The sequence below is a fragment of the Streptomyces sp. NBC_00885 genome (genome assembly GCF_045207475.1).
In the GTDB taxonomy this organism is placed as follows: domain Bacteria; phylum Actinomycetota; class Actinomycetes; order Streptomycetales; family Streptomycetaceae; genus Streptomyces.
Window position 1 is genome coordinate 7,457,589 of the sequence record NZ_CP108796.1, and the last position, 54,085, is coordinate 7,511,673.

At 68.4% G+C, this 54,085-nt stretch carries 60 protein-coding genes, 2 pseudogenes and 1 riboswitch (2 of these 63 only partly in view); of the genes and pseudogenes, 24 read left to right on the plus strand and 38 right to left on the minus strand.

Features of this window, described 5'->3' with window-relative positions:
* From OHA61_RS33940 to OHA61_RS33955, 4 genes are all read right to left on the minus strand, one after another.
* Positions 1-595 carry the beginning of a GNAT family N-acetyltransferase gene (locus OHA61_RS33940; RefSeq protein WP_406306226.1) on the minus strand. It extends 803 nt beyond the left edge of the window, so 595 of the gene's 1,398 nt are visible here — the first part of the coding sequence; its start codon is at positions 593-595; the stop codon falls past the left edge of the window.
* A 76-nt stretch (positions 596-671) separates the two neighbouring features.
* The gene (locus OHA61_RS33945) at positions 672-2,207 is read right to left on the minus strand and encodes a hypothetical protein (protein WP_406306227.1); all 1,536 of its coding nucleotides are present in this window, start codon (positions 2,205-2,207) and stop codon (positions 672-674) included.
* A gap of 91 nt (positions 2,208-2,298) precedes the next feature.
* Positions 2,299-3,876 carry an alkaline phosphatase D family protein gene (locus OHA61_RS33950; RefSeq protein ID WP_406306228.1) on the minus strand — a complete coding sequence of 526 codons (1,578 nt, stop codon included), beginning with the start codon at positions 3,874-3,876 and terminating at the stop codon, positions 2,299-2,301.
* Positions 3,877-3,970: 94 nt separating this feature from the next.
* Positions 3,971-5,419 (minus strand): PLP-dependent aminotransferase family protein, encoded by a 1,449-nt coding sequence (locus OHA61_RS33955; RefSeq protein WP_406306229.1) that lies wholly within the window; start codon positions 5,417-5,419, stop codon positions 3,971-3,973.
* Positions 5,420-5,465: 46 nt separating this feature from the next.
* Here OHA61_RS33955 and OHA61_RS33960 point away from each other — a divergent pair.
* A pseudogene (locus OHA61_RS33960) lies at positions 5,466-6,305 on the plus strand (DMT family transporter); the annotation flags it as partial.
* Between the two features lie 36 nt (positions 6,306-6,341).
* Here the strand turns inward: OHA61_RS33960 and OHA61_RS33965 are convergent.
* On the minus strand, positions 6,342-7,172 hold the full coding sequence (locus tag OHA61_RS33965; RefSeq protein WP_406306230.1) for an alpha/beta fold hydrolase: 831 nt from the start codon (positions 7,170-7,172) through the stop codon (positions 6,342-6,344).
* 173 nt (positions 7,173-7,345) lie between these two features.
* On the opposite strand from OHA61_RS33965, the gene OHA61_RS33970 reads away from it, so the two are divergent.
* Complete coding sequence (locus OHA61_RS33970; RefSeq protein WP_389368914.1) at positions 7,346-8,230, plus strand: RNA polymerase sigma-70 factor; 885 nt, start codon at positions 7,346-7,348, stop codon at positions 8,228-8,230.
* 248 nt (positions 8,231-8,478) lie between these two features.
* Positions 8,479-9,243 carry a GntR family transcriptional regulator gene (locus OHA61_RS33975; protein WP_406306231.1) on the plus strand — a complete coding sequence of 255 codons (765 nt, stop codon included), beginning with the start codon at positions 8,479-8,481 and terminating at the stop codon, positions 9,241-9,243.
* A 46-nt stretch (positions 9,244-9,289) separates the two neighbouring features.
* Here OHA61_RS33975 and OHA61_RS33980 read toward each other — a convergent pair whose 3' ends face one another.
* Complete coding sequence (locus OHA61_RS33980; protein ID WP_406306232.1) at positions 9,290-10,447, minus strand: ROK family transcriptional regulator; 1,158 nt, start codon at positions 10,445-10,447, stop codon at positions 9,290-9,292.
* 152 nt (positions 10,448-10,599) lie between these two features.
* On the opposite strand from OHA61_RS33980, the gene OHA61_RS33985 reads away from it, so the two are divergent.
* Entirely contained in the window at positions 10,600-11,016 is a 417-nt protein-coding gene (locus tag OHA61_RS33985) for a hypothetical protein (RefSeq protein WP_406306233.1), read from the plus strand.
* Positions 11,017-11,136: 120 nt separating this feature from the next.
* On the opposite strand, the gene mug is transcribed toward OHA61_RS33985, so the two are convergent.
* Positions 11,137-11,688 (minus strand): G/U mismatch-specific DNA glycosylase, encoded by a 552-nt coding sequence (mug, locus tag OHA61_RS33990; protein ID WP_406307575.1) that lies wholly within the window; start codon positions 11,686-11,688, stop codon positions 11,137-11,139.
* Positions 11,685-13,118: an adenylosuccinate lyase gene (gene purB / locus OHA61_RS33995; protein WP_406306234.1), complete on the minus strand. Its 1,434-nt coding sequence runs from the start codon at positions 13,116-13,118 to the stop codon at positions 11,685-11,687. Before purB ends, mug begins: the two co-directional genes overlap by 4 nt.
* Positions 13,119-13,271: 153 nt before the next feature.
* Here purB and OHA61_RS34000 point away from each other — a divergent pair, with 153 nt between their 5' ends.
* The 8 genes from OHA61_RS34000 (at position 13,272) to OHA61_RS34035 (ending at position 20,521) form a co-directional block, all read left to right on the plus strand.
* Positions 13,272-14,723 (plus strand): recombinase family protein, encoded by a 1,452-nt coding sequence (locus OHA61_RS34000; RefSeq protein WP_406306235.1) that lies wholly within the window; start codon positions 13,272-13,274, stop codon positions 14,721-14,723.
* Positions 14,724-14,969: 246 nt separating this feature from the next.
* Positions 14,970-15,182, plus strand: coding sequence for a hypothetical protein (locus OHA61_RS34005; RefSeq protein ID WP_406306236.1), 213 nt, complete (start codon positions 14,970-14,972; stop codon positions 15,180-15,182).
* Between the two features lie 220 nt (positions 15,183-15,402).
* Positions 15,403-16,848, plus strand: a complete 1,446-nt coding sequence (locus OHA61_RS34010; protein WP_406306237.1) for an AAA family ATPase — start codon at positions 15,403-15,405, stop codon at positions 16,846-16,848.
* Between the two features lie 253 nt (positions 16,849-17,101).
* Positions 17,102-17,275: a hypothetical protein gene (locus tag OHA61_RS34015; protein ID WP_406306238.1), complete on the plus strand. Its 174-nt coding sequence runs from the start codon at positions 17,102-17,104 to the stop codon at positions 17,273-17,275.
* Positions 17,275-17,475 carry a hypothetical protein gene (locus OHA61_RS34020; protein WP_406306239.1) on the plus strand — a complete coding sequence of 67 codons (201 nt, stop codon included), beginning with the start codon at positions 17,275-17,277 and terminating at the stop codon, positions 17,473-17,475. Before OHA61_RS34015 ends, OHA61_RS34020 begins: the two co-directional genes overlap by 1 nt.
* A gap of 720 nt (positions 17,476-18,195) precedes the next feature.
* On the plus strand, positions 18,196-19,704 hold the full coding sequence (locus OHA61_RS34025; RefSeq protein WP_406306240.1) for a phage major capsid protein: 1,509 nt from the start codon (positions 18,196-18,198) through the stop codon (positions 19,702-19,704).
* Positions 19,701-19,922 (plus strand): hypothetical protein, encoded by a 222-nt coding sequence (locus OHA61_RS34030; RefSeq protein ID WP_406306241.1) that lies wholly within the window; start codon positions 19,701-19,703, stop codon positions 19,920-19,922. Before OHA61_RS34025 ends, OHA61_RS34030 begins: the two co-directional genes overlap by 4 nt.
* Positions 19,923-20,023: 101 nt before the next feature.
* Entirely contained in the window at positions 20,024-20,521 is a 498-nt protein-coding gene (locus tag OHA61_RS34035; protein ID WP_406306242.1) for a hypothetical protein, read from the plus strand.
* A 114-nt stretch (positions 20,522-20,635) separates the two neighbouring features.
* Here the strand turns inward: OHA61_RS34035 and OHA61_RS34040 are convergent, their stop codons facing one another.
* A complete protein-coding gene (locus tag OHA61_RS34040) occupies positions 20,636-21,415 on the minus strand; it encodes an SGNH/GDSL hydrolase family protein (protein ID WP_406306243.1) in 780 nt (259 codons plus the stop codon).
* Here OHA61_RS34040 and OHA61_RS34045 point away from each other — a divergent pair.
* Together OHA61_RS34045 and OHA61_RS34050 are read left to right on the plus strand one after the other, a co-directional pair.
* Complete coding sequence (locus OHA61_RS34045) at positions 21,414-22,478, plus strand: maleylpyruvate isomerase family mycothiol-dependent enzyme (RefSeq protein WP_406306244.1); 1,065 nt, start codon at positions 21,414-21,416, stop codon at positions 22,476-22,478. The two genes, OHA61_RS34040 and OHA61_RS34045, sit on opposite strands and share 2 nt — an antisense overlap.
* 83 nt (positions 22,479-22,561) lie before the next feature.
* Entirely contained in the window at positions 22,562-22,831 is a 270-nt protein-coding gene (locus OHA61_RS34050) for a holin (protein ID WP_406306245.1), read from the plus strand.
* Here OHA61_RS34050 and OHA61_RS34055 read toward each other — a convergent pair.
* The 5 genes from OHA61_RS34055 to OHA61_RS34075 form a co-directional block, all read right to left on the minus strand.
* Positions 22,828-23,841, minus strand: a complete 1,014-nt coding sequence (locus tag OHA61_RS34055; RefSeq protein ID WP_361912598.1) for a hemolysin family protein — start codon at positions 23,839-23,841, stop codon at positions 22,828-22,830. The two genes, OHA61_RS34050 and OHA61_RS34055, sit on opposite strands and share 4 nt — an antisense overlap.
* On the minus strand, positions 23,838-25,175 hold the full coding sequence (locus OHA61_RS34060; RefSeq protein WP_406306247.1) for a hemolysin family protein: 1,338 nt from the start codon (positions 25,173-25,175) through the stop codon (positions 23,838-23,840). Before OHA61_RS34060 ends, OHA61_RS34055 begins: the two co-directional genes overlap by 4 nt.
* A 168-nt stretch (positions 25,176-25,343) precedes the next feature.
* Complete coding sequence (locus OHA61_RS34065; protein WP_406306248.1) at positions 25,344-25,772, minus strand: GNAT family N-acetyltransferase; 429 nt, start codon at positions 25,770-25,772, stop codon at positions 25,344-25,346.
* A 113-nt stretch (positions 25,773-25,885) separates the two neighbouring features.
* Positions 25,886-28,450 carry an ABC transporter permease gene (locus OHA61_RS34070; RefSeq protein WP_406306249.1) on the minus strand — a complete coding sequence of 855 codons (2,565 nt, stop codon included), beginning with the start codon at positions 28,448-28,450 and terminating at the stop codon, positions 25,886-25,888.
* A gap of 7 nt (positions 28,451-28,457) precedes the next feature.
* Positions 28,458-29,315 (minus strand): ABC transporter ATP-binding protein, encoded by an 858-nt coding sequence (locus tag OHA61_RS34075; protein ID WP_406306250.1) that lies wholly within the window; start codon positions 29,313-29,315, stop codon positions 28,458-28,460.
* Positions 29,316-29,403: 88 nt separating this feature from the next.
* Here OHA61_RS34075 and OHA61_RS34080 point away from each other — a divergent pair, with 88 nt between their 5' ends.
* Together OHA61_RS34080 and OHA61_RS34085 are read left to right on the plus strand one after the other, a co-directional pair.
* A complete protein-coding gene (locus OHA61_RS34080) occupies positions 29,404-29,658 on the plus strand; it encodes an antitoxin (protein WP_406306251.1) in 255 nt (84 codons plus the stop codon).
* Between the two features lie 34 nt (positions 29,659-29,692).
* Positions 29,693-30,064, plus strand: coding sequence for a fic family toxin-antitoxin system, toxin component (locus OHA61_RS34085; protein ID WP_324989569.1), 372 nt, complete (start codon positions 29,693-29,695; stop codon positions 30,062-30,064).
* Here OHA61_RS34085 and OHA61_RS34090 read toward each other — a convergent pair whose 3' ends face one another.
* From OHA61_RS34090 to OHA61_RS34105, 4 genes and pseudogenes are all read right to left on the minus strand, one after another.
* Entirely contained in the window at positions 30,065-30,751 is a 687-nt protein-coding gene (locus OHA61_RS34090) for a class I SAM-dependent methyltransferase (RefSeq protein WP_406306252.1), read from the minus strand.
* A 49-nt stretch (positions 30,752-30,800) separates the two neighbouring features.
* Positions 30,801-30,983: pseudogene (locus OHA61_RS34095) on the minus strand (VOC family protein); the annotation flags it as partial.
* Positions 30,984-31,041: 58 nt separating this feature from the next.
* A complete protein-coding gene (locus tag OHA61_RS34100) occupies positions 31,042-31,275 on the minus strand; it encodes a hypothetical protein (protein ID WP_406306253.1) in 234 nt (77 codons plus the stop codon).
* The gene (locus OHA61_RS34105) at positions 31,272-31,463 is read right to left on the minus strand and encodes a hypothetical protein (protein WP_406306254.1); all 192 of its coding nucleotides are present in this window, start codon (positions 31,461-31,463) and stop codon (positions 31,272-31,274) included. The genes OHA61_RS34100 and OHA61_RS34105 overlap by 4 nt, the downstream gene beginning before the upstream one ends.
* Before the next feature lie 143 nt (positions 31,464-31,606).
* Here OHA61_RS34105 and OHA61_RS34110 point away from each other — a divergent pair, with 143 nt between their 5' ends.
* Positions 31,607-32,353 (plus strand): GntR family transcriptional regulator, encoded by a 747-nt coding sequence (locus OHA61_RS34110; protein WP_406306255.1) that lies wholly within the window; start codon positions 31,607-31,609, stop codon positions 32,351-32,353.
* Between the two features lie 1,382 nt (positions 32,354-33,735).
* On the opposite strand, the gene OHA61_RS34115 is transcribed toward OHA61_RS34110, so the two are convergent.
* The 14 genes from OHA61_RS34115 to bioB all read right to left on the minus strand — a co-directional run bounded on the left by OHA61_RS34115 (position 33,736) and on the right by bioB (position 44,700).
* Positions 33,736-35,076 (minus strand): phage major capsid protein, encoded by a 1,341-nt coding sequence (locus tag OHA61_RS34115; protein ID WP_406307576.1) that lies wholly within the window; start codon positions 35,074-35,076, stop codon positions 33,736-33,738.
* A complete protein-coding gene (locus tag OHA61_RS34120; RefSeq protein ID WP_406306256.1) occupies positions 35,076-35,618 on the minus strand; it encodes an HK97 family phage prohead protease in 543 nt (180 codons plus the stop codon). The genes OHA61_RS34115 and OHA61_RS34120 overlap by 1 nt, the downstream gene beginning before the upstream one ends.
* A 139-nt stretch (positions 35,619-35,757) precedes the next feature.
* Positions 35,758-36,156, minus strand: coding sequence for a hypothetical protein (locus tag OHA61_RS34125; protein WP_406306257.1), 399 nt, complete (start codon positions 36,154-36,156; stop codon positions 35,758-35,760).
* Between the two features lie 40 nt (positions 36,157-36,196).
* Entirely contained in the window at positions 36,197-36,427 is a 231-nt protein-coding gene (locus tag OHA61_RS34130) for a hypothetical protein (RefSeq protein ID WP_406306258.1), read from the minus strand.
* 1 nt (position 36,428) lies between these two features.
* Positions 36,429-36,632: a hypothetical protein gene (locus tag OHA61_RS34135; RefSeq protein ID WP_406306259.1), complete on the minus strand. Its 204-nt coding sequence runs from the start codon at positions 36,630-36,632 to the stop codon at positions 36,429-36,431.
* Between the two features lie 224 nt (positions 36,633-36,856).
* The gene (locus OHA61_RS34140) at positions 36,857-37,999 is read right to left on the minus strand and encodes a DUF3631 domain-containing protein (RefSeq protein WP_406306260.1); all 1,143 of its coding nucleotides are present in this window, start codon (positions 37,997-37,999) and stop codon (positions 36,857-36,859) included.
* Positions 37,996-38,913, minus strand: a complete 918-nt coding sequence (locus OHA61_RS34145; protein WP_406306261.1) for a bifunctional DNA primase/polymerase — start codon at positions 38,911-38,913, stop codon at positions 37,996-37,998. Before OHA61_RS34145 ends, OHA61_RS34140 begins: the two co-directional genes overlap by 4 nt.
* Positions 38,910-39,101 (minus strand): hypothetical protein, encoded by a 192-nt coding sequence (locus tag OHA61_RS34150; RefSeq protein WP_406306262.1) that lies wholly within the window; start codon positions 39,099-39,101, stop codon positions 38,910-38,912. Before OHA61_RS34150 ends, OHA61_RS34145 begins: the two co-directional genes overlap by 4 nt.
* 50 nt (positions 39,102-39,151) lie before the next feature.
* Positions 39,152-39,484: a hypothetical protein gene (locus OHA61_RS34155; protein ID WP_406306263.1), complete on the minus strand. Its 333-nt coding sequence runs from the start codon at positions 39,482-39,484 to the stop codon at positions 39,152-39,154.
* Positions 39,481-40,998 (minus strand): recombinase family protein, encoded by a 1,518-nt coding sequence (locus OHA61_RS34160; RefSeq protein WP_406306264.1) that lies wholly within the window; start codon positions 40,996-40,998, stop codon positions 39,481-39,483. Before OHA61_RS34160 ends, OHA61_RS34155 begins: the two co-directional genes overlap by 4 nt.
* Positions 40,995-41,204, minus strand: coding sequence for a VOC family protein (locus OHA61_RS34165; RefSeq protein WP_406306265.1), 210 nt, complete (start codon positions 41,202-41,204; stop codon positions 40,995-40,997). Before OHA61_RS34165 ends, OHA61_RS34160 begins: the two co-directional genes overlap by 4 nt.
* 5 nt (positions 41,205-41,209) lie before the next feature.
* Complete coding sequence (gene bioD, locus OHA61_RS34170) at positions 41,210-41,923, minus strand: dethiobiotin synthase (protein ID WP_406306266.1); 714 nt, start codon at positions 41,921-41,923, stop codon at positions 41,210-41,212.
* 313 nt (positions 41,924-42,236) lie between these two features.
* Positions 42,237-43,532, minus strand: coding sequence for an adenosylmethionine--8-amino-7-oxononanoate transaminase (locus tag OHA61_RS34175; protein ID WP_406306267.1), 1,296 nt, complete (start codon positions 43,530-43,532; stop codon positions 42,237-42,239).
* The gene (gene bioB, locus OHA61_RS34180; protein ID WP_406306268.1) at positions 43,525-44,700 is read right to left on the minus strand and encodes a biotin synthase BioB; all 1,176 of its coding nucleotides are present in this window, start codon (positions 44,698-44,700) and stop codon (positions 43,525-43,527) included. The genes OHA61_RS34175 and bioB overlap by 8 nt, the downstream gene beginning before the upstream one ends.
* 145 nt (positions 44,701-44,845) lie before the next feature.
* On the opposite strand from bioB, the gene OHA61_RS34185 reads away from it, so the two are divergent.
* Positions 44,846-45,991 carry an 8-amino-7-oxononanoate synthase gene (locus OHA61_RS34185; RefSeq protein WP_361912627.1) on the plus strand — a complete coding sequence of 382 codons (1,146 nt, stop codon included), beginning with the start codon at positions 44,846-44,848 and terminating at the stop codon, positions 45,989-45,991.
* A gap of 224 nt (positions 45,992-46,215) precedes the next feature.
* Positions 46,216-46,647, plus strand: coding sequence for an ATP-binding protein (locus tag OHA61_RS34190; protein WP_324990114.1), 432 nt, complete (start codon positions 46,216-46,218; stop codon positions 46,645-46,647).
* A 58-nt stretch (positions 46,648-46,705) separates the two neighbouring features.
* On the opposite strand, the gene OHA61_RS34195 is transcribed toward OHA61_RS34190, so the two are convergent.
* Entirely contained in the window at positions 46,706-47,611 is a 906-nt protein-coding gene (locus OHA61_RS34195) for a LysR family transcriptional regulator (RefSeq protein WP_406306269.1), read from the minus strand.
* 82 nt (positions 47,612-47,693) lie between these two features.
* On the opposite strand from OHA61_RS34195, the gene OHA61_RS34200 reads away from it, so the two are divergent.
* Entirely contained in the window at positions 47,694-48,323 is a 630-nt protein-coding gene (locus tag OHA61_RS34200) for a LysE family translocator (protein WP_389368935.1), read from the plus strand.
* A gap of 77 nt (positions 48,324-48,400) precedes the next feature.
* On the opposite strand, the gene OHA61_RS34205 is transcribed toward OHA61_RS34200, so the two are convergent.
* The 5 genes from OHA61_RS34205 to OHA61_RS34225 all read right to left on the minus strand — a co-directional run bounded on the left by OHA61_RS34205 (position 48,401) and on the right by OHA61_RS34225 (position 52,149).
* A complete protein-coding gene (locus tag OHA61_RS34205) occupies positions 48,401-48,877 on the minus strand; it encodes a C40 family peptidase (RefSeq protein WP_406306270.1) in 477 nt (158 codons plus the stop codon).
* Between the two features lie 3 nt (positions 48,878-48,880).
* Positions 48,881-49,065, minus strand: a riboswitch (cyclic di-AMP (ydaO/yuaA leader).
* 314 nt (positions 49,066-49,379) lie between these two features.
* Positions 49,380-49,688 carry a hypothetical protein gene (locus OHA61_RS34210; RefSeq protein ID WP_406264664.1) on the minus strand — a complete coding sequence of 103 codons (309 nt, stop codon included), beginning with the start codon at positions 49,686-49,688 and terminating at the stop codon, positions 49,380-49,382.
* A gap of 7 nt (positions 49,689-49,695) precedes the next feature.
* Positions 49,696-50,331 (minus strand): ClpP family protease, encoded by a 636-nt coding sequence (locus tag OHA61_RS34215; RefSeq protein WP_406307577.1) that lies wholly within the window; start codon positions 50,329-50,331, stop codon positions 49,696-49,698.
* A 149-nt stretch (positions 50,332-50,480) separates the two neighbouring features.
* The gene (locus OHA61_RS34220) at positions 50,481-51,680 is read right to left on the minus strand and encodes a tyrosine-type recombinase/integrase (protein WP_406306271.1); all 1,200 of its coding nucleotides are present in this window, start codon (positions 51,678-51,680) and stop codon (positions 50,481-50,483) included.
* Complete coding sequence (locus tag OHA61_RS34225) at positions 51,673-52,149, minus strand: helix-turn-helix domain-containing protein (protein WP_406306272.1); 477 nt, start codon at positions 52,147-52,149, stop codon at positions 51,673-51,675. The genes OHA61_RS34220 and OHA61_RS34225 overlap by 8 nt, the downstream gene beginning before the upstream one ends.
* Positions 52,150-52,294: 145 nt before the next feature.
* On the opposite strand from OHA61_RS34225, the gene OHA61_RS34230 reads away from it, so the two are divergent.
* The 4 genes in view from OHA61_RS34230 to OHA61_RS34245 are tightly spaced (each overlapping or abutting the next) and all read left to right on the plus strand, a layout consistent with a single transcriptional unit that may run on beyond the window.
* Complete coding sequence (locus OHA61_RS34230; RefSeq protein ID WP_406306273.1) at positions 52,295-52,501, plus strand: helix-turn-helix transcriptional regulator; 207 nt, start codon at positions 52,295-52,297, stop codon at positions 52,499-52,501.
* On the plus strand, positions 52,498-52,719 hold the full coding sequence (locus OHA61_RS34235) for a helix-turn-helix transcriptional regulator (RefSeq protein ID WP_406306274.1): 222 nt from the start codon (positions 52,498-52,500) through the stop codon (positions 52,717-52,719). Before OHA61_RS34230 ends, OHA61_RS34235 begins: the two co-directional genes overlap by 4 nt.
* Complete coding sequence (locus OHA61_RS34240; RefSeq protein ID WP_406306275.1) at positions 52,716-53,297, plus strand: hypothetical protein; 582 nt, start codon at positions 52,716-52,718, stop codon at positions 53,295-53,297. Before OHA61_RS34235 ends, OHA61_RS34240 begins: the two co-directional genes overlap by 4 nt.
* A protein-coding gene (locus OHA61_RS34245) for a DUF927 domain-containing protein (protein WP_406306276.1) crosses the window boundary here: on the plus strand, positions 53,294-54,085 show its 5' portion. The gene runs 1,026 nt beyond the window's last position; 792 of the gene's 1,818 nt are visible here — the first part of the coding sequence; it begins with the start codon at positions 53,294-53,296; its stop codon lies beyond the right edge, outside the window. Before OHA61_RS34240 ends, OHA61_RS34245 begins: the two co-directional genes overlap by 4 nt.

Sequence of the window (54,085 nt, forward strand, 5' to 3'; positions counted from 1 at the left end):
TACGGGTGGCGAGGCCGAGCACCCGGGTCGGGGTGTCGACGAGGTCGTGGGCGTCGGCGCGCTCGATCCAGGTGTGGCTGCCGCCCGCCGCCGCGATCTCCCGGGTCAGCTGCTGGGCCTGGAGGGAGGTGGGGGCGCGCAGCAGGAACTCGTCCACTGTGCCCTCGGCGAGGGGGTGCGTCTGCAGGGTCAGGATGTCCACCCGGTGCCGGGCGAGGGCGGTGCACAACGCGGCGAGGCTGCCGGGGGTGTCCCGCACCGTGGTACGCATCCGCCACAGCGAGGTCTCGAACAGCTCGTCGCCCCGAGCCGCGAACTCGGTCGGGCTGGCCACCTGCGCCCCGCCGGCGGTATCGGACGTGAGCGCCGGAGGGGCGTGGCTGTGGCGTCGTGCCCACCATGTGTGGAAGGCGGCCGTGGCGATGAGCACCACGGCCGAGGCGATGAGCAGGAACGGGCCGTCGGGCCCGTGCCCGACCATGTTGGCGATGGCATCGGCGACGGCCACGGCGGTGAACATGGCCGCCAACTCGACGAGATCCCGCCGCCAGTGGTGTGGGCGGCGGGCGGTCTTCGCGGAAGTCACATCAGTCATGGCATCACTGTGACCGAATGGTGTTGCGTGATCACGAACGCTTTGTGACTGATGGGTTAAGCCCGGATCTGGGTCGCTATCGGCTGGTTTTTACCGTTTCTGGCCTGGACTGTTCGACTCCCTGATTCAGCGCCTTCAGCAGCCGGGACGCCTGGGCGACCAGCTGGGAAGAGCCCCGGCGGGCAGCCAGCTCCGCCAGCCCGGGTATCCCCTCCGGACCCACCGAAAACGCCGCGGCCGTCCCGCAGTGCTCGACGCAGTCCGCGCCGACGGCCAGTATCTCGCCCAGGCCACGCGGCGATGTCCCCGCCGTCAACAGCCTGGGCAGCGCCCCCGCGAGGACGGACCAGGTCGTCGCATAGGCACCGGTCGCCGAGGCTGTACGGGCCGAGTCGGCCAGCCGGTTGGGTTTCATCAGACCGAGCCCCACCAGCTCGGCCAGATCGCGACCGAGCAGCTCACCGTCCAGCTGTCCACGGGCCGCCAGCACAAGCAGGGCGTCCACCGCCGCCAGCCGATCCTCCGGGCGACGGGCTCCCAGACCGGCAGCCAGCGCCAGATGCATCGCGGGTCCCGCGACCTCCTGCGGATCTCCCGCCTCGGCGAGCGTCGGCAGACTCTCGGTGGTGCCCGGCAGATCCTCCAGTGCGGACGCCTTCAGCGCGGGTACCAGCCAGCCGGCCAGCGCTTCCCGATCGTGCGGCAGCATCACCGGCGCATGCGCCGGCCCGCCGCGCCAGTGATAGCAGGTGCGGTACGAGTCGGTCTGCGGGCGGCCCAGCCAGTGAAAGGGGCCTGGGAACTCCCGCTGAAGCGCGAGCCGTTCCTTTGTTTCGTGCAGCCTGCGCCGGGTGGCCGAGGCGGGACGGTGCAGCGCGGCGAGCCGCTCGGGCCCGGGCAGGCACACGGCCCCGGCAACAGGCCTGGTGGTCGGCCGCAGCGTCCTGCCCGCAGGTACGACCCACGTCGCGCCCCGGGACGCGATACCCGAACCACGCGGCAGCGAGCGCAGAAAACGCACCGCTTCGCCGGCGGGCAGCTCGGCCCGCAGATCGAAGCCGGCGCTGGCCACCTGGGCCTCGGCGAAGCCCCGCAGCCAGCGGTCCGGCAGCGGAACCTTCTTCTCCACCACCGCGCCTTCGAGCGTGGTGACCGCGAGTTCCTGCGGGCCGACCCGCAGATGGAGCGGATCCGAGCCGGTCATCCGCGAAAGGGCTTCCCGGAGTGGGTTGTTGACATCGACATTGGTCGTGCCGTGCCCGGTCTCCGCGCCGTCGAGTCCCTCACGCAGCACATCGAGCCGTGCGTACACGCCGCAGCAGCCGGAGAACGACTCGAAGCGCAGCCGGTCGCCGTTTCCCGTCACCACCGGGTCGAGGAGCGGGCGCCGATTGGGGTCCCAGTAGCGGGCGGCCGCGACATCCGCGACCGCCAGCAGTCCGCGCGCCGTCAGCTGCGGCGACGTCAGGAAGCCGGAGAAGAAGGTGGGATGGGCCTGGGCGCCCGTCGGCGTGAGCCCGCCCGAGGTCTCCAGGCCGAGGAGCCGTCCGCCCCCTGCTGATGCGAGGGCGGACGGCCGGGCATAGGTGAGCGCCTGCGTTGATCGCGTCATGCAAACGACGTTAGGACCCACCACTGACAATCGGTCCCGGCATGGGGACCGGCCCCGGGCCGCGGGCCGGCCCGGGGGTGTGGAGCGCGTACTATTGCCCCACGCGCCCGGGCTGGAGCACCTTGCTGAACAGAACCGTCCCGCCCTCGGCCCGCAGTCGCACCGTCAGCTCGCCGCTGCCGCCGTCGATGTCGACCTCCCCGAAGTACTGCGGGGACTCCATCGGCGAGACGTTCGCGCGCTCCGGCGCCCGTACGAAGACACGCTCCGGCCCGAAGGTGCCGTCGAGCGCGTTGGCCGGGAAGCCGCCCGCCGCCAGCGGACCCGAGACGAACTCCCAGAACGGCGCGAAGTCCTTGAAGGCCGCCCGCTCGGGCGCATAGTGCTGCGCCGACGTGTAGTGGACATCCGCAGTGAGCCAGAGCGTGCCCGTGATCCGGCAGTGCTTGATGAATCGAAGCAGCTCGGCGATCTGCAGCTCGCGGCCGAGAGGCACGCCGGGATCGCCCTGCGCCACGGCCTCGAAGTTCGTCGCGCCGTCCTGCACGACCAGACCGAGCGGCATGTCGGACGCGATGACCTTCCACACCGCACGCGAGCGCGACAACTCACGCTTCAGCCAGGCGAGCTGCTCGGCGCCGAGGATGCCCTGGGTGTCGTCGGCCTGCCGGCCGGGGGAGTTGGCGTTGCGGTACGAACGCATGTCGAGGACGAAGACGTCGAGGAGCGGGCCGTAGCGCACCACCCGGTGCACACGGCCGTCACTGCCCTGCGAGGGGAGCGTGGAGATGGGGAAGTACTCGCTGAAGGCTTGCATCGAGCGCTCGGCGAGCACATCCACGTTCTTCTCGGTGTAGCGCACATCGTCCAGGATCTGGCCCGGGTACCAGTTGTTGCGCACCTCGTGGTCGTCCCACTGCACGACGGTGGGGACCTGTGCGTTGAAGCGCCGGACGTTCTCGTCGAGCAGGTTGTAGCGGAAGTTGCCGCGGAAGTCGGCCAGCGTCTGCGCCACCTTGGACTTCTCCTCGGTGGTGATGTTGCGCCAGATCCGCCCGTCCGGCAGGGTCACGTTCGGCTGGATGACCCCGTCCGCGTAGACGGTGTCACCGCTGCACAGGAAGAAGTCCGGGTCCAGGCGCCGCATTTCCTCGTACGCGCGGAAGCCGCCGATGTCCGGGTTGATGCCCCAACCCTGGCCCGCTATGTCGCCCGACCACAGAAAACGCACACCCTCCCGGCGCTTCGAGGGCGCCGTACGGAACGTCCCGTACACCGGCTCGCCCGTGCGGCGCGGGTCGTCGGGGTCGGCCAGGGTCACCCGGTAGTGCACCTGCTCGCCCGCGGGCAGGCCGCGCAGCGACGTCGTACCCGTGAAGTCGGTGCCGGGCCCGAGCAGGGGTCCGTGCCGGCGGTGCGTGTGTCGGAAGGAGTCCGTGGCCGAGGTCTCGACGATCATCCGGGCGGGCCGGTCCGAGCTGACCCACACCAGGCCGGACGAGGAGGTGACATCGCCGGTCTGAACACCCCAGGCGGCGCCGGGGCGGCCGGAGAGCGCGAGTGCGGGCGCGGCTGCCAGCGTAGGCAGGGCAAGAGCCGCCGACGCGGCGACCGTTCCGCGCAGTACGGAACGGCGGTCGGGGGACGAACTGCGCGGGCTGTGCGACATCGCTGGGCCTCCTGGGGCAGGTCGGGCGGGTGTTCCGAGCCATGCCTAGCGCCCGGCCACGGCCGGGGCGCGAACTGCAAGTGAACAACGCGCCCTAGTGCATTGCCGCTTCGGCCATCAGGCGCACCCCGCGCACGATGTCGGACGGCGCCAGTTGCGCGTAACCGATCACCAGACGGACGCCCCTGTCCTCGGCGCTCGCCACCCGGTAGTCGGCCAGCGGGCGCACCGCGACACCGGCCGCGGCCACGCGCCGGACAAACCGGGGCGCGGGGCCGTAGCGCTCCGGGAGCGTCGCGATGATGTGCAGCCCGGCCGCGATGCCGCTGACCTCAGAGCCCGCAAAGTGCTGCGCGAGCGCCGCGACAAGGGTGTCCCGCCGCTCCCGGTAGGCGCGCTGACAGCGGCGCAACTGCCGGTCGTAGCCTCCGCGGTCGACGAAGTCCGCAAGGAGCGCCTGGTCGAGGGCGGGGTTGCCGAGATCCATGGTGCGCTTGCGCTCGACCACCTCGTCCACCAGGCGGCCGGGCACCACCAGCCAGCCGAGCCGCAGCCCCGGCGCCAGTGACTTGCTGACCGAGCCCGCATAGGCGACGCGGTCGGGGTCGAGCCCCTGAAGAGCACCGACGGGTGCGCGGTCATAGCGGAAGTCGCCGTCGTAGTCGTCCTCGACGATCAGGCCGTCCACCGACCGTGCCCAGTCGAGGAGTTCGGTGCGACGCCTCGCGGAGTAGGCGATTCCGGTCGGGAACTGGTGGGCAGGAGTGGTCACCACGGCACGGACACCGGACCGCTCAAGCCGCCCGGTGGCGAGCCCCTCGCCGTCCAGCGGCAGCGCCGTCGTACTCAGTCCGGCCGCCGCGAACAGCGACCCGTGGTCGGGACTGCCCGGGTCCTCGACACCCACCGTCCGCAGGCCGTGCCCGTGCAGGACAAATCCGAGCAGCGTCATCGCCTGCGCGACGCCCGAACACACCACCAGAGACTCCGGATCGGCCACCACGCCCCGCCGCCGGGTGAGCAACGAGGCAAGCGCGGTGCGCAGTTCAGGAAGCCCGCGCGGATCGGGATAGCCCAGAGCCCGGTGCGGCAGCCGCGCGAGCACGGACTTGTGCGCGGCGGCCCACGCGGCGCGCGGGAAGAGCGAGAGATCCGGCGTCCCGGGACGGAAGTCCACCAGAGCGCCGACAGCACGCGGCGCCAGGTCCCGCGCCCCGCGCACAGCCGGGCGCGTCGCGTCGCCGACCCAGGTGCCCGCGCCCCGGTCGCTGCGCAGATAGCCCTCGGCGGTCAGCTGCTCGTACGCCTCGGTGACCAGGCCACGGGAGACCCCCAGATCCGCGGCGAGCTCGCGGCTCGACGGCAGCCGGGTGCCCGCCGCGAGCTGTCCGGACCGCACGGCGTCGCGCAGCGCCGACTGCAGGGCCCGCCCGCGCTGCCGAGCGGGGGCGGCGGCCGCGGGCAGCAGCAGTTCCCAGGCGGTGGTCCAGGCCTCACCGCGTGAAGATCCGCCCGCGGCCGAAGTGGTCCCCGATGACGTCATGGAAGTGGACCTTAACCGGGACCGCCCCGATCCATAGCGTCGCCACATGAACGCGAATTCCCTGCGCGGGGCGCTGCTCGTCTGCTTCGCCTACCTTCTCGTCGGCGCCTCCTTCACCGCCAACAGCGTCCTCGGGGACTATCCGTACGCGGGTGGTCAGGCGCTGCGCTACGCTCTGGCCTGTCTGCTCCTGCTCCCGCTGCTCGGCGGCCGGGCGGCGCTCGCGCCGCTGCGGGCCCTCGGCCGGTCGCAGTGGGTACGGCTCGCCGTGCTCGCCGCGGTCGGCATGGTCGGATTCAATCTCGCGATCCTGGCCGCGGAACGCACCTCGGAGCCTGCTGTTCCTGGCGTGTTCGTCGGCTGCGCGCCCGTCATCGTCGCCGTGCTCGTACCGCTCCTGGACGGCCGACGGCCCGCCCGGCCCGTTCTGTACGGAGCGCTGCTGGTGGCGGCGGGGGCATTCACCGTCCAGGGGTGGGGCCGAACCGACCTGATCGGCATCGTGTGGTCGGCGGGGGCGCTGGCGGGGGAGGTCGGCTTCGCCGTACTGGCCACTCCGGTGCTGCGCCCGCTCGGCCCCAAACTGCTCACCGCCACCGTCTGCGGCATCGCCGCCGTCGAATCCACGATCATCGGCCTCGTCCTCGACGGAGCGGGCTTTGTGCGCGCACCGGGGCAGGCGGAGACGCTCGCACTGCTGTGGCAGGCGGCCGTTGTCACGGTCGTCGGATTCGTCACCTGGTACATGGGCGTTCAGCGCATCGGCGCCGAGCGCGCCACGCTGTTCTCCGGACTGATCCCCGTCGCCGCCGCCCTGACCGCGCCGCTCGTCGGTACGGGCTCGTTCGGCGCGCCACAGGCGGCGGGCGGTGTACTGGTCGGGGTGGGCGCGGCACTCGGCTCGGGCGTGTTCAACAAGCGGTCAGCGGCTGCCGTCCAGGATCACGCGGGCGACCAGCGCGGGATCGTCGTTCATGGGGACATGGCCGCAGCCGGGCAGTCGCACCAGCCGGGCAGCGGGGATGACGTGCTTGGCGCGGATGCCCTGGCGGCGCAGCAGCAGCCGGTCCCGTGTGCCCCAGCCGATGGTGACCGGCACATCGGGCACATCGTCGGTGAACAGGACGTCGCGGCCGGCGGCGAGCGTCTGGTGGAAACCGGTGGCCTCGCGCAGGGCGAGGGTCTCCGCGACCGCCGCCTCAGGTGATCGCCGCCCGGGCCGGGCGTAGATGCTGCTGGTCAGCGCCGCCCGACCGGCGCTCGACCGGGACAGCCCCTCGATCAGCGGCAGCGGCATCACCTGTGCCGCGCGTCGCATGGTGAGCAGCATCCCGAAGGCGTACTGGCGCTCGCCCGGCGACCAGAAGCCGGCGGGCGACAGGGCCGTCACCGACCGGACGAGCTTCTCCCGGCCGAGCTCCAGGGCGAGCAGTCCTCCCAGCGAGTTCCCCGCGACATGGGGGCGTTCGATCGCCAGCGACTCGCACAGGGCGCCGAGGACCGAGCCGACGGTGGTCAGGTCGTACGAAACACCGTCGGGCAGCGCCGCGGACGTGCCGAACCCGGGCAGGTCGATGGCGATGACATCACGCTCCGCCGCCAGGATCCCCATGACCGGCTCCCAGGCCTGCCAGTGGTGGCCGATTCCATGAAGCAGCAGCAGCGGCTCGCCCTTGCCCGCGCGCTCGTAGGTGACGGACAGCGCCTGGCTGCCGCGGGCGGTCTCGATGGAGAACGCGATCTTCTCGGCCATGCTTGCTGCTCCCTGGTGTCGCCCGCGTGAAGACGTTTTAGACGGCTTGTCAGTAACAATTACCGCTCGGTAGCTTCCAGTTCAAGGGGGCGAGCCTACGCGGCCGCAAGCTGTGTCGCGCACCGCACCCCGACCGGCTGGACAGGCACAGCGCGGTCGGCTGGGATAGAGGTGTGGCAACCGACACCGTGACAGACGTCTTCGAAGAGCACCGGCCCGTCCTGACCGGCGTGGCCTACCGCATGCTCGGCCGGGTGGCGGACGCCGAGGATGTGGTGCAGGAGGCCTGGCTGCGCTGGTCGGCCGCGGACCGTAGCGAGGTCCGCGAACCGCGCGGCTACCTCGTGCGGATCACCACCCGCCTCGCCATCGACCGGCTGCGCCAGGCCCAGTCGCGGCGCGAGGCGTATGTCGGCCCCTGGCTGCCCGAACCGCTCGCCACCGACTTCGGGTACACCGTCCCCGACACCGCCGAGCAGGCCGTTCTCGCTGAATCCGTCAGCCTCGCCGTCCTGGTCGTGCTGGAGGCGCTGTCGCCGCTGGAGCGCGCGGTGTTCGTGCTGCGCGAGGCCTTCGGATTCCCGTACGCGGAGATCGCAACCACCCTCGACCGGTCCGAGGCGGCCGTTCGGCAGCTCGCGGGCCGGGCCCGCCGCCACGTCGAGGAGCGCAAGCCCCGCTACGACGTCGACCCCACCGAACGCCGCGACCTCACCGAGCGCTTCCTTGCCGCCGCCTCCGGAGGTGACCTGGAGTCGCTTCTGAGCCTGCTGGCGCCGGACGTGCGCCTGGTGGGCGACAGTGGCGGCAAGGCCAAGGCGCCGCTGCGGGTCATGGAGAGCGCGGACAAGGTCGGACGCTTCCTGTTCGCCGTGACGCAGCAGCCGATCCCGGAGATGGACTTCCGCTTCATCGAACTCAATGGTGCGCCCGCACTCCTCGTGCTCTCCAAGGGACAGCCGGACACCGTCTTCCAGGTGGAGGTCCTGGACGGTCGGATTCAGTGCATGTACATCATCCGCAACCCCGACAAGCTCACCTCGCTGACCCCGCAGTAGAGCTTCCTTTCGCACGTCAGACCCCGTGTCCAGATCCGGCCACGGGGTCTGTTGCTGCGGGTGTGTCACGCGGTACGAACGTCCTGTGAACGCCCTGCGAATCCGGCTGGTTCCGCTGCGTAACGGCCGCAGGATTGGTCTTGACCAAGTAGTTGTACCGTCCTATGGTCGCAGAGTTAGTGCAGGAACCTTTAATAAACAAGGGCGCGGAATAGCCGCCGCTGGAACGGCGATTGCGGAGGATCAGGGTGGGGACCACGCAGCTCGAATCGGTGCCGGAACCTAAGTACTGGCACCTCAAGACCGTGATCGGCGAAGCACTCGACTCCGATTTCTCGGTGGGGGAGATCCTGCCCAACGAGCGAGATCTCGCCGCTCGCTTCGGAGTCGCCCGCGCCACACTCCGTCAGGCGCTCGAACAGCTGGAGCTGGAAGGCCGGTTGCAGCGCCGTCGGGGCGTCGGCACCACCGTCGCGCCGCCTCGCATGGGCGTCGACGTCTCCACCACCGAGCAGGCCTGGCCCGGCACCGGGCAGGACTCCTGGCAGTCCGTCGACTGCCAGAGCCTCGTCCCGCCGGCCGCGGTCGCGCGACTGCTGGAGACCGAGACCGACGAACAGACGCACTCCGTCCGCAGGCTGCGCGTCTCCCACGGTCAGCCGGTCGCCGCCGAGCTCCTGTACATCCCGGCCTCCGCCGTGCCCGAACTGTCCGCGATCGACGCTCCGTCCGGACCCGCGCGCGCCCGCGCCGTCCTGCGTGAGCTCCAGCGCCTCGAGTTCGAGGGGCAGGACCGCGCGGTGGAGCTGGGCTCGGCCCGCGCCGACGATGCCAAGGAACTCGACCGGCTGCCGGGCGCGCCCGTCCTGGTCGTCACCACGCGCTACTTCTCCGAGGGCCGGACCGCAGCCGTCTCGGTGGCCACCTACCGCGCCGACACCTGCCGGCTGACTTTCGGGGACTCCGGCGATCTGGAGATCAGCCACCACGACCAGGAGCGCCGGGCTTCCTGAGCCTCGCCCTTCACGGCACCTACGGCCCGTCGCACCGAGCTCGCGCTCAGCGGCGGGCCGTCACTGTTCCCTCGACGGCGAACAGCTGCTCCTCGACATGGTCGAGCGCCAGACGCAGCGCACCGGTCGCGACGGCCGCCTCGCCGAGCAGCGACAGAGCCACCCGCGGCGGGCGCAGACAGTACCGTGACAGCTCGTCACGCAGCGGATCGAGTACGCCGTCGAGTCCCGCGGCCCAGCCGCCGATGACCACCAGCTCCGGGTCGAGTGCCAGCACCAGCGCCGCCACATCGTGAACCAACCGCTGGATGAACCGCTCGACGGCCTCCTGCGCTCTCGGATCACCCTGCTTGGCGTGGGCGAAGACATCGGCGACCGCCTGCTCGTCCAGCGGATGCAGCGGCTCGTCGGTCGTCGACAGCAGCTTCTCGGGAGTCACCTCGCGGCCGAGCAGATGCAGCGCCCCGATCTCGCCCGCCGCGCCCCCGAAACCACGGTGCAGCCGTCCGCCGATCAGCGAGCCCGCACCCGGGCTGAGCCCGGCCAGTACGAAGACGATGTCGTCGGACTCGGTTGCCGCGCCCTTCCAATGCTCGGCCACCGCGGCGGCGTTGGCATCGTTCTCGACCAGCACAGGGCAGCGGAACGACCTGCGCAGCCGCTCGCCGAGCGCCAGACCGGTCCAGCCGGGCAGCGCGGTCCCGAGAGTTACGGTTCCGTCGGCCTCCACGATGCCCGGGGAGCCGACCCCGACGGCCCGCAGGCTGCTGCGGGCGACGCCGGTCCTGCGCAGGACGTCGGCGACGACCTGGCGCACCCGCTCAAGGCGCTCGTCCGCCGAGGCCGTCTCCGAGACCTCCCTGGATCCGCCGCCGATGATCCGCCCGTCCAGGCCGGACAGCAGGGCGGCGATGCGATGGGCCCCGATCTCGACACCCAGCAGATGACCGGCCTCGGCACGGAACCTGAACCGCCGGGCGGGGCGCCCCTGACGGCGGGTACCGCCCTCCTCGGGGATGCTCTCCACGACGAGGCCGCCCTCGATGAGCCCCTCGATCACGCCCTCGACGGTCGGCCGGGACAGGCCGGTGATCCGGGTCAGATCCGTGAGCGTGGGGGAGTCAGCGCCCCGCAGTGCATGGAGTACCACCGCGGAGTTGATCCGCCGCAGCAGCGACGGGTCTCCGCCGGTCAGCCGCCCCACCGTGTGTCCTTCCAGCTCGAGCGCGTGTGTGCCGGATCGTACTCGCTGGCCGCGGCGGCGGCGAGCGCTCTTGGGGCGCGTGGCGGTGGCGCCGCGGCACCGGGATGCCTGACGGAGAGCCAAATGTCAGTGCGGGCCGGTTTACTGGGGACATGACCACGGCACAGCACCTCGACACGATCGACTTGCTGCGCTCCCGGGAGTTCCCCGCGGAGCCCGGCCCGTCGGACGTCGGCTCGGAAGGCCCCGGATTTCACATCGCGGAGCTGAACGGGCAGTTCGGCTACGCAGCGGACGACGAGGGCGGGGACGTGGCGGCCGACCAGCGCGCGGAGGAGCACGGCGCCCTGCTGAACGTACTCGAGCGCCGCTGGGGCGAGCCGGACCTGTTCAGCCTCGCCAGTACGCAACTGCGCGTCGAGAGGGACGAAGAGGTGCCCGACCCGTGGCGAAGGCTCAGCGACCAGATGGAATGGCTGCGTCTGTGGCGGATCGATAACCGGTGGATAGCGGTCGGACTGTCCAGGTTCCAGCTGCTGGCCGTGGTCACCGAGATAGACCCGCTCTAGAAAGAAGCCGTCCCCCAGCGAACCGTCCCCCAGCGAACCGTCCCCCAGCGAACCGTCCCCCAGCGAACCGTCCCCCAGCGAACCGTCCCCCAGCGAACCGGCGTCCGGCGAACCGTCCTGCTAAGAACCGTCCGCTTCCGCTTCCGCGGCCTTGCGCAGCCGCCCGAATTCCTCGGCCATGGTCTGCGCGGTCCAGTGGGCGTTGAGCCCGCTCGGATTGGGCAGCGCCCAGATCCTCGTCCCGCCGATCATGCGCTCCTGAGGCCCGATCTTGGCTCTCTTCTCACCGAAGGCCGTGCGGTACGCGGTGACACCGACGACCGCCAGCCATCGTGGACGCAGCCGCTCGACCTTGGCCGTCAGGAGCCGCCCGCCCTCGCGGAACTCCTCGTCGCTCAGTTCGTCGGCGCGAGCCGTCGCCCTGGCCACCACATTGGTGATGCCCAGTCGATGCCCGAGCAGTTCCTCCTGCTCGGCGGGCCTGAACTGCCGTGGTGTGAAGCCCGACAGATGCAGCACCGGCCAGAAGCGGTTGCCGGGCCGGGCGAAGTGATGGCCCGTCGCCGCGGTCATCAGACCCGGGTTGATGCCGCAGAACAGTACGGAAAGCCCGCCCGCGACCACATCCGGAACGATGCGATCGCGGGTGGCCTCCAGCTCCTCGGGGGTCAGAGGATCGACCCCGGGGTGTAAGCGGCGGCCTCCGGGTGCTGCTTGACGATCTCCTCGATCCGGGAGGCCACGGCAGCCACCTGGTCGGCAGCCGCGCCCGTGAACGACAGCTTGTCGGCCATCAGCGCGTCCAACTGCGCCCGGTCCAGCGGAATCCGCTCGTCCGCGGCCAGCTTGTCGAGCAGCTCATTGCGCTCGGCGCCCTGCTCGCGCATCGCCAACGCCGACGCGACCGCGTTCTCCTTGATGGCCTCGTGCGCAAGCTCACGGCCGACCCCGGCACGTACGGCACCCATCAGCACCTTGGTGGTGGCGAGGAAGGGGAGGTAGCGGTCCAGCTCGCGGGCGACGACGGCGGGGAAGGCGCCGAACTCGTCGAGCACGGTCAGGAAGGTCTCCAGGAGACCGTCGAAGGCGAAGAACGCGTCCGGAAGCGCGACCCGGCGCACCACGGAGCAGGAGACATCGCCCTCGTTCCACTGGTCGCCCGCCAGCTCGCCGGTCATCGAGGCATAGCCGCGCAGGATGACCATCAGGCCGTTGACGCGTTCGCAGGAGCGGGTGTTCATCTTGTGCGGCATCGCGGAGGAGCCGACCTGGCCCGGCTTGAAGCCCTCGGTGACCAGCTCGTGACCGGCCATCAGCCGGATCGTCTTGGCGACGGAGGACGGCGCGGCGGCCAGCTGCACCAGCGCGGAGACCACGTCGTAGTCGAGCGAACGGGGGTAGACCTGACCGACCGAGGTGAAGGCGTGTGCGAAGCCCAGATGCCCGGCGATGCGCTGCTCGAGCTCGGCGAGCTTCGCGGCATCGCCGCCGAGGAGGTCGAGCATGTCCTGCGCGGTGCCGACCGGGCCCTTGATACCGCGCAGCGGGTAGCGGCCCAGCAGATCTTCGAGGCGTCCGTACGCCACGAGCAGCTCGTCGGCCGCGGTCGCGAAGCGCTTGCCCAGGGTCGTGGCCTGCGCGGCGACATTGTGCGAGCGTCCGGCCATCACCAGCTCGGCGTACTCACCGGAGAGCTTGCCGAGCCGGGCGAGAACGGCGACCGTGCGGTCGCGCATCAGCTCCAGCGAGAGCCGGATCTGCAGCTGCTCGACGTTCTCCGTCAGATCGCGGGACGTCATGCCCTTGTGGACCTGCTCGTGGCCCGCCAGCGCGTTGAACTCCTCGATGCGCGCCTTCACATCGTGGCGGGTGACCTTCTCGCGCTCGGCGATCGATGCCAGGTCGACCTGGTCGAGCACCCGCTCGTAGTCGGCGATGGCGGCCTCGGGCACCTCGATGCCGAGGTCCTTCTGGGCGCGCAGCACCGCGAGCCAGAGCTGACGCTCCAGCTTCACCTTCTGCTCGGGGGACCACAGGACGGCCAGCTCCGCAGAGGCGTAGCGGCCGGCCAGGACATTGGGGATGCGGGGCTTGGCTGTCACGTGTACGGATTCTACTGGCGGTTTGCGCAGGCCAGCGCCCCGGTCCGGTTTGTGGCTTACTACGAACGCGGATCCTCGTACGGCATCAGCTCGGGCCGCTTCGCCGGACGGCCGTCGCCCGAAGTCGTACCCTGGGGGTGAGGAGGCACCCCAATGACCAGCATCCGAGCACGCGAGTACCGCCGACTGAGCAAGGACCGGGGCGGCAGCAGCATCGCCGAGCAGGCCCAGGACAACGCCCAGGCCGCCGCCGAGCAGGGCTGGGAGCTGGGTGAGGCATACGAGGACGCCGACCGCTCCGCGAGCCGGTACAAGACGAGGGAGCGCGACGGCTTCGACCGCCTGCTTGCCGATCTCCGGGCCGGACGGTTCGGCGCCAGCGTTCTGGTCATCTGGGAGTCCTCCCGAGGCAGCCGCGACGTCGGCGAGTGGGACGCACTGGTCAAGCTCTGTGAGAAGCACCGCGTCCTCATCCACGTCACCAGTCATCGCAGGACGTACGACCCCCGGAACCACCGAGACCGACGCACCCTGCTGGAGGATGCCGTCGACTCTGCGTACGAGTCCGACAAGAACGCCGTCCGCATCCGGCGTCAGACCGCATCCCACGCCGCGAAGGGCCGCCCGCACGGCCTGGCCCCGTACGGCTTCCGGCCGGTGTACGACGAGAAGACCGGCGATCTGGACACCTGGCTGGAGAACCATGACGAGTCATACGTCCCGGTAGAGCTGTTCCGGCTGCTGGAAGCCGGTCACAGTCTGGCCGCCATCGCGCGGACATTTGCCGAGCGCGGCTGGGTCAACGCGAAGACCGGCCGCCCGTTCACCCGTCACCATCTGCGGAACATGGCAACTCGGGCCGCCTATGCGGGAATCCGAGTGCACACCGATCCTGAGACCGGCAAGGTCACCGAGACCGAAGGCACCTGGGACGGACTCGTGCCGAAGGAGCAGTTCTACGCGGTGCGCCGCCTGCTGGCCGATCCGGCACGCAGGACCACCCGCAACGGTGCGGCGAAATACGAACTCACCCTGACCATCAAGTGCGACGTCTGCGGTGAGGGGCTGACGGTTACCCGCGCCAACTTGAAGTCCAAGCGGGAGAGTTACAAGTGCCGCCACAGCCATGTGTTCATCTCCAAGGCCGACGTGGACGCCATCGTGATTCCCGCACTGCTCAGCTATCTGGCACGCCGCGACATCTACCAGCAACTGGCCGCGCCGGACAGTGACGACGAGCAGATACGGAAAGTTCGCGGGCAGCTTGCCCAGGCACGCGCCAGCATGGCGGAGATGGAAGCCGAGACACCCGAATCCGCCGACCATGCAAGGGTGCTGGGGCGTTCCATCACGGCACTCGCCGGGAAGATCAGCGACCTGGAGCAGGAGGAGCAGACGCTGGCCATGCCCGCCGTGATCACATCCTTGCTTGGTGCCGCCGACGACGTCGCGGGCTGGTGGACCGCGGCGCCGGTTTCGGCACGGCGTCAGATCGCCCGGATCGTTCTGAGCCCGAAGCTGCTGGGCGAGATACGGGTGACCCGGACACCGTCGAAGGGCCGGACACCGGATGTGGCCGACCGGCTGAAAATCCGGTCTATCTGAAGACGACGCATGACGTGGCCGGGTGGCATGACGGTGGCAACGAAACCCGCAGCCATATACGATCGTGAATTGACAGCGAGACGCCGGGGCCTTTAACAGAGATCACGCGAACCCGAAGAACATCGGGGCAGCGGTGGAGAAAGACCGGGGAAGAAACCGGCACCACCGGGAGCGGCAAGGCCACCACCTCTCGAAATCGCAGGACGGGTTCACGCCGCCCTGCCGTTTCGTGGAGTGTGAAAACCCATGGCCACGGCCTCATCTGAGCGGCTAAGCATCGCTGGCCGCATCGCTATCACCAAGCGGAATGACCCGGACGCCGATCTCACCGAATTGCAGCGCGAGCTGAAGACTGTACGGCTGGCCGACCACATCAGGGCCGCCGTCGAAACCGCGCCCCTCCCCACGCCCGAGCAGCTTGAGCGGCTGCGCGCCCTGCTGGGCGGTGGTGGCTCATGAACGACGAAAAGGGCCCCGGGACAGGGCCCAATCCGCTTGAGGGATACGACGTCACCGTAACCTTTATGCCCGGCATCGGCAAAGTGGCGATTATCCAGGCCATGCCGACCACCGCCCATCGGTCAGGCACCGGCAGCCCTCTTCGTGCCGCATCACGGCGTGGGCTGGCCGGCCCTTCCGGGTCGCTTTCCGGCGCTGGGCGCGGTTGGGAATAACGACTGTGGCACCGCAGTCCGGGCACTGGCCGGTGGCGTTGGCGGCGCGGCGTATGGCGAGTGCGTTCTTCTCCCCGGCCGGGGCGTCGTCCGGAATGGCGAACGACACCCTCGAATGGGCTCTTGCCAACCCCGAGGCGTTTATGAGGCATAACTGCGATGGTGACCCCATCGAAATTGTCCGGATGCTGCTGCGCTGGCATATCGATGACGTGAAGGAACTGACCGACTGGAAGTTCAAGCACGACGAGGCCGGAATTAAGGAGTGGGAGCGTCAGGTCAATCAGAAGAACGCCAGGGAGAAGATCGCGGAGGACGAGGCCGCTCGGCTCGACTCTGACCAGATCACACCAGAAGAAGAGGCCGCCCTCGCCGAGATGGACGCGAACCTGTACGACAGCAAACGTCTGGAGGAGCTGCCGAAGCCGGAGTGGCTGATTGACGGTGTCGCCCAGGCACGCGTACTGACGCGCATCGTCGGCGAACCGAAGTCACTCAAGAGCTTCATGGCCCTGGATATGGCCGGATGCATCGGCAGGGGCGGCACCTGGCAGGGCATAGCGGTTCACAGGTCAAAGGTGCTGTATATCGTCGCCGAAGGTGCCACCGGCACCATGCAGCGTGTCCGGGCGTGGGAAGAGAAGCACAACAGTGGCCTGCCTATGCGGGGCGTTCATTGGTACCCGCGCCCAGTGCAGGCCGGTAACGCTCACGACCTCCGGCTGCTGAAGTTGTTTATCAAGCGCCATGGGTTCGAACTGGTCATCTTTGACACACAGGCGCGCTGCACAGTCGGTATGGACGAGAACAGTGCGACCGAATTCGGCAAAGTGATGCACATGCTGGGCAGGCTCATAGAGGCAACGCAGTGCACCGCATGGCTTGTGCACCACACCCCGATAGGCGACGACAGCCGTGGACGCGGTTCAAACTCCGTGGCCGGTGCAATTGACAGCGAGATGGTGCTTAAGCGCCACCGTGCCGAAGGCACTGTCACGCTGAAGAACACATTGCAGAAGGATGCCGAGGAATTCGCCGACATCGAATTTAAAGTGCACACCATCAAGAACCCTGACGAGGAAGTGCCTGATTCAGTGGCACTGACGCGGATTCAGGACTATGCCCAGCCTGCATTCCAGATACCCAAGGACATACCGGATCTGGACGGCCGTTATGACATAGCGGTGATGAAGACTCTCGTCGGACACGTCACGCTGGGCGCCTCGCAGGCCGAGGTTATCAAGTGGACGATTGACAGTGGCATCAAGACAGAGAACGACAAGGTGCCGGACCCGAAGACTATCCGGCGGACCATGGACAGGCTCGTCAAGGTCGAAATTCTGGAGATGACGGGCACGAAGTTCCGGCTCTCCGAGATGGGTCATACGGCCCTTATCGATCTTGGTGAAATCACCCTGGTGGAGGCGGCAGAACAGTGCCCAGGAGCATGATCAAACTGACGCCCTTTGATCTTGAAAAAAGGCGTCAATAGGGCGTCACCTGACGGGGGGTCATAGGGCGTCATAGGGCGTCGCGCAAAGTAAATAGCAACACTCTGACCAGCAAATAGGGCGTCATAGGGCGTCTGTAGGGCGTCACGGAAAGTGACGGCGCCCTAAATGGGGCGTGCAGGGCGTCAGTCTATAGAGGACTGACGCACGCCCTAAGGGTAAATATGAAGATCCAGAGAGGAAAGATCAACTCATGGAATACGAACTCAAGAAGCTGGGCGAACAAGTGCATGTGCTGGCCGTCGAGGTCGAGCATCTGGCCGTGCAGATAGCACTGCTTACCGACGCGGTGCATCAGCAGGGCGTGGCTGTAGGCAGCGCTGGGCAGCCGCATGGCGTGGAGGAGCGACAGGAAGAGGAGAAGTAATGAACTTTGAAGCGCTGGAAGCAGCCGTCTGGGATGCCGGATACAAGTTGTACGAACTGACCGACGCAGAGAGCTTGAAGATGGGTGCTGTCGCAATCGCCTATCCCTTGCTTGACATGGAGGACGACGCTGTTACCTGGAAGTTTGAGTCATTGGACGACGTGGAGGACTGGTTGGAGGAGCGGGAAGAGAAAGGATGAAGTAAATGAGCAGACGTAGATGGCTTACTCGGTTCGAGCCGGAGCAATGGTGGGAGGGCGAGATAGAAAGCACGGAAGATATTGAGAAAGCGTGGGATCGCTGGTGTATCGCCAAGCGTGACTTCCTTGTCACCTGGGGAGCTGTCGAGGAATACACCGGTCCAAGCTGGTCCGAGAAGTGTGAGCTGGCCGACGCGCTACTCCGGTACGAAAAGAGGCTGCAAGTCAATGGATAAAGTGACCAAGTCTCTACTGGACGATGAAGCGTGGATGGCTAATGCTCTGAACAGTGAAGCAATTGACCCCTACTGCTGGTACTGCCCTTTTGTGATAGCGCGGCATCTGGCCAGAGGGAGCACGATAAAAGTTGTCCAGCGAAGAAATTGCCCAAAGGACGGTTGGAATTGTAATGAAAGTTGCACGCGATAGGGCCGAGTTCGAGGAATTGATTGCCAAGGCCCAAGAAACTGGAGACAAGAGTCTCATAGTGCTGTATGGCCAAGACGACGCAGCCACATGGCACCCAGACATCGATCTGGACGAGGAATACGAATGCCCATAATCGGGTACCATACAGATACCTGCGAGGTGGAGAGATGGCGTCCGTAGACTGTGTGCGCCACTTCCGCTGAGTTCTCCTTGACGGCTATGCCCTCTGGGTGGGCGATTAGGTGTCGACTACTCCCCGCGCCCATTTCCATGCCCTAAAGGAGAGAAATCATGGACTTGAAGCAGTTTTCAGACGACGTACGTAAGGCGCGTGAGAAGCGCGATCGCTTGCGTAATGAACTCAACGAGCTACACCAGCGGGCCGCCGATCGTGATTTCACGCCGGGCGAAGAGCAGCGCTGGAATGAAACGAATATCGCCTATGGCCGGGCTGAGACCGCCTATAACGAGGCAGCCGAGCGGCGGGAAGCCGCAATGCTCCAGGCGGCTGTAGAGGGCCAAAATTTTGATGAGCCTATGGGTGACCCACGCAAGGGTGGCCGAGGCCGCCAGGAGGCCGCGTACGGCCGCGGCGGCACATCCGTACGGGACCAGGCACACCGGGTGTTGGACACCTACAGCCACCGCAGCCAAGATCAGCTACCGGACTCCGGCCGGAGTATGCTGTCTGATCTTTTGGACCGCAGCGAAGGTAAGGAACTGGACGCCGTTGCCAGGTATGTCGCGATCTGCGGTAACGAGGCGTACACGAGGGCGATCGCCAGGCTCTGGGTCGACCCGGCTCACGGAGCGCGTGAGTGGTCGGCCGAGGAGCTGAATGCATACCGCGCGGCCAAGCAGTACCAGCGCGACATCGGCCTGTACGACTCCGGCGCGGCCGGAGGCTACCTGGCGCCCATCCAGCTCGACGCCTCTGTGCTCTTGACCAACGACGGAGTGCAAGACCCCATCCGCAAGCTGGCAAGGGTGTTCACCACGACTGGGTCGGAATGGAGAGGAGTGACGTCGGAAGGCACCACGGCTTCGTTCTCTGCCGAAGGCACCGAGGTGGGTCAGGATGACTTCCAGTTCGAACAGCCGACGGCGTTTCCTGAGCGCTGGTCCAGCTTCCTGGTGGCGTCGATCGAGTCGATCCAGGACACAGCTATCCGTAGCGAGGTGAGCAATGCGATCGCGGATGCGGTGCTCAATCTCCACAGCGAGCAGTTCCTGTACGGCCGAGGGCATGCGTTCAACGAGCCGCAGGGCCTGGTCGATTCACTGGCCGGCACTGCCCAGGACGTGCCGACTGTTGGTGCCAGCTATGCGCGTGAGGATCTGGTCGCACTCGTCGAGGCGCTACCGCCTCGTTGGGCGGGCCAGGGTCAGTTGCTCGGCTCCAACAGCATCCTCAATCTCAGCAGAGAGTTCGGGCTCCTGGCTGGCTCTACAGAGTCGAGCATTGTGCAGGAGGGCAATCCTCCGAGCGTACGCGGCTACGGCTACAACGTGCACAGCTCGCTTCCTGCGTCGGACGGGCCTGGCGAAACCATTCTGGTAGTCGGGGATTTCCGGAATTTCTATGTGGTCGATCGTTTGGGCACGGTTCTGGAGACGGTGCAGCATGTCACGGGGGCTAGCGGCAGGCCGACAGGACAACGGGGCTTCTTGGCGATCGGGAGAACGACCAGTCTCGCCATTGCGGTGCGCAGGCAGAACGCCCGGTCCGGCGGGGACTTCAGCGGAGCGTCGGACGCGAACGTCGTGCTGATGACGCACCTGTCGGAGGACCACCAGTGACCCGGTCGGCGCTCCGTTATGCGCTGCACAGGATCACGGAGCACCCGGACACCGACGTCACATTCGAGGCCGAGTGCCTGTGGTGCGAGTGGCAGGCGACGCCTTCGGAGGACTCCGCTGCCGTGGACGTCGAGTGCATGAGCCACACCGGACGCAGCGGGCACAAGTCGTTCCGGAGGCTTCGCACCTCGTTCGCCATGGTCGTGCGGGCGGAGTGAGCAAGGGTGACAGTGTCACGCAGCGTCACCGGACGTGGGCTAAAAGGTGTCAGCGGGTCCGAATTCGGCGCACGATAGACGTTGGCAAGGAGGGACCAACCATGCGCAAGCACAGTCGCCGAATCTCATCAGCGCTCGTCGCGGCCGTCTCGGTCGCGGGTCTGAGCCTTGGCACCGCGTGCGGCAGCGACGAGAGCAGCACGCCTGCGCCGACGGGCGAGGCCACCACCGAAAGCAAGACACCGCAGGAGAAGACGAAGGAACCGCAGAGCAAGACGCCGCAGGAGAAGCCGAAGGAATCGCCGGGCAAGAGCGAACGCGCGGACCTCGTTCGCTTCGAGCTCGACGACCGCTCATCGGCCGGGTTCACGAACATTTACGTTGTCTGGACGATCAAGAACAACAGTACCGAGAAGTCCGACTATTCGTGGGACTGGGAGGCGGTCAATGCCAGCGGCACCCGGGTGGAGAACAGCACCGAGTTCGTGACCGACGTGCAGCCCGGCCAGACTACGACGGGCGAATACCCCACGACACTCAAGACCACAGATGGCATCAAACTCAACATCACCAGCTTCCAGCGCACTGCCAGTTTCTGACCAGGATGACGGGATCACCCGGCGTGTCGCCCCGAGGGCACATCCAGGGCACATAAGGGCGAGAAACGCCGGGAACCGAAGGGAACTGCCGGGAACAGTGCGCGCGGCCAAGCGCTACGAACCCGGAGCCTCGTAGGGCAGCAGCTCGGGCCGTCCACAGGGAACGCCGTCGCCCGATGAGCGCCCCGTCAGCCGTCGCGCGACCCACGGACCCAGATACTGGCGGGCGAACCGCAGGTCGCCGACCCGTCGCACCGCCCAGCCCGGCCGCACCGCGGGCGGCAGCAGGGCTCGCCAGTCCTCCTCCGCGTCGTGCCCGAGGGTCTGCCAGACCGCCTCGGCGCCGCGCCGGTGGCCCTCGGCCGTCAGGTGCAGCCGGTCCACGTCCCACATCCGCTGGTCGCCGAGCACTTCGGAGCCGTAGAGGTCCACCACCAGGGCGCCGTGCCGGGCGGCAAGTTCGTTGACGTAACCGAAGAGCTCCTCCATGCGGGGGCGGAAGCGTTCCATCACCGGACCGTTGCGGCCGGGGCTGCGCATCAGGACCAGCTGACGACAGGACGGCGTCAGCTTCTCCACGGCCTCCTCCAGGAGCCCGCGCACCCTGCCCATGTCGCACTTGGGCCGCAGGGTGTCATTGAGCCCGCCCACCAGCGTGACCACATCGGCCTGCATGGCGACAGCCGCATCCACCTGCTCGTCGACGATCTGGCCGATGAGCTTGCCGCGGACGGCAAGGTTCGCGTAGCGAAATCCCGGAGTGCGCGCGGCCATTCGGCCTGCGAGCAGATCCGCCCAGCCGCGGTAGGAGCCGTCCGGCAGAAGGTCGGACATGCCTTCGGTAAAGGAATCACCGACCGCGACAAAACTAGTGTAATTAGCATTCATCTCCATGGCGGAGCGATCCTACCGCGCGGTAAGGTCCGTCGGTTCCGTACGGGAGGGGAGCTCTGTGAGCGACGCGCTGCTGAACGCGCTGGCCGAGGCGCTGGCCGATCTGGTGACCACGATCGACACCTGTGACGAGGATGTCCTGGACCCCGACACCGCGGTGAAATGGCTGGAGAACACCGGCTATCTGCTCGGGCGCCTCGCGCCCAGGGACCGCCGGGCCCTCTCCGCACTGATCCGCAGGGCGGCCGCCCGCGAGCCCGACGGAGCCTGGCGCGACGATCTGCTGCGGATCCCCGAGAGCTTCGGTCTCGACGACGACGAGCACGAGCTGTACTGCGACTCGGTCGAGCGTCTGGAGCGCCGGTTCGTCGAGACGGTACGGGACGTGGACCCGGCCACGCCTGTTCCCACCTGCCCGGGCTGGACCTTCGCGGATCTCGTCAAGCACCACGGCGCCACGCATCGCTGGATGGAACATCTGGTGCGGACCCGGGCCGCCGAGCGCGTCTGGTCGCGGGACGTTCCCCTCGAAATCCCCGACGACCCCAGGGCGTATCCGCAGTGGCTCGCCCGCAGCGCCGAGGCCACGCTGAGGACGCTGCGCGCTGTCGACCCGGATACCCCGATGTGGTCCCACGGAGCCGATCAGCGGGTGCGCTTCTTCCCACGGCGGCTGCTCTTCGAGGCCGTCGTCCATCTCGCCGACGCCGAACTCGCGCTGGGCGTGGAACCGCGTATCGCGGCGGGCACGGCCGCCGACGGCATCGAGGAGTTCCTGGAGAACCTCCCGTACTACTCCTGGGTCGCCGAGCCTGTCGCCGCCCTCGCGAAGGGCTCGGTCCGGCTGACGGCCAGGGACACCGGTGCCGCCTGGACGATCAGCTTCGGGGACGGCGGCTACTCCTGGACGAAGAGCGCAGAGGAAGCCGCCGCCGGAGTCGAGGCCACGGCGGGCGATCTGCTGCTGCTCGTGTACGGACGCCACCGTGCGGACGACGCACGCTTCGGCATCAGCGGCGACCGTGCCGCTCTGGACGCCTGGCTGGCGGCGACGGCGCTCTAGCCCGACGGGCGCTCCAGGTAGGTGGCGCTCCAGTTCTGCCGCCGGGTCTGTCGCTACGGCGCGTTCCGCAGTATGTCCAGAGCATGTTCACCGCAGACTTCTGGAAAGCCACCGCGGAGCGCGCCGTGCGCACCTTCGCCCAGTCCCTGATTGCCGTCCTGACGGCCGGCGCGACGAACCTCTTCGACGTCGACTGGCAGGCCGCACTCGCCACCGCGGGCCTGGCCACCCTCCTCGCCGTACTCACCGCGATCGGCGCGGCCAAAGCCGGACGGCCCGGCCCGGGTCTCACCGAGACCACGGAACGGGCCGCCACCACGCCAACCACCGCACCGGCCACCGGGACGAGCTAGCCGGGCCTGCCCACCAGCTCCCGCAGTACGTCCTCCATCGTCACCAGACCCTCCGGTGTGCCGTCCTCGTCCAGCACCGCTGCCAGATGAGTACGGCTGCGCCGCATCGCGGTCAGTACGTCGTCGAGCGGCGTCGCCGCCCGCACCCGCGCGATCGGGCGCAGGGCGGTGACGGGGAACGGCACATCGCGCGGAGCGGCGTCCAGCGCGTCCTTCACATGGAGATAGCCGAGGATCTGGCTGCCCGAGTCCACCACCGGGAAGCGGGAGAACCCGGACTCGGCGGACAGCATCTCCAGCTGCTCGGGCGTCGTCCCGGCCTGCGCGTACACCACCCTCTCGACCGGCATCACGACATCGCGCACCGGTCGCCGCCCCAGCTCCAGGGCGTCGCGCAGGCGCTCGGCCGAGCGGTCGTCGAGCAGACCGGCGTCACCCGCGTCGCGCACCAGCCGCGCCAGCTCGTCGTCCGAGTAGGTCGCGGCCACCTCGTCCCTGGTCTCGACCCGCAGCAGTTTCAGCAGCCCGTTGGCGAGGGCGTTGACCGTGAAGATCACCGGTCGCAGCGCCCGCGCCAGCGTGACCAGCGGCGGGCCGAGCAGCAGCGCGCTGCGCGCCGGGTCGGCCAGGGCGATGTTCTTCGGCACCATCTCCCCGAGCAGCATGTGCAGATACGTCGCGAGCGACAGCGCGATCACGAACGAGATCGGGTGGATCAGGCCGTGCGCGACCCCCAGCGCGTCGAACACCGGCTCCAGCAGATGCGCGATGGCGGGCTCGGCGACGATGCCGAGCACCAGAGTGCACAGCGTGATCCCGAGCTGAGCGGCGGCAAGCAGTGCCGAGACGTGCTCCAGGCCCCACAGGACGCTGCGCGCACTGCGGTTCCCGGTTTCCGCCGCCGGCTCGATCTGACTGCGGCGTACGGAGATCATGGCGAACTCCGCGCCGACGAAGAAGGCGTTGACCACCAGGGTCAGCAGGCCGATGAGGAGCTGGATCGCGATCATCGTCCGGCCTCCTCGGTGTTGTCGCCCGAGGGGAGCGGTGCGTGCATCAGCACCCGGGCCGCCCGCCGTCCGGACGCGTCCACCACATCGAGCCGCCAGTCCGCCAGCTCGATCCGGTCGCCTTCGGCGGGGATGCGCCCCAGGGTGGTGGCGATGAGCCCCGCGAGTGTCTCGTAAGGGCCGTCGGGGACCCGCAGTCCGACCCGCTCCAGCTGGTCGGTCCGCGCCGCACCGTCCGCCGACCAGAGCGAGCGCCCGTCGGCGTCCTCGCCCGCCGGGGCCAGGTCCGGAGTCTCGTGCGGATCGTGCTCGTCGCGCACCTCGCCGACGACCTCCTCCACGATGTCCTCCAGCGTCACCACGCCGGCCGTACCGCCGTACTCGTCGATGACGACGGCCATGGTGTTCTTGCCGGACAGCCGGTCGAGCAGCCGGTCCACGGTCAGCGTCTCGGGTACGAGCAGGGGCTCGCGCAGCAGCTCCGCGACGCGGTGGCGGGGACGGCGCGCGGCCGGGACGGCGAGGACGTCCTTGATGTGGGCGATGCCGACGACGGAGTCCAGGCTGCCCTGGTAGACGGGGAAGCGGGACAGGCCGGTCGCGCGCGTGGCGTTGGCGACGTCCTCGGCGGTGGCCAGCACGTCGAGGGCGGTGACCTGGACCCGCGGGGTCATCACGTTCTCCGCGGTGAGCTCGGCCAGCTTGAGGGTGCGGACGAACAACTCGGCGGTGTCCGCCTCCAGCGCGCCCTCCTTGGCGGAGTGGCGGGCGAGGGCGACCAGTTCCTGGGGGCTGCGGGCGGAGGCCAGCTCCTCGGTCGGCTCCAGGCCGAGCCGGCGCAGGATGCGATTGGCCGTGTTGTTGAGATGGCTGATGAAGGGCTTGAAGGCGGCGGTGAAGACCCGCTGTGGGGGCGCCACCACCTTCGCCACGGCCAGCGGCGAGGAGATCGCCCAGTTCTTGGGGACCAGCTCGCCGACGACCATCAGCACGATCGTCGACAGCCCGGTACCGATGACCAGGGCGACCGACGAGGCCGTCGAGGGGGAGAGCCCGAGCGCCTCCATCGGGCCGCGGATCAGCTTCGCGATCGACGGTTCGGACAGCATGCCGACGACCAGATTGGTGACGGTGATGCCGAGCTGGGCGCCGGAGAGCTGGAAGGTGAGGCTGCGTACGGCCTTGAGGGCACTCGCCGCCCCGCGCTCACCGCGCTCGACGGCCGCTTCGAGGTCCCCGCGCTCGACGGTGGTGAGGGAGAACTCCGCCGCGACGAAGCCGCCACAGGCGAGCGAGAGCAGCACCGCCACGACGAGCAGGAGCACTTCGGTCATCGGGTCACCTCCGTCCCATGATCGGGCAGGGGCAGGAGGAGTGCTCGATGTCGGCTACTGGGAGGCTCGCCCATGGGCGGACGCTCACACCTTTCGTACGGGGGAGTGAAGAGGTCCACCTATGGTAAAGGACCGGCAAAGGGCTGGATGCCGCGGCGAAGGGAGCCTCTAGGCAGCGGGAAAGGGCTTCACCCAGCGGCGCCAGTGGTCCTCGCGGTGGTACCCGGCCGAGGCCCACGCACGCTGGGCGCGCTCGTTGGCCTCCAGCACCATGGCGTCGCCGCGCCGGCCGCCCACGGCCAGGAAGCGTCGCTCGGCCGCGTCGAGCAGCGCCGTCGAGATCCCCTGCCTGCGGTGCGAAGGACGCACGGCGAGGCGGTAGAGCGAGCACCGCCACCCGTCGTAGCCCGCGATCACCGAGCCCACCAGCAGCCCGTCGGCCTCGGCCAGGATCAGCGCCTCCGGGTCGCGCTCGATCAGGCGGGTCACCCCGTCCACGTCGTCCGTGATGCTCGTACCCTCGGCCGCTTCCTTCCAGAAGGCGAGGATGCTCGCCGCCTCGCCCGCCGTGGCGGGGCGTATGTGCACGTCGATCATGGCCGGCAGCCAAACACGGTCGGGTGTGGGCCCGCCACCGACTTCCCACGTTGCGAGACGGGCCCCTGCTCGAAAGGCGATGGCTCGGCCATGAACTCGCCTGCCGCGGACGGCTATTCGTGTGCGATGGCGGCCAGCACGTTCATCCGCGAGGCGCGCAGGGCAGGAAGAACCGCCGCCGCCAGCCCCACGATCACCGATCCCACAACCACCGCGACGACCGTGCCCCACGGCACCGCGAAGGCTTTCAGCCCCTCCAGCGCGAGCACCTGCTGGACCGCCACACCCCAGACCATGCCCAGCGCCAGCCCCAGCAGTGCCCCGAAGACCGCGATCACGACCGACTCCAGCCGGATCATGCGCCGCAGCTGGATCCGCGAGAGGCCGATGGCACGCAGCAGCCCGATTTCCCGGGTCCGCTCGACGACCGACAGGGCAAGGGTGTTGACCACGCCGAGCACCGCGATGACGATCGCGAGCCCCAGCAGCGCGTACACGAGATAGAGCATCACGGCGATCTGCTGGCGGATCAGCTCCTTGTAGTCGGCCTGGTCGCGTACCTGCACCTGCGGATACGGGTCGAGGGTCGTCTCCAGTGCCTTGCGCAGGTCCTTGACGTCGCTGCCGCTCGCGGCGTTGACGTACAGCACGGCCTCCTGCCCGCCCTGCAGATACTTCTCGACGGTGCTCAGCCCCATGAACAGGCCGCCCTGCATTCCGGGCCCGCCGCTCTGGTCCATGTTCGTCAGTGCCCCGACCGTCAGGCGGGTCTTGTGTCCACCCGCGAACTCGGCGGGCAGGACGGAGCCGATGCGCACCTTGTGGTCCTCGGCGAAACCGCGGTCCATCGCGATGCTGCCCGGCGCCAGCGCGGCCGCCGTGTTCCCGCTCGCGTAGGTGATGTGAGCGGCCTGGTCCAGCTGCGGGTCATAGCCCGAAGCGGTCGATTCCACCCGCTTGCCGTCGGGCATGCTCAGCGCGAGGGGCGCGAAGCGCTGCCGTACGACGGTGCCCGCGCTGTCGACGTCCTTCACCTTCTCGGTGATCTCCTGCGGGAACGGCATGAAGTTGGCGTTCTGCACAACGAAGTCGGCGCCCAGCGTCTTGTCGATCTGGTTGTCGAAGGACTTGGTCATCGAGGCGCTGGCGATCGAAAGACCGCCGACCAGTGCCAGGCCCACCATCAGGGCGGCCGCGGTGGCGCCCGTACGCCGCGGATTGCGCAGCGCGTTGCGCTGGCTCATCCGGCCGACCGACCCGAACAGCTTGGGGAAGGACCCGCCGAGCACGCGGATCACCGGGCGCACCAGCAGTGGTCCCGCCACCACTGTCGCGATCAGCGTCAGCACGACGCCGAGTCCCAGCAGCGAGGCCGCCGACGAGGTCTTCTCGCTCACCGCGCATCCGGCCAGCGCGGCCGCGCCGGCCGCGCCGACGACAGCCCCGGCGATCGCCCGGATCCTCAACGGCCGTCCCACTCCGGCCACTTCCGCATCCGAGAGCGCGGCCATGGGGGACACCCGGGCGGCGCGCCTGGCCGGCAGATACGCCGCCACGAAGGTGACGCCCAGCCCGACCACATACGCCGAAACCGGAGTCGCCACCCCCACCACCATCTCGGCGGCGCTCAGATTCATCCCGAGCAGACCCATCAGCTCGATCAGCCCGGCCGCGAGCCCGATACCGGCGGCCAGTCCCAGCGTGGAGCCGACCAGACCCAGCAGCAGCGCCTCGGTGAGGACGGAATTGCGCACCTGGCGGCGGTCGGCGCCGAGCGCCCGCAACAGCCCCAGCTCGCGGGTGCGCTGGGCGATCAGCATCGAGAAGGTGTTGACGATCAGGAAGACGCCGACGAGTACGGCGACGCCCGCGAAGCCGAGCATCACGTACTTGATGACATCGAGGAACGGGCCCAGTTGAGCGGCGGCCGACTCGGCCTGCTCGTCCGCGGTCTTCAGTTCGTACGTGCCACCCAGCTCGGCGGCGATCTGCTGCTTGAGCGCCGTGTCGCTCACGCCTTCGGCCGCGTCGACCGACACCGAGGTGGCCACACCGGTCCTGCCCAGCAGCTTGCTCTGGGCGGTCGGGGTGTCCAGGAAGACCAGCGCGGCACCGGGGTTGGTGGTGGTGAAGGTCGCGATCCCGACGACCTTGACCTTGAACGAACCGGGCTGGGCGAGAACGGTGAGTGTGTCCCCGATGCCCAGCTTCTTCCTGTCGGCGGTGTCCTTGTCGAGCAGCGCCTCACCCGGGCCCTTCGGCTCGTGGCCGCTCGTCAGCTTCACCGGACTGCGGTCGGACAGACGCCAGTCGCGGGCGATGGTGGGTGCGCCGGTCGTCGGCCCGACCGCCTCGTTCTTGTCGTTGACGACCGTGACGTTCTGCACCGCCACGTCGACATGGGCGGCCTTGACGCCGTTGACCGAAGCGACGCGGTCCGCGAGCAAGGCGGGCACCGTCCGTACGACTCCGGTCGGCACGCTCTCGCTGATGCCCTCCTTCGGCGAGATCGTGACATCCGCCGCCGTGGAGGCGAAGAGCCGGTCGAAGGTACGCGAGACGGTGTCCGAGAAGATCAGACTGCCGCTGACGAAGGCCACGGACAGCAGTACGGCGAGCGCCGAGAGCAGCAGTCGGCCCTTGTGTGCGAAGAAGCTCCGCAGCGTTGCCTTGAGCACAGTGTCCTCAGCTCTTGCGCAGGGCGTCGAAGCGCTTCATGCGTTCCAGTACCGCCTCTGCTGTCGGGTCCGGCATGACGTCGACGATCTTTCCGTCCGCGAGGAACAGCACCAGGTCCGAGTGGGCGGCGGCGCCCGGGTCGTGCGTCACCATCACCACCGTCTGCTCCAGCCGGTCGACGGCCTCGCGCAGGAAGGCGAGCACCTCGGCCCCGGCGCGCGAGTCCAGATTTCCGGTCGGCTCGTCCGCGAAGATCAGCTCCGGGCGGGAGGCCAGCGCGCGGGCACAGGCCACGCGCTGCTGCTGCCCGCCGGACAGTTCGGACGGCCGGTGCTTCAGGCGGTCGCGCAGCCCGAGGGTGTCGATGACCTGCTCCACCCACTCGCGGTCGGGTTTGCGTCCGGCGATGTCCATCGGGAGCGTGATGTTCTCGGCGGCGGTCAGGGTCGGCAGCAGGTTGAACGCCTGGAACATGAAGCCGATCCGGTCCCGCCGCAGCCGGGTCAGCTCGCGTTCCTTGAGTCCGGTGATCTCCGTGTCGCCGAGCCAGACCTGTCCGGCGGAGACCGTGTCGAGACCGGCGAGGCAGTGCATCAGCGTGGACTTGCCCGAGCCGGAGGGCCCCATGACCGCGGTGAACCGCCCGCGTGCGATGTCGACATCGACGGCGTCCAGGGCGCGTACGGTCGTCTCGCCGGTGCCGTACGCCTTGGTCAGAGCCCGCGCCCGGGCCGCGAGCGGCACATCCGCGGCTTGCTCGTAGGTGGGTGCAGTGGCAGGTGTGGACAAGGCCGCCTCCCGGGTCGTGGCCGCTCCGGCTCCGTACAGGAGGCGAGGGTAGAGCGCGCACGCGTGAGTCGGCATCCATCCTAGGTCCGGTCCTCGGGGTTGATGTAAGGGACACGCGACGGCCCTCTTGTCGCTGCTAGCGTCGGCGCGCTAGCTTGATGAGGTGGCCAAGACCCAGCTGAACGTGAGAGTGGACGAGACGACCGCGGAGGCCGCGCGTCAGCGGGCGATGCAGCGCGGGATGAGCGTGAACCGCTATATCGAGGAACTCGTCAAGCAGGACGCGGGTGAGGTGGGACGCACCTTCGTCGAGGCGGCGTCGGACTTCATGAAGCAGTACGAGTCCGTGTTCGCCGAGGAGTTCGGCACGGAACACGGCAGCGGGCACGGCAAGGAGCAGGGCAAGGGCCGGCGGTGAACCGGGCGACGACTCCGGAGCGGCCGCGCACCGTATGAACCTCTCGATCGACCTCGCCTGGCTGCTCATGGTCGCCGAGCACAAGACCCCCGGCGACCCGCAGGTCACCGACTGGGGCGCGCTCGTCGCCGCCGTCAGCCGCCACGAGGCGGAGATATTCGGCATCCCCGTCTACAGCGACCCGCACGCCCGCGCGGCCTCCCTGCTTCAGCTGCTCCTCCATGTACCTGCGCTGGAGCACTCCAACGCGATGTTCGCCTCCGCCGTCGCCTACGGCTATCTCGTCGCCTGCGGGCTGAAGGTCGTCACCTCACCCGTGCAGGTACGCGATCTGGCACGGCTGGTCAAGGAGGGCAAGGCCGACGTGCGGACCATCGCCGACGAACTGCGGCAGTGGACCCACTGATCACCCCTGCGGATCGCTGATGAACGGCCGCCGCGCCACGCCCAGTACACACGACGACGTCGGCAGCCGCAGGCCCCGCTCGGGGATCTGCAGCCTGCGGTACACACCGAGTTCGAAGCCCGCCGCCTCGATCGCGGCGATGGTGTCCCGCGCGGTGTGACACCCGCCGAACAGCAGTGGCCAGACGGTGCGGTCCAGCGCGCGCTGGGTTCTGGCCATGCCCTTCGTCCCGGCCAGGCCGTGTTCGAAGAACCGCAGTTCTCCGCCCGGCCGCAGGACCCGCTTGATCTCGCCGAGTGCGCGCGGCAGATCCCGTACGGAACACAGCACCAGCGATGCCACGGCCGCGTCGAAAGCCTCGCTCTTGACCGGCAGCGCCTCGGCCGCACCCGGCACCACGTCCACCGGGACCTCACAGCGCCGGGCTGCCTGTGTCGCCAAGTGCCGCAGCGTGCGCTCGGGTTCGAGTGCGACGACCTCGGAGACGGCCGCCGGGTAGTGCGCAAAGTTCAGACCGTTGCCCGCGCCGATCTCGATGACCCGGCCGGAAAGACCGGACAGCAGCTCCTCGCGGAAGGCCACGATCCCCGCGTTCTTGTCGGCCGCCACGCTGAACCTGGCGTAGAAACGGGCGAAGAGAGGATGGTGAACTGCGTCCTGTGGCACTTGGGTGCTGCTCCGGGGCATGGCGGGCCTCCTCGGGACGGCGGTGCGCTCACCGTCATTGTCCCCCCGGTCAGACGAAGCAGAACTCGTTGCCCTCGGGATCCCTCAGCACCTGGAAGCGGCCGTACTCGTCGGTGATGGCCGGTCCCAGCCGTACGGCGCCGAGCGCGACCGCCTCGTCGGCGGCAGCGTCGACATCGCCCGCGTCGAGATCGAGATGGAGCCGGTTCTTGGCCGACTTGCCCTCCGGGAAGTGGTGCGAAGACGTACCCGCCCGATGCCCAGCAGTGAGACCTGACCATCGCCTCGACTCAACCCATGAGCGTCAGCCGCCAGTACCGGTGGATCAGCTCCCGGTAGCCGGTGTGCGACGGGTTGCGGCCGGTGTGGGCGAACGTCCAGCCTCGCGCTGTCTCGAAGTCCTCGCTGGCCTCGCCGGTGTCTTCGCAGGTCGTGCACTGGAACTCGTGAACGATCGGCGGGGCCTCGGGCGCGTGCTCCGGGCTGCATGTCCAGTCGACGCGGCGGATGATCGACCTAGTCACTGGTGGTCCTCCGACAGGTGAGTCATCAGCACGACATTCGCGTCCGACGCTCCGCTGAAGTCCCCGCCGGACCGGGCGTTCCGCCTCCGCACTGCGATGGCCAGGCACTCCGCACAGCCGGGCACCGGCGACGGTTCCGGGTTCGGCTCCGCAAGCGTGTAGCTCTGTGGCGAGTCGTCAGTTCCCATGGCCAGGCTCCCTGCTTCCGGCGTGTCCTAGGACAACCGTAACCATGACCTAGGTCATGACGACACGCTCAACTCGCAATCTCCGGTGGGTATTTCGCCATGTCCTAGTACACTCGCCGGTGACCTAGGACAGAGGAGTCGCCATGCCGGACACCGCACCGCCGTACATGCAGGTCGCCGAACGCATCCGGGCCCGCATCCTGGACGGGACACTCAAGGAAGGCCAGAAGCTGCCGCCTGTACGGGAGTTGGCCAAGCAGGAAGGCGTGGCCGTCGCCACCCTCGGCCGCAGTCTCGACCAGCTCGGCGTCGAGGGTTACATCACCACCAGCCGGCGAGGCACCTTCGTCGCCAATGCCCCAGAGGTAGCGCCCAGTTCATACGAGCGGATCACGCGGGTCCTGCGCACCGGGTCCGTGCTGGGCAAGGGCGAGACGATGATCGTCACAGTTGCCGAGCTGGTCGTCCCGCCGGTGTACGTCAGTGAGATTTTCGGACTGGACGAGGGTGACCAGGTGGTCCGGCGGCAGTGGCACACCGGCAAGGGCATGCAGCGCCTGTCGCTCCAGGTGACCTGGTATCCGGCCCCCTTCGCCGCCCTCGTACCCGAGTTGCTGTCCACCGCTGCGAGCAAGTCCGCGGGGCTTCTGCCGCGCATCCAGGAAGCCACCGCACGGCGTGTCACTGCTGGACGCGACGATGTGCATGGCAGGGAGGCGGACGCACGCGAGGCAAGTTTCCTGGGCCTGCGGGTCGGTTCACCGGTCCTGGCGGGTGCGCACCGGCTGTGGGACGACGAGGGCGTCATCGAATACGGCGAGTGGGTTTTGCCGAACCGGCTGACGGTGGGGTATCAGTACAGCTTCGAGGCGGCACCGGACGCTTTGTAGAGCCTTCGCATCGCCCCGGCGATTGGCCGTCGCTGCCACCACCAATAATGCCGGACCCACGGCCTGACCGGATCGACCCGCGCAGGGTCCATATCGTTGCCTTCGATGACGTGGAGACCGACGTGGAGACCCAGGCGGTCTTTGTGGGGCTTGCCTCTCATCGCGACCACTTCATTCCTCGTCCTGTGGCACAGGCAACTCAAATTCGGGTGTGCCCCTCCAGCCCTGTGACGGAGGCTCCGGCCTGTACCCTCCGTCGGGCATCGCATACCAGTGAGCGCCGTTGTGCGGCGTCTTCGACATGCAGTTGAAGCACCACTCAGGCAAGTCACCGGGTTGCTCATAAGTGCGGCGCACCCATGGGTCGCGCAGCTCTGCCGCGCATTCCGCGCATCGCCTGAAAGCCGACATGATCACCACTTTAGGTCAGGGTCACGCCATATTGGGTGAAGCAAGCCGACGCCGCAAAGAGTGACGTTCCGCATCCCGGAGGAAGTTTTTTACTTAGAGGGGGAAATGATTCCGAGTGCGGGGTCCATCACCGTGATCATTTCTTCGACGGATGACCGCCCCCCCAGGGTGTGCAGTGGCCCGGCTTGGGCCCGCCGTACCCGGCCTCGTGGTGGCACGGCGTGGCCTGCCTGGCGGGCGACTGGCGGTGCAGTGGACCGGGCGACTGGCGGAGCAGTGGACCAGGGATGCACGGGTGCCAAGGGTCACGCCGCACATGAGCACACAGGACCCTGGCCATGCCGGTGACCGACCGACGTCGCGACACGCTCAGCTCGCTCACGCTCATGACGCTGGACGTAAGCAATGTGAGCAAGCCATGACGCATTCGACCCATGCGTTAGCCACATGATCCTCAGGCCATCGTCCGTCGGCCAGGCCGTGTGCCGGACGCCGTGCTCGCACACACCCACACCGTCAACGAGGGGCACGGCATCGGAGCACTGGGCGATGCAGCGAGGTACGCGTGTCGGCATGAGTGTGGGTGTGGATGTGCTGGCCATGGCCGCTGCCTCCCTCGGCTGTGCGCGTGTGCTGGCTGGCTGGCTGGCTGGCTGGTTGTGTTGGGAGTGGACCAGAGCGACGACCCGAAGCAGCGCACCCTGGTCCACGAGCAAGGCGGGGGCGGGAGATGGAACACCCCTGCCTGCGCTCGGCCACCCCCCGGAGGATTAAGGGCGGCCCCCGCTTCTCAGTCCCCCTGATTGAACGGACGGTTGGGGCAGTCTTTGTCGTGGCCCGGCCCGGACTCCTCGGAGATCCAGTCGCACCACCGGCAGCCTGGGCTGAATAGCGGTTCCTCGTCCAACAGCCAGCCGAACACGTCATCCGGCCTGCCGGGACCGATGTCGAATCCCACAGCGATCCCCGCCTCACGTTGCCGAGTTGGTGAAGTAGCGCAGGGCACCGGCGTCGATGACGGCACCGTCCAGCCTGATGACGGCCTTGAAGGACGCGAGGTCCGTCTGGAACGCGAATTCATCAGATCGCTCAACTCGTATGCCGTTCACGATGCGGACGAAGTACCTTGACCAGTCGCCGAACAGGATCGACTTGGCGTTGGCTGCCATCGCGGCAACTGACGGATCAACATATGCGGGCCACCCCAAAACCTGGTTCGGGCCGGGACTGCCGCCATTGCCGAAGCCGGTCACAGGCTCGCCGGTTGATGCCTTGAGCTTGCGCACGATGGACAGGCTGGCATTGCGCATCACGAACCCGGCAGCGGCAGAACGTGCGTACGGCTCTGCAACGGAACCCACAAGATCATAAAGCAAATCCGTGCCCTGTGCGGCAGTTGCCTGCGTGCCAAGTGACACCGAAGTACCAGTAGGACCGGTTACACCCGAGCTGCTGCCGGTAATTGCCCCGAGGGGCTGCCCGGACCCCGAGCCCGTCACCAGATGAGGGCCGAATGCCAGGGCGAGCGCCTGACCGGCTCCGGCAGCAATGCTCTCCAGCAAATCGGTCGGCGTATCGTCGGCCAGCTCACGGCTCAACTGCCAGAAGCTCGCGTATTTATAGGCCGCCATGGTCCTGATCGCCATGGTCGGATCGCTCTCCGTGATGGACGCGCCTTCACCGATAAGCGCCGCACTGACAAAGGCAGTTGACTTCGGAACGACCAGATCTTCCCCGGTCGGTGTGGTAACTACCGTGGCACCGGCGGCCATTACGCTGGAGTTCTCGACGAGATGGCGCACCACGTTCTGATACACCGACGTCGAGAGTGCTTGCGTGGCAGTGGACTTGATCGTGTCCCTGGTGAGGATGCCGCCACCGGTCGTCTCTTCACGAGTAAGGATCTTGCCGTAGTCGCGAAGCTCGACACCGGGCCGGTACCAACTGCGGGGCGACGGGTCGACGATGTCAATCGGTTCGAAGTGCCGTGCCTTGACGGCGGACTTGAACGCCTTCGCGAGATCGGCGTTGCTCTTGTTGATCTTGCGTCGTTCGGCCTCAACGTCGTAGCCCGGATCGCTGTCGTCGCGCTGTTCGTACTCGGCCGTGCCCCGTTCGGTCCTGCCGTCAGCCATTACCTGGCGGAGAGCTGCGAGCCTGTCGCCGCGCGTCTTCATGTCTTTCAGCTCGCCCTCGATCTCGGTGTAGCGCTCCTCGTCGTCCTTGGAGAGTGCGCCGTCACTGCGGGCGAGGATGGCGCGTGCCTCAGCGACCAGCTCCTCCCGCCGTTCGTTCACAGTCATTTGGATCATCACCAATCAAAGATCAATAGTTCGAGCCGCCGCCTTGCGAGGTCGACGGAAAGGGGTTGCCGGGCAGTACGGACGCCCGCGATGGCCGCGCCCTCGTAGGCGGGCATTCCGACGAGCGAGACTTCGTACAGCGCGACTTCGGTGCGGACGAGCACGTCACCGTCCATGCGCTCGCTGATCGGTTTGATGCCGACGCTGAAGCTGGACACCACGCCGTCCCGGACGAGCGTCAGCGCCTCGTTGCCCTCGGTGGTGTCGGAGACGAGGAAACTGACATGCAAGCCGTCGCGCATCTCGGTCAACTCACTGGCCCGCCCTATAGGCAAGCGCTGGTGCTGGTGGCCGGTGAACAGACGGACCTTGTCGCCGCGCAACTTGATGGTCCGGGCAAAACTGCCGTACTCGAACCGCTCTCGGAAGACACGGCCGCCCTCTTGAATCTCGGCAATCTGGCCGTATGGGACGGCGGTGCCGTAGACGGTCCGGCCGGCGTTGTCGGCGCGGACAAGGAGGGAGTCGCGGTACAGAAGGTCGACGCTCAAGGAACTCACCGCCAGGGGGCAATCGGAAATGACGACTGCGCCTTTTCCCATGGCGACCGAGGTGTCCGGTTGGTCCGTCTCTCCTGGCGGTCCGGCGTTCCTCAGATTCCGAGCGGAAACGACGCAGTCATTGTACCGGTCATTCGGGCCAGCCGGGTACTACCGTCCGGCGATGGGCCTTGAAGAACTTGAACGGCTCGCCGTCGCCCAGGAAAACATTGACGTACACGTAGTCCTGGTCGGGCGGTGCCTCGACCTCGAACGCGCCCTGGTTGATGGCCGTCGAGCACCGGTCAGCAATATCGGTCGGCATTGTCGCCAGGGTGGCGTGCGCCGCCCTCCGCAGCAATTCAGGGTCGGGTGTGCGCAGCCGGTAGCGCGGGATACGGCAGACCTCCTCACCCTCAGACAGGATTACCAACTCGCCAATCTCGGGCCGCGCGGCCAGCCCGGGGGTCAGCATCTCGGGGATGATGCCGTTCTCGTCGAGTGCACGCGTTATCTCGAACGGCAGGCGGTCCATGTCCAGCTCGTGCATGCCGTCATCGCCATTCCTGTGCGTATCTTGTGAACCCATGTCAGCACCGCCTTTCAGGTGTTCCGAGTTTGAGTAGTTCGTCGTACAGGGCGAGTTCTTGCTCATTGCAGGCCGTTGCCAGCCAGTTGTACCGGCCCCCGGACCTTTTCAGCATCAGCTTCGTGGCCTTGTTCTTTGGGGCGTTTGGCTTGAACTTCGCGCCGAACAAAGCGTCGTCGACGTTGAGAGTCTTCCCGCACACGTCACAGGTGACGGTGTCTTGTGATTGCATGTCAGTCTCCACTCTTGAAGTACGGCAATTGGTCGTCGTCGTCGGTTTCGACCGGCCGTGCATCGGAACTGCTGCGCATGACGCATGATTTGTCATGCCTGCCTGTTTCGGCGAGTGCGTCGCAGAATCCGCAGCGCAGGGCTTCATACTTGGCCGCAAACGGTTTGGGCAATTTCCGTTCCCAACTGGACTTGCGCGTCGTCATTTTGGTACCTCCTCAGATACTCGGTCTGATTACCGTGCGTAAACTCCGTTGGCTCGTCCGCCCGAAGTCCGCTACACCCGCTACGGGGGTAACAGTGCAGGTCAGAAGGGTGCGCGGTGTAGCGGGCGTAGCCGATCCCCGGAATGTCCGCTACACGGGACAATGCCCCTGACCTGCGGTGTAGCGGCCGTAGCGGGTGTAGCGGACTTCGGGTGAATGGAGAGTCACGGACCATTGCGTTCACGCTCCGTAGCGGGTGCATAGCGCTGCCACGCGTCGAAGAACATTGCCTTCGTGTACCCCTTGGCGACCCCGAACGGGGTCCTGATGTTCGTCGGACCGATCGGCTCGCCGTTGCCGTCGCCGTAGTTGTGAAGCGTCCTGGACAGGTACCGGGCGTCGATCGGCTCGCCCTTCAGGGAGGCCCAGGGCGCGTCGTCGATCTCGTGCAGCGCGTTCAGCAGCTCCCCGCTGGACAGGCGGTCCGTTCCCCGCGCCTCGAACACGGCCCTGATGTCGAGCAGCAGCCGGACGCCGAGGGAGACCCGGTCCAACCGTCCAGCCTCTTTGACGAACCACTCCGCCGCCGCCCTGCCCCGCTGTGGCCACGCACCACCCGCGGCGTCGGCGATGGCGATGAGCGGTTCCCATTTGTCGGCCTCCCGGTCCGTCACTCCCTCGGGCAGCTCGGGCCACGACCCCGTGACTTTCCGCGCCTCCTGGATGGCCCACGACGAGAGCCGATTGCGGAAGTAGTTGCCCTCCGGCTCGTGCACCCGCACCCGGAACGGCTCGACATGCTCGCTCGGGGCGCGCCGCCGCATCGGCACCACGACGGAACGGTTGAGCAGCGTGTCGGGAAGCGCGCCCAGACCGGCCAGTGCGACCGCGGCGTACGCAGGAAACTCCTTGACCGCCATCGTGGTGCCCACGCCGACAACGCGGTAGGCGACGCCCGACCGGCGGTGACCGGCGTTCAAGAGGCCGCGCAAGTCCTCGTTGTCGCGTGCTTTGGGCCCGAACACGGTGTCGATCTCGTCGTAGAGGACCGTCGGACGCCCCTCGGTGTCGGACACGGCGCGAAAGAGAGCCGCGGGAGAACAGTTGACGGCCTGCATCGGCCGCGGCACCAGGGTGTCAAGCACTTCGAGCGCCCGCGTCTTACCGCTGCCAACTTCCGGCGACAGAAAGGCGATCCGGGGTGTCGAGTCGAAGCAGTCGATGAAATGTGTGTGCGCGGCCCACAGCGCGACGGCCACATAGGCGTGGTCCGAGGGGAGGGCGCTGAACCGCCGGCAGAAATCCTCGACCGCATCGAGAAGCTCGGCACCGTCGATGGCCGCGGCGGGTGTCCACAGAGGGCTCATGACGGCACCTCCCCGTACGCGGACCGCAGGTGGCGCTCGATGTCGTCGGTCGTCCACGGAGCGGCGGAGCAGGGCCACGCGGACACGACGGGCCACAGCAGATCGCCCGCTTCCTGCGGGGACAGACCCTTGTCGCGGAGCGCGCGCACGGCCCAGCAAAGCGCCTCGTCTTGCCCGCCCGGCTGGACACCACCCAGCCACGAGAGGAGCCCGGAAGTGCCAGCAATACTTCCCTGTGTGTATGTGTGAGGGTCGCGCGCGTTGGGCTTGTCATCATGGCTGAGGACCAACGCGAGCCAGTCAGGCAGTTTCATCGGTGGCTTCAGTCCCAGCAATTCGTACGCCGGGCTCGGCGGGGCAACGACGAAACCTCCATACGTCCCCTCAGCGCCCTTTACGTCGACGCCGGGCAGCATGTCGTTGCGTCCCGGTATGCCCTCGGTGTCGGCGAACCAGAGGTGCAGGGCACCACTGGTGGTGCGAATGAGTGTGGTGCGATCGAAGTAGCAAGCCGGTGCGGCCTCGGGATCGCCAGCGGCCAATGTCAACTGCGCCCAGGTCTCGATGCCGTTGATGGGCGGGTGCTTGGTATCGAGGTCCACCACGAGCAGCCCGGATGGCTTGGCAGCGATCCCGAGCCAGGCATCGGGCCAACGGCGCGCCCAACGAGAGATGGTGGCCGGGTCGGTGGTTGCCTCGCTGCCCCATTTGACGAGCGGCGTGTTCTTGTCCTTCAAGGGGAAGGTGAAGATTCCAGCAGCCGCGTACACCAGTGCAGCGGTGTGGAAGGACTCGCTCTCGTCGAGAGCTCGGAGGTCCAGCGCGCGGTCCGGCTGGGCATATATGCTGGCTGAAGAAGTTGCCGCCGCTCCTTCTCTGATTGGGCCCTCTCGGGGGCCCTTTCTCGTGTTCACGTCCGGTCACCGCCCCGGCGACGGGGAGATGCGGGCAGTGGGGTCAGCTCGGCCAGGGTGATCCGCTGGCGGGCCAGGGCGGCGCGCACGATACGGGCGGCGCGGGCAAGCTGGGCTGGGTCATCGACGGCTCGGTGTGCGGCGTTCCGGGCGTGGGCCTCGGTCGCGGCGGTGGTTCGGGCAGGCATGTGGACAGCCCTCCGGGGGCGTGTCCGGGATGCCGTCCCCGGTTTGCGGCTTAGCCGCTGGCCGTCATTGTCAGCGTCACGGTACCACGGTGTTCGAAAACATCGGCCGTGAGCAGGTGGCCGCGCCCGTGGTGGGGGCAGAGGGCGACCAGGTCTTTCGGCGCGGCGAAGTGCGAGTCAGCGGCGCGTTCAAGGGTGGAACCTCCACGCCAGCCCCGCCAGGGGCGGCCGGGCCGGTTGAGCCGGGCCAGACGCGGTGCGTCCACGCGCCACCGGATGGTGCCCTTGTCCGTGCGTTCGACCACCCCGAGCTTGCCGGGGGAGCGCAGCCCCTCAGCCTCGCACTGACCGCAGTACACCGTGAGCAAGGTCTTCGCGCTCACTGCTGCCTCCACTCGATCACTACCCGCCCGGCGTCGAAGGCCCTCGTACCGGGCTTGGCACGCTCGATCGTCACCTTCGCGATGAACATCCGCAGCAGCTCGCGCCGCTCGTCGAGCGTCATGATCGGCCACGACGCGCGGGCGCGTGTGATGTCGAGGCTCCCCACGGGCGCCGGAACGCCGGCGAGATCGGCGCGCAACTGGTCCTCCCGCTCGGCCAGCCCGCGGCGCGCCGCCCTCCACTCCTCGCCCGACAGGGTCCCGGCGCCCCACTCCTCGGCCAGCTCGGCGCGGTCGGCGTCGACGGCAGACAGTGCCGCGGTCAGCTTGTCCCTGCGCTGTGCGTGGTCGTCGGCGCCGAGCGCGTCGAGGAATTCGGGCCGGTCCAGCTCGTCGAACAGCGCGTCGGCCACATGCTGCTCCGTCTCGTCCAGCATGATTCCGACGCAGCCCCGCCCGCCCCGGTTGGGATGGCACAGCAAGTAGGGCTTCCTCACGCCGTTCTTGAGCCGCTTCAACGAACCGGTCATCGGTGCGGCGCACTCCCCGCAGACGGCCAGCCCGCCGGTGAGGGTGTACTTGCGCCCGGTGCTGCCGGTGTGATTGGCGGTGACCGGGTAGGTGGAGCCGTCGCTGGTGGTGACCACGCGGGGCGCGGCAAGCTTGGTGCGGCATGCCTGCCACGTTGCCTCGTCGAGGATTGGCTCCCAGTTGCCGCGCCCTACGACACGTCCGCGGTGCACGCGGTACCCGGCGACGGTCGGTTTGCTGACCATGTTCCTGACGCTGCCCGCGGTGAGCTTCGACGGGCGGGTGACGGGGTTCCCGGAGACATCGGTGACCACCTCGCCCAGCTCGTCCCTGACCTTCATACGGTGCGGGCCGGTGAGTCCGCGGGGCTTCGCGCGCAGTTCGCGGGCGATATTCGCGAGGGACCAGCCGTCCAGCACTCTCGCAGCGGCCCACTGGATCGCCTCGGCTTCCTCGGGCACGACGACGTATGTCTTGCCACCCTCGCCGTCCTGCGCATGCCGGTACCCGAACGGCGTGCTTCCCGGAGGCCGCCCGTCAGCCGCCCGACTGTCAAGGGTGTCGTTGATCCGCTTCTTCAGCGTCCGCACCTCGTCGGCGTTGAGCACGGCCTTGATCCCAGCGACCACGTCGCGGACCCGGACGATGCCGTCGCGATTGGTGTGGAGCTCAGTGATGCCCGCGGCGTTCAGCTCGGCGGCAAGACGGAACCACTCGACCTCGCGCCGCTCCAGCCGGGACTGTTCTACGGCCCACAGATGTGCGATCTCACCGCGGGCCAGGGACTCCCGCAGGCGCTCGTACTCGGGGCGGTGGGCGTCACCGGCGGCCGAGATGTCACTATCGGCGAAGACCTTCACGGGCAGGCCGGGCCAGGTGTGGGCGGCGTAGGCGCGTCCCCACTTCTCCTGGGCCTCGACGCCCTCGCGACGGCCGCGCTTGTCCTTCGAGATGCGGCAGTACAGAGCGACGTATCGGGTCATACCGCCAGGGTGCGCCTGGTTACGTCTCGAACGCAAGTGCCATCCGGCACGCGCTGGAAGGCGACGCGTACGAAGCCGGGCGGATCGATGTACGACCAGTCCTCGCTCCGGTCGACCGGGTCGCCGCCGAGCAGGGCGGCCCAGAAACGCACCAGACGGGCGGGGTCGTGGCAGTCGAAGACGATCTCCTCGATACGGGCTCGCATGCGGATCAGCGTACGGCCGCGGTGAACGCCTCCACGTCCCACACGCCGCCGAGCCGGGGCGCGAGCCAACTCCCGGCGCGGGCACGGAAGTCGGCAGGCGCCAGCGCGCCCGCTCCCTGAGGCACGGCCCCGAGCAGCGGCGCCCCGGCGGCCTCGGGCAGGTCCGCGAGATTGCACCGCGCGGCCAGATCCGGCTCGTCGGGCCAGCTGCCGACGACCACACCCAGCTGCTCCAACTCCCGTGCGCGCAGGGCCTCCGCGGTCAGCGCGGTCGTGTTGAGTGTGCCGAGCCTGGCGGCTACGACGACGAGCACGGGCGCGGCCAGCAGCCTGGCGACATCGGCGAGGGTCGCCCCCTCCTCGTCGAGACGCACAAGAAGGCCTCCGGCCCCCTCGACGAGTACGAGGTCATGATCGGCGGCGAGCTTCTCCACGGCCTCGACCACGTCCGCGGGCCGCACGGCCGCCATCTGGGCCCGCCGCGCGGCGGTGGCGGGAGCGAGCGGCTCGGGAAACCGTGCAAGCTCGACCCCGACCACGTCTCCGCCGAGCCGGACCACCTCCGCGACATCGCCGTCCTCCCCGACGGCAATCCCGGTCTGCGCGGGCTTCACCACGGCGACAGACCGACCGTGCGCCCGAAACGCCGCGGCGACGGCGGCGGTGACGACGGTCTTCCCGACCTCGGTCCCGGTCCCGGTGACGACGATGACTGCCATGGCTGTGCCCTGCCTTTCTGTTTCGGTTGTACGGCGGGAGGGCCAAAACCGCGGCCTTGCCCGCGTGCCAGTCTGCCCGCGCCGCCTTGCCCCGCGAGCCAGGCGCTCCGTGACGCCTCCCGGCGCCAGGAGCGCACGCCGTGCCGAGCGGCGCGAAGCCCTGACCCCGCGCCGGGTTCCGGCGCCCCGCCGCCGGTGAGCGGCGCGAAGGACCGTACGCCACGGGCGCGGGTGTGGTTCGTACGCCGAAGTGCCTCCCGCGCGTGCCCGTCTGCGCCGCGAAGCCGGCGCACCCGGGGCGCGGGCGTCAGCCTTAGCCCGCGGCCGCCGCCGCGAGCACCGCGCCGCACACGCGCCCGAGATCCTCGTCGCCCGTCACATACGGCGGCATCGTGTAGATGAGGTCCCGGAACGGCCTCAGCCACACCCCCTGCCGCACTGCCGCCTCCGTGGCCGCCGCCATGTTCACCTCGTGGTCCAGCTGCACGACGCCGATCCCGCCCAGCACGCGGACATCCCGTACACCGGGCAGCCCGGCCGCCGCCGCGAGACCGTCCCGCAGGCCCGCCTCCAGGCGTTTGATCTCCTGCTGCCAGTCCTGCGCGAGCAGCAGATCGATCGAGGCGCATGCCACCGCAGACGCCAGCGGATTGCCCATGAACGTCGGGCCGTGCGCCAGCACGGGCACCTCGCCGCGCGAGATTCCCTCGGCCACCCGTGTCGTACACAGCGTCGCCGCCATCGACAGGTAGCCGCCGGTCAGCGCCTTGCCCAGGCACATCACATCGGGCGAGACCCCGGCCGCCTCCGCCGCGAACAGATTGCCCGTACGGCCGAATCCTGTCGCGATCTCGTCGAAGACCAGCAGCACCCCGTGCTCGTCGCACGCCTCCCGCAGCACCCGCAGATACGAGGGCGAGTGGAACCGCATCCCACCCGCACCCTGCACCACCGGCTCCACGATCACCGCGGCCAGCTCGTCCGCATGCCGCGCGACGGCCTCGCGCAGCTCCTGCGCGTACGACTCCTCGAACTCCGCCGGCGGCGCACCCACGAAGATCTGCCGGGGGAGTACCCCCGACCACAGCTCGTGCATCCCGCCCTCGGGGTCGCACACCGACATCGGCTGCCAGGTGTCCCCGTGGTACCCGCCGCGCCAGGTCAGCAGGCGCTGCTTCTGCGGCTGCCCCACCGAGCGCCAGTACTGCAGGCACATCTTCACGGCGACCTCGACCGAAACCGAGCCCGAGTCGCACAGGAAGACGTGCCGCAGCGGCTCGGGCGTGATCTCGACCAGCTTCGCGGCCAGCCGGACGGCGGGCTCGTGGGTGAGCCCGCCGAACATCACATGGCTCATCCGCCCCAGCTGGTCCTGCGCGGCCTCGTTGAGGACCGGGTGGTTGTAGCCGTGGATCGCCGACCACCAGGACGACATGCCGTCGATCAACTCGCGCTGTCCGTGGACCGGTTCGGCGAGCCGCAGCCGTACCCCGGACGCGGACTCCACGATCAGCGGGTCCGTACGGCCCGGCATCGGGCCGTACGGATGCCAGACGTGTGCCCGGTCCAGGTCGAGCAGCTCGCCGGGGCTGTACGCGGACTCAGGCATTGGGCGCGAGATCCGTGCCCGTTCCACGGCGGCGTACGGCCACCAGATCCGTGCGCGCCGCGGGAACCTCGGCGACGGGCGCCTCGGCCGCGGCGGGCTCGCCGTCACCACACGGTCCGCAGCCGCCGGAGTGCGAACCGCAGCCGCCGCCGGCCAAGGCGTCCGCACGGTGCTCCGGCAGCGTCGTCGTGTCCGTGCCCTCCACCTCGAAGCCCGCGTCCGCGATCATGTCGAGGTCGGCCTTGCCCGCCTGGCCCTCGCTGGTCAGGTAGTCGCCGAGGAAGATCGAGTTGGCCAGGTTCAGCGCGAGCGGCTGCATCGAGCGCAGATGCACCTCGCGGCCGCCTGCGATCCGTACCTCCACGTCGGGGCAGACGAACCGCACCATGGCAAGAATCCGCAGGCAGCGCTGAGGGGTGAGGTTCCACTCCTTCGCCAGCGGGGTGCCCTCGAAGGGGATCAGGAAGTTGACCGGCACCGAGTCCGGGTCGAGCTCGCGCAGCGAGAAGACGACATCGACCAGGTCCTCGTCGCTCTCGCCCATGCCCGCGATCAGCCCGGAGCAGGCGGAGAGCCCCGCGGCGTGCGCCTTCTGCACGGTGTCCACGCGATCGGCGTACGTGTGGGTCTTGGTGATCTCCCCGTACGTCGCCTCGGACGTGTTCAGGTTGTGGTTGTACGCGTCGGCTCCCGCGTCCCGCAGCCGCTCCGCCTGGCCGTCCGAAAGCAGCCCGAGGCAGGCACAGACCTCGACGCCCTCGTTCTGCTCCTTGATCGCCTCGATGGTCTTGCCGACGCGGTCCACGTCCCGGTCCGTCGGACCGCGGCCGCTGGCCACCAGGCAGACCCGCTTGGCACCACCCGCGACACCGGCGGCCGCCGCCTGCGAGGCCTCGTCCGGCTTCAGCCAGGTGTACTTGAGGATCTCGGCCTTGGAGCCGAGCCGCTGCGAGCAGTACGAGCAGTCCTCGGGGCAGAGCCCCGACTTCAGGTTGACGAGATAGTTCAGCTTCACCCGTCGCCCGAACCACTGGCGGCGCACCTTGCCGGCCGCGGCCACCACTTCGAGCACATCGTCGTCGGAGGTCGCCAGCACGGCGAGCGCTTCTTCACGGGTCGGCAGCTCGCGCCGCAGCCCCTTGTCCACCAGCGTGGTCAGCAGGTCCATGGCGCTGATCCTTACGTACGGCATGCGCCAGGGCCAAGGAGGAACTCCACAACAGAGCATGTTTGAGGTGTGTGCATGGCCACATCCGCTCCTCCAGCGACCCCGGTTAGGGTCTGTGCGCTGCCTACAAAAGGACCGGACCACCATGCACCAGGATCCTTTCGCCTGGATCGACGACGAGTCGCGCCGCCGTGAGCGCGCGGGTCTCGTCCGTACGCTCCGGCCGCGCACCGCCGAGTCCGAGCTGCTGGATCTCGCCAGCAACGACTATCTCGGCCTCACCCGTCACCCGGAGATCACCGGCGCCGCGGCCGAGGCGGCCGGCCGCTGGGGCGCGGGAGCCACCGGCTCCCGGCTCGTCACGGGCAGTACCGCCCTCCATGCCGACCTTGAGCGGGAGCTGGCAGCCTTCTGCGGCTTCGAGGCGGCCCTGGTGTTCTCTTCGGGCTATGCCGCGAACCTCGCCGGAGTGACCGCGCTGAGCGGCCTCGGCTCGCTGATCGTCTCCGACGCGGGCAACCACGCCTCGATCGTCGACGGCTGCCGGCTCTCGCGCGCGGAGACCGCGGTCGTACCGCACGCGGACGTCGACGCCGTACGCAAGACGCTGGAGGCGCACCCGGGGCAGCGGGCACTCGTGGTCAGCGACTCGGTCTTCTCGGTGGACGGCGACGCGGCACCGCTGGCGGGCCTGGCGGAAGCCTGTGGTGAGTACGGAGCCGCCCTGCTCGTCGACGACGCGCACGGGCTCGGCGTACTGGGCGAAGGAGGCCGGGGGGCCCTGAACGCCGCGGGCATCGCGGGCGCCGACGGCGTCGTCGCAACCCTCACGCTCTCCAAGTCCCTGGGAAGCCAGGGCGGAGCGGTCCTCGGCCCCGCCCGGGTGATCGACCATCTGGTCAACGCGGCCCGTACGTTCATCTTCGACACCGGCCTGGCTCCCGCGGCAGCGGGAGCGGCCCTGGCGAGCCTGCGGCTGCTGCGCCGCGAACCGGCGCTGGCGGACCGGGCCCGCACTGTCGCCGCGATGCTGCACCGGCGGCTCACGGACGCGGGACTCATCTCCGCACGCCCCGACGCCGCTGTGGTCTCCGTACAGGCTCCGTCGCCCGAGGCGGCTCTGCGGTGGGCCGCGGACTGCCGCGCCGCCGGGCTTGTGGTCGGCTGCTTCCGTCCTCCGTCGGTGCCGGACGGTATCTCCAGGCTCCGGCTCACGGCGCGCGCGGATCTGACGGATCAGCAGATCGAGCAGGCCACGAAGACCATCATCGAGCTCGCACCGGCCGGTTGACGGCGTCCCGCCTCCGTCCGCGGTCAACAAGCAATTGTGCGCCCAAATACGGTCTCGCGTAGCAGAGTTCACCGCTTTGAGCGACAGGTATCCGCATATCTTGGTGGATCGCCACCTGGGGAAGCACGTGAGGTGGCACTCTGGCGCGAAGCACAATCCGTGGCCGTCCTTGCAATTCCGCTACGAGTCGGAGCGCGGCCACGGTGGGAAAGGGACAGCTCGCCATGGCAGACCATCAGGAAGCCTCCGTAACCCTGCCGAGCGATCCCGCCTCGGTCTCCGCTGCCCGGAGATATGTCGCACGTGTTGTCTCCGAGTGGGGTCTGCCCGTCGGGACCGACGCCGTCGACACCGTCCGGCTGATCGTCTCCGAACTCGCCACGAACGCCGTCCAGCACACCTTCGGCCAGTCGCCGACCTTCACCGTGGACCTGCGTCTCGAGCGCGACGAGGAACTGCGCATCGGCGTCACCGACAGTCATCCCCGCTGGCCCCAGCGGCTGCCGGCCGCGGTCAGGCAGGACAACGGCCGCGGCATGGTCATCATTCGCAGCCTCACGGCGGAGTACGGCGGACAGCTCTCGGTCACACCGACCCCTGAGGGCGGCAAGACGGTCTGGATCGCCCTTCCTTGGACGGCTCCCGTCCAGAACTGACCTCGACCGGAAGAGCCTCGGCCCGACTGCCCTTGCCCCTGCCGATACGCCCCGCACTTCACGCACGGCCGAACGCGCCCCGCAGCAGCGCCCGAAGCGATTCCGCCGCCGGCCCCGACTCCTCGCCCCGGTGCGCCACAGAGATCGTCCGCCGGAAGTCCGCCGGGTCCAACTGCCGTACGCCGAGCGGCGTAGCCGACATCGCCGCGACCATCTCCGGCACCACCGCGACTCCGATCCCCGAGCTGACCAGTGCGCACACCAGCGCGTAGCCGGGCGACTCACAGACCACCGCAGGCGTGGCCCCGGCCCGGGCGAGCGCCGTCTCGACCCCCTTGCGCGGCGGATGCGAGGGCGCGCTGCTGATCAGCGGCTGTCCGGCGAGACCGGCCACCGGCAGCCGCCCCGAGCCACCCGCGAGCGCATGTCCGGGCGCCGTCACCAGGACCAACTCCTCCACCAGCAGCGGATCCAGGACCACACCCGCGGGCGGCGGCGCCGGTTCGGCCGGTTCGTACGTGTGCGTCAGCGCAAGATCCACCTCGCCCGCCGCCACCGCCAGGACCCCGCCCGGCGGCTCGTACTCGGCGACGGTCAGTTCCACATCCGGATGCGCCCGGCGGAACGAGCTCAGCACCGGCGGCAGCAGATGGACGCCCACCGTGGTGAAGGTCCCCACACGCAGCCGCCCGCCGGACAGCCCGGACAGCCGCGCCAGCTCGTGCCGCGCCCGGTCCATCTCGTCCAGCACCCGGCGGGCCCGAGCCGCCAGCAGCTCGCCCGCGGCGGTCAGCCGCGCCCCGCGATGGCTGCGCACCAGCAGGGCCGCCCCCGCCTCGCGCTCCAGCTTTGCCAGCTGCTGGGAGAGCGCGGGCGCGGTGTAGCCCAGACGGGCGGCGGCCCGGGTGATCGAACCGGCCTCGGCGACCGCCACGAGCGCCGCCAGCCGCGTCGGGTCGTACATGCCACCCCTTAACCATTGCTTTAGGCAGACCCAGAAGATTGCAAGTACACGTTAAGGCCTTGCCCGGTCCACGATGGTGGCCATGGACGCACAACTGGTCGCCTTCATCGGGGTCGCCGCGGGCATGGTGGCCATGCCGGGCGCGGACTTCACCGTCGTCGTACGCAATGCGCTCGCCTCCCGGCGCGCGGGCGTGGCCTGCGCGGTCGGCGTCGCCGGAGGACTGCTCGTGCACACCGCGCTGGCGGTCGCCGGACTCGCGGCCGTGCTGGTCGCCGTGCCGGTGCTCTTCCGCACGCTGCAGATTCTGGGCGGTGCCTATGTGCTCTACCTGGGCGTACGGGCTGTACGCTCCGCCCTGCGCCCGGCGCTCGCGGTGGAGGATCCGCTGGGCCCGGCCGCGCAGGGCATCGGCCGCAGCCTGCGCCAGGGCTTCCTCACGAACGTCCTCAACCCGAAGGCCCCGGTCCTCTTCCTCAGCCTGCTCCCGCAGTTCGTTCCGGACGGTGCGGCGGTCCTGCCGCGCACTCTGCTGCTCGCGACGATCGTGGTCGCGCTGGCTCTGGTCTGGTTCCCGGCGGTGGCTCTGCTCGTGGACCGTCTCGGGACGTGGCTGCGCAGGCCGCGCACCACGCGGGCCGTCGAAGGCGTCACCGGCGGAGCGCTCACGGCTCTCGGAGTGACCCTGCTCGCCGAGCCGCTGGCGCACTGAACCGGCGCGCCGGAGGGAGCCCGCGCACCGACCGCCCCGGCGAAACGCGGCGATCGGCGCGCGATGAGCCACCGCCGTCAGCGCACCCGGCCGTACCAGACTTTCTTGGTCCAGATCTTCTCCAGCTTCACCCAGGAGCCGGTCTTCGGCGAGTGCCAGATCTTGCCGCGGCCGGCGTAGATGCCCACGTGGTAGACCCGGCTGCCGTAGTGGAAGAACACCAGGTCTCCCTTCTGCCGGGAGGAGGCCGGGATATGGCGGGTCCTGTTGTACTGCTGCTGGGCGGTACGCGGGAGCTTTTTGCCCGCCTTCTTGTACGAGTAGAGCGTCAGCCCTGAGCAGTCGAACCGGGAGGGACCCGCGGCGCCGAACCTGTAGGGCGCCCCCTTCTTCGAGGCGGCGACCTTGAGTGCCGTTTTCGCGTGGGTCGCTGCCGCGTGCGCCTCCGGAACGGCGCCCGGTGCCAGCAGTGAGCCGCCGACGGCGGCGAGGGTCAGGGCCGACACGGCGCCCGCCCTGGTCATCAAGTACGGGACATGAATCTGCGCAGTCATGCGCAACCCTTCGTCAGCCGCCTGTGAAGGATGACCTGTCGGGTTCGGACGGACGAAGATGCCCGGCCGCGGATGCGGCTTCACCCCGAGGGACCGCCGGACCGTCCGGCTGTCCCGCTCTGCTTGGGTCCTCCACTCCTGCCGATGCACTCCTGTCGACCAGACATCCGGTGCGGCGGCAGGACTCGGCGTCCGCCCGGACCGCCCCGCCGAGGTGGCGGGGGCTTGTCGTCCCAGGGATCTTGACCCACTCTGTGCCGAATTTCCGAGTTGAAACGGCCGTTTGTGAGCTTTGCCACCCCTGACCTGTTCGGGTGGACAGAACGGATTTGCGGACGGGTACGTGACAGTTGAGGAGTCTCGCACCAGCACCGGAACAAGTCATTCCGCCAGATCGGTAGTCATGGCGCGCAAGTTGTCCGTAGTCGCTGAAGGGGCGTCGACTCCATCGAATGGGGGATGCACCCCGGTACCCTGATGGCGTACGCAAGCCGCTGCTTCGTCAACTCATGGTCGCGGGCGGCATTGTCACCCGCCGCGCCCGCCGCTCGCCGTCGAGCACTCTGAGTGCTTCTGCGAGCGTCGCCGCATGCACCTCGCTCTCGCCGCGCATATGCATCAGCGTCAGGGCGTCCTTGAGCGCCTCGGCCCGTCCAACCAGCGCCTGTGCCGCCCGGAGTGCGCCATAGGTGTGCGTGCCACGGGCCGGATTGATCCGCCCCAGCAGATCGAGGACTTCGAGATAGCTGTCGACGAACTCGCACTCGGCGCGGGTCAGCGCGGGCAGTGGCGGCTGTTCGGGTGGCAGCATCCGGTGCTCACCTCGAACCGGCGGAGGAGAGCGAAGTCTTGCGGTTCTTGATCACATGGTCCACGAGTCCGTACGCTCTGGCGTCCTCGGCGTCGAAGATCTTGTCGCGTTCCAGATCGGCGTTGATCCGCTCGGAGGTCTGGCCGGTGTGGCGTACGAGCATTCCGGCGAGTTGGGTCCGCAGTCGCAGCAACTCCTGTGCCTGGATCTCCAGATCGGACGGCTGGCCCTGCAACGGCTCCTCGAACCCGGGCTGCTGAAGGACGATCCGGGCGCCGGGCAGTGCCATCCGCTTGCCGGGAGCCCCGGCGCAGAGCAGCAGTGCGGCGGTGGAGGCGGCCTGCCCCAGGCAGGTTGTCTCCACATCGCAGGTGATGACCTGCATCGTGTCGTATATCGCGGACATGGCACTGAGCGAGCCGCCGGGGGAGTTGATGTAGAGGGCGATGTCACGGTCCGGTGCCGCGTACTCGAGGTGCAGGAACTGCGCGATCACGTCGTTGGCGGCGGTGTCGTCGACGGCGGTGCCGAGGAAGATGATCCGCTCGTCGAGCAGCTTGGAGTACGGATCGAGAGTGCGGTGGCCCGCGCTGGTGCGCTCGGTGAACTGGGGCAGGACGTAGCGGGCGGCCGGTCGGTTCATGACGTACGTCTCCTCTCGCACGGCCATCTGTAAAGAATGTACAGGATGTACAGGCCGTTATGATGGGGAGCATGGCCTAGTGATCGAGGAGAAGCAACAGGTCAGAGACTGTTTCGCTCCCAGCGTGAGAGCGAATATCTCACGATGTCTCACATCGGGGCTTCAGGAGCCCCGTCGCCGACACCAAGCAGAGCGTTCAGATGGACCACGGCTTCGCCCATATCGGCGGCCGTCGGGTGGACGTAGACGCGTTTCGTGAACGACGCATTTGTGTGGCCGGCCCACGCCGCGAGGATGTGATCCGGGATGCCGCTGTTCGCGAGGAACGTCAGGCAGCTGTGGCGGGCGTCGTACAGGCGGACCTTGCGCAGGCCCACCTTCGCCATCAGCGAGTAGGCATGCTCCCGCAGTTGGCGTGTGCTCATGGCCTGCCCGAGCAGGTCGACGAACACGTACCCGGACTCCAGGTAGTACGAGCCCATGGCGGCCTTCTCCGCCTCGTGCAGCACCTGCGACTGCAGCAGGGCCAGGCGCACCGGCTCAGGCAGAGGGAGCGTCCGCTCGCCCGCCTCGCTCTTCGTGTCCTTCTCCAGCACCCGGGCGTTGCCGATCATCGTGCGGGTGTTGGCGACGGAGAGTGTGCTCGCCGCGAAGTCGATATCCGACCAGCGCAGGCCGGCTACCTCCGCGGGGCGCAGACCCATCAGGCCGAGCAACAGCGGGGCGAACATGCGGTCGTCGCGTATACCGACGACGAAGGTCTTCACCTCCGTCTCGTTCCACGGCTTCTCCCGCTGGTTCTCCCGCTTGTCCGCCTTACGGGCCATGCGCGGCACGGTGACGTACTCGGCGACGTTGCGGGCCACCAGGCGGCGGCGCACGGCCAGCCGCAGCGCGGCACGCAGGCGGCCGAGGACACCGTCAGCGGTCGACGGGCGGATGCCGGTCCCCTTCTCGCCGCCGCGGCGCCTGGCGCCCACCAGAAGCCACGTCACGAACTCCTCGACGTGGTCCTCGGTGAGCTCCTGCAGCCGCATGTGCCCGAGCTGCTGGTGTACGTGCACGAGGGCATTGCGGTAGCCGACGAGCGTGGACTCCTCGATGTCGTCCTTCTTGCTCGCCATGTAGGCGTCGAGCAGCTGGGACACCGTCATCTTGCTGGGGAGGATCAGCTGCCCGGTACGCCGCTCGTGCCGCATCCGGGCCAGTTCGTCGCGGGCCTCCTTCAGCGTGTCCATCGTGACCGTCACCTGCTTGCGCCTGCCGTCACTGTCGCGGCCGGCGTCGATGACGAACCGATAGCGGACCTTGCCGCTCTGCAGGGTCACCTTCTTGATCGGGTCAGCCATCGTCGTCACCACTTTCACTGGCTCCCAACTGCATGCGTCGGCCTGCGGGGCGAGCGTCGAGCTGGAATCGCAAAATCGCACCGCCCGGATCCCCCGGCTTGATCTTCTCGATCGGCAGCTCGCCATCGACCCAGTCCCAGGCTCGATCGGCGAGCACGGATCCGACTCCGGTTACCTCGATCGTCTCGGCCGGGTCGTCGGTGAGGGGTAGGAGCAGCGCTGACGGGTTGACGCGGAGCGCGACAGCGAGGGCGACGAGGTCGTCCACGTCCACGCGACGCACCTGCTTGGCGTCCGGCTTGGCGCCGTTCTCGATCTTGTTGATCGCGTCCTGACTCAGGCCGCGGCCTACCTCGCTCAGCGCTTCAGAGAGAGCCCGAAGGCTCATCCCGCGCGCTGTGCGCAACCGCTTCACATTCGCGGCTACTGCTCGTCCGTTGGGGCCCAATTCAATGCGTCCTGTCGTCATGATCCCGCATGGTAACCATCGAGATCTTCTCGAATTTCATCAGGATCTTGCGGATGGATCCGCTTGGCCTTACGCTCGCCATCATCACGGACTTTCCCGCGATGATGCAACCCCTTCTTCGAGAAAATCTCGAAACGGAGCGCAGATGGATCAGGACGACCTCACAGAGCGGCAGGTCGCCGCCCGCCTCAAGGTCAGCGTCCGCACCCTGCAGAACTGGCGATGGCTAGGCATCGGACCTCGGTACTTCAAGCTCACCCCGGGCAGGGGCGGACGCGTCCGCTACCGACTCGCCGACTTCCAGCAATGGGAGCAGGAGCGAGTCGACGACCAGCAGCGGGGTGCGGCGTGACGACACTCGACGTTCCCACGCTCGCCGAGGTGCGGAAGTGGCCAGCAACGGCCACCGTGCCGCAGGCAGCCCGCGCCCTACGGATCAGCAAGTCACACCTGTATGAGCTCATCAGGCGCGGCGAATCGCCCGTCAAGACCCTGTCCTTCGGGCGCCGAAGCGTCGTCATCACGGCCGACCTGGTCCGCCTCCTCTCTGGGGAGGAGCAAGCCGAATGATCCAGAACGCAGAAACCCCGCACGTGCAAGGTGCGGGGTTTCCGGAAGACCTCACTGCGGGCGGGTCTGTCGACATCGTCGCACAGCTCCAGCGCCGCCGTGAAGCAGCCTCACGGTGCGAGCCCCTGGAGTGCGGACACCGCGACCCGCTCGACTGCCGCGACGAATGTCAGGGCGAGACCCCCGTGCCGCAGACAGACGACCAACCCACCATTGAGCCTGGCGACTTCGTGAAGCTGTGGGCCGAGGCGCGCAGCTTGTTCTTCGCCCGCAGCTTCCCTGAGTACGGCAGCCGGGCGTGGATCGACCTCCACCCCGACGACCCGAAGCGCCTTGCTGCCGCTCTGGACGCGGCCGAGATGTGGCGGAAGTACGGAGACGGGGTCGTCGAGTGGCTGCAAGAGGCCACCGCCCCCAAGCCGCCGCTGTGGACCGGCCGCACAGCTGCCGAGCTCGCCGAAGCCCGCAAGCCCAAGCCCCCGCACCAGCTGCGTGCTACGCCCGGCTGGCCGCCCATCCGCGTGCCCGGCAAGCCCGGGCGCTACCTCACCTACACCGAAGGGAGGGCAGCGGCTTGACCACGCACCAGGAACGCGACGCGCCGCCGGGGGACGACGATCCCAAGCCGGACCCCCCGCTGCGGGCAGTGCCCGGCCAGCCCGAGGACGGGCAGCAGGCCAGCGCATCTGATCCGGACGTCGGGTTCGAGTACGACCAGGTGTTCGGACTCCCTGCCGACACGCATACACCGGGCGGCTACCGCATCACCTACAAGGGCGTTGCCATCAAGCGCGTCCTCGGTAAGGGCGAAGAGGTGTGGGTGCGGTTCGCCTTCGAACCCCTCGTCGTCACCGCGACGTTCGAAGACCCCGAAGGAGAGCAGTACGTAGAGCTTTCCTGGATCGACCGCAGCAAGGGCAACCGCCGGATCGTCTCCCGCATCGTCTCAAGGGAGATCGCCAAGCGCGGCCGGGAACTTGTCCGGCATCTCGGAGGCGCCGGCCTGCCCGCCGTTGAGGGAGACGCGCGCGTCCTTGAACGCTGGCTCGCAGAGTTCGAGGCCGTCAACCGCAGGAAGATCCCGAGCGAGCAGCTCGCCCACTGGCTGGGCTGGCAGCCTGACGGAAGCTTCGTGTCGTCCCCGGACGACGACGTCAAGGTCGACGTTCTGTACGACGAGCAGAAGGGCCCCGCCCGCGCGCACTGCCGCAAGGGCACGCTCGATGGCTGGAAGGCCACCATCAAAGGTCTGGAGCCGTACCCGGTGCCGCGCGTCGCCGTCGCCGCCGGGTTCGCAGCTCCGCTGCTCCGCCTGCTCGGCATCAACTCCTTCACCCTGGACATCTCCTCGCGCAGCACCAAGGGA

Excerpts from the sequence above, each read along its gene's own strand:
- OHA61_RS33945 (WP_406306227.1), bottom strand. The coding sequence starts at position 2,207 with ATGACGCGATCAACGCAGGCGCTCACCTATGCCCGGCCGTCCGCCCTC.
- OHA61_RS33950 (WP_406306228.1), bottom strand. The coding sequence starts at position 3,876 with ATGTCGCACAGCCCGCGCAGTTCGTCCCCCGACCGCCGTTCCGTACTG.
- OHA61_RS33955 (WP_406306229.1), bottom strand. The coding sequence starts at position 5,419 with ATGACGTCATCGGGGACCACTTCGGCCGCGGGCGGATCTTCACGCGGT.
- OHA61_RS33965 (WP_406306230.1), bottom strand. The coding sequence starts at position 7,172 with ATGGCCGAGAAGATCGCGTTCTCCATCGAGACCGCCCGCGGCAGCCAG.
- OHA61_RS33985 (WP_406306233.1), top strand. The coding sequence starts at position 10,600 with ATGACCACGGCACAGCACCTCGACACGATCGACTTGCTGCGCTCCCGG.
- OHA61_RS34000 (WP_406306235.1), top strand. The coding sequence starts at position 13,272 with ATGACCAGCATCCGAGCACGCGAGTACCGCCGACTGAGCAAGGACCGG.
- OHA61_RS34005 (WP_406306236.1), top strand. The coding sequence starts at position 14,970 with ATGGCCACGGCCTCATCTGAGCGGCTAAGCATCGCTGGCCGCATCGCT.
- OHA61_RS34015 (WP_406306238.1), top strand. The coding sequence starts at position 17,102 with ATGGAATACGAACTCAAGAAGCTGGGCGAACAAGTGCATGTGCTGGCC.
- OHA61_RS34020 (WP_406306239.1), top strand. The coding sequence starts at position 17,275 with ATGAACTTTGAAGCGCTGGAAGCAGCCGTCTGGGATGCCGGATACAAG.
- OHA61_RS34025 (WP_406306240.1), top strand. The coding sequence starts at position 18,196 with ATGGACTTGAAGCAGTTTTCAGACGACGTACGTAAGGCGCGTGAGAAG.
- OHA61_RS34035 (WP_406306242.1), top strand. The coding sequence starts at position 20,024 with ATGCGCAAGCACAGTCGCCGAATCTCATCAGCGCTCGTCGCGGCCGTC.
- OHA61_RS34045 (WP_406306244.1), top strand. The coding sequence starts at position 21,414 with ATGGCGGAGCGATCCTACCGCGCGGTAAGGTCCGTCGGTTCCGTACGG.
- OHA61_RS34040 (WP_406306243.1), bottom strand. The coding sequence starts at position 21,415 with ATGGAGATGAATGCTAATTACACTAGTTTTGTCGCGGTCGGTGATTCC.
- OHA61_RS34050 (WP_406306245.1), top strand. The coding sequence starts at position 22,562 with ATGTTCACCGCAGACTTCTGGAAAGCCACCGCGGAGCGCGCCGTGCGC.
- OHA61_RS34055 (WP_361912598.1), bottom strand. The coding sequence starts at position 23,841 with ATGATCGCGATCCAGCTCCTCATCGGCCTGCTGACCCTGGTGGTCAAC.
- OHA61_RS34060 (WP_406306247.1), bottom strand. The coding sequence starts at position 25,175 with ATGACCGAAGTGCTCCTGCTCGTCGTGGCGGTGCTGCTCTCGCTCGCC.
- OHA61_RS34065 (WP_406306248.1), bottom strand. The coding sequence starts at position 25,772 with ATGATCGACGTGCACATACGCCCCGCCACGGCGGGCGAGGCGGCGAGC.
- OHA61_RS34075 (WP_406306250.1), bottom strand. The coding sequence starts at position 29,315 with ATGCCGACTCACGCGTGCGCGCTCTACCCTCGCCTCCTGTACGGAGCC.
- OHA61_RS34085 (WP_324989569.1), top strand. The coding sequence starts at position 29,693 with ATGAACCTCTCGATCGACCTCGCCTGGCTGCTCATGGTCGCCGAGCAC.
- OHA61_RS34090 (WP_406306252.1), bottom strand. The coding sequence starts at position 30,751 with ATGCCCCGGAGCAGCACCCAAGTGCCACAGGACGCAGTTCACCATCCT.
- OHA61_RS34105 (WP_406306254.1), bottom strand. The coding sequence starts at position 31,463 with ATGGGAACTGACGACTCGCCACAGAGCTACACGCTTGCGGAGCCGAAC.
- OHA61_RS34110 (WP_406306255.1), top strand. The coding sequence starts at position 31,607 with ATGCCGGACACCGCACCGCCGTACATGCAGGTCGCCGAACGCATCCGG.
- OHA61_RS34115 (WP_406307576.1), bottom strand. The coding sequence starts at position 35,076 with ATGATCCAAATGACTGTGAACGAACGGCGGGAGGAGCTGGTCGCTGAG.
- OHA61_RS34125 (WP_406306257.1), bottom strand. The coding sequence starts at position 36,156 with ATGCACGAGCTGGACATGGACCGCCTGCCGTTCGAGATAACGCGTGCA.
- OHA61_RS34130 (WP_406306258.1), bottom strand. The coding sequence starts at position 36,427 with ATGCAATCACAAGACACCGTCACCTGTGACGTGTGCGGGAAGACTCTC.
- OHA61_RS34135 (WP_406306259.1), bottom strand. The coding sequence starts at position 36,632 with ATGACGACGCGCAAGTCCAGTTGGGAACGGAAATTGCCCAAACCGTTT.
- OHA61_RS34140 (WP_406306260.1), bottom strand. The coding sequence starts at position 37,999 with ATGAGCCCTCTGTGGACACCCGCCGCGGCCATCGACGGTGCCGAGCTT.
- OHA61_RS34150 (WP_406306262.1), bottom strand. The coding sequence starts at position 39,101 with ATGCCTGCCCGAACCACCGCCGCGACCGAGGCCCACGCCCGGAACGCC.
- OHA61_RS34160 (WP_406306264.1), bottom strand. The coding sequence starts at position 40,998 with ATGACCCGATACGTCGCTCTGTACTGCCGCATCTCGAAGGACAAGCGC.
- OHA61_RS34165 (WP_406306265.1), bottom strand. The coding sequence starts at position 41,204 with ATGCGAGCCCGTATCGAGGAGATCGTCTTCGACTGCCACGACCCCGCC.
- bioD (WP_406306266.1), bottom strand. The coding sequence starts at position 41,923 with ATGGCAGTCATCGTCGTCACCGGGACCGGGACCGAGGTCGGGAAGACC.
- OHA61_RS34175 (WP_406306267.1), bottom strand. The coding sequence starts at position 43,532 with ATGCCTGAGTCCGCGTACAGCCCCGGCGAGCTGCTCGACCTGGACCGG.
- bioB (WP_406306268.1), bottom strand. The coding sequence starts at position 44,700 with ATGGACCTGCTGACCACGCTGGTGGACAAGGGGCTGCGGCGCGAGCTG.
- OHA61_RS34185 (WP_361912627.1), top strand. The coding sequence starts at position 44,846 with ATGCACCAGGATCCTTTCGCCTGGATCGACGACGAGTCGCGCCGCCGT.
- OHA61_RS34190 (WP_324990114.1), top strand. The coding sequence starts at position 46,216 with ATGGCAGACCATCAGGAAGCCTCCGTAACCCTGCCGAGCGATCCCGCC.
- OHA61_RS34195 (WP_406306269.1), bottom strand. The coding sequence starts at position 47,611 with ATGTACGACCCGACGCGGCTGGCGGCGCTCGTGGCGGTCGCCGAGGCC.
- OHA61_RS34200 (WP_389368935.1), top strand. The coding sequence starts at position 47,694 with ATGGACGCACAACTGGTCGCCTTCATCGGGGTCGCCGCGGGCATGGTG.
- OHA61_RS34205 (WP_406306270.1), bottom strand. The coding sequence starts at position 48,877 with ATGACTGCGCAGATTCATGTCCCGTACTTGATGACCAGGGCGGGCGCC.
- OHA61_RS34210 (WP_406264664.1), bottom strand. The coding sequence starts at position 49,688 with ATGCTGCCACCCGAACAGCCGCCACTGCCCGCGCTGACCCGCGCCGAG.
- OHA61_RS34215 (WP_406307577.1), bottom strand. The coding sequence starts at position 50,331 with ATGAACCGACCGGCCGCCCGCTACGTCCTGCCCCAGTTCACCGAGCGC.
- OHA61_RS34220 (WP_406306271.1), bottom strand. The coding sequence starts at position 51,680 with ATGGCTGACCCGATCAAGAAGGTGACCCTGCAGAGCGGCAAGGTCCGC.
- OHA61_RS34225 (WP_406306272.1), bottom strand. The coding sequence starts at position 52,149 with ATGACGACAGGACGCATTGAATTGGGCCCCAACGGACGAGCAGTAGCC.
- OHA61_RS34230 (WP_406306273.1), top strand. The coding sequence starts at position 52,295 with ATGGATCAGGACGACCTCACAGAGCGGCAGGTCGCCGCCCGCCTCAAG.
- OHA61_RS34240 (WP_406306275.1), top strand. The coding sequence starts at position 52,716 with ATGATCCAGAACGCAGAAACCCCGCACGTGCAAGGTGCGGGGTTTCCG.